General features: G+C 59.5%; 40 protein-coding genes. 15 read left to right on the forward strand and 25 right to left on the reverse strand.

Going from position 1 to position 46,477, the window contains the following annotated elements; all coding sequences use genetic code 11:
- Positions 1-158 precede the first annotated feature (158 nt).
- The 3 genes from JJD74_RS26485 to JJD74_RS26495 form a co-directional block, all read right to left on the reverse strand.
- On the reverse strand, positions 159-584 hold the full coding sequence (locus JJD74_RS26485; protein WP_200617167.1) for a hypothetical protein: 426 nt from the start codon (positions 582-584) through the stop codon (positions 159-161).
- A 302-nt stretch (positions 585-886) separates the two neighbouring features.
- Positions 887-1,249 carry a DUF6124 family protein gene (locus JJD74_RS26490; RefSeq protein ID WP_042561489.1) on the reverse strand — a complete coding sequence of 121 codons (363 nt, stop codon included), beginning with the start codon at positions 1,247-1,249 and terminating at the stop codon, positions 887-889.
- Between the two features lie 453 nt (positions 1,250-1,702).
- Entirely contained in the window at positions 1,703-2,371 is a 669-nt protein-coding gene (locus JJD74_RS26495; protein ID WP_047303876.1) for a polysaccharide lyase family 7 protein, read from the reverse strand.
- Between the two features lie 320 nt (positions 2,372-2,691).
- Here JJD74_RS26495 and JJD74_RS26500 point away from each other — a divergent pair, with 320 nt between their 5' ends.
- From JJD74_RS26500 to JJD74_RS26510, 3 genes are all read left to right on the forward strand, one after another.
- On the forward strand, positions 2,692-4,815 hold the full coding sequence (locus JJD74_RS26500; RefSeq protein WP_200617168.1) for a putative bifunctional diguanylate cyclase/phosphodiesterase: 2,124 nt from the start codon (positions 2,692-2,694) through the stop codon (positions 4,813-4,815).
- A 44-nt stretch (positions 4,816-4,859) separates the two neighbouring features.
- Entirely contained in the window at positions 4,860-5,351 is a 492-nt protein-coding gene (locus JJD74_RS26505) for a M48 metallopeptidase family protein (protein ID WP_042561486.1), read from the forward strand.
- A 116-nt stretch (positions 5,352-5,467) separates the two neighbouring features.
- Positions 5,468-5,764 carry a winged helix-turn-helix domain-containing protein gene (locus JJD74_RS26510; protein WP_027610630.1) on the forward strand — a complete coding sequence of 99 codons (297 nt, stop codon included), beginning with the start codon at positions 5,468-5,470 and terminating at the stop codon, positions 5,762-5,764.
- Positions 5,765-5,887: 123 nt separating this feature from the next.
- Here JJD74_RS26510 and JJD74_RS26515 read toward each other — a convergent pair whose 3' ends face one another.
- Positions 5,888-6,340 (reverse strand): GNAT family N-acetyltransferase, encoded by a 453-nt coding sequence (locus tag JJD74_RS26515; RefSeq protein WP_042561485.1) that lies wholly within the window; start codon positions 6,338-6,340, stop codon positions 5,888-5,890.
- Positions 6,341-6,594: 254 nt separating this feature from the next.
- On the opposite strand from JJD74_RS26515, the gene JJD74_RS26520 reads away from it, so the two are divergent.
- Positions 6,595-7,332 (forward strand): substrate-binding periplasmic protein, encoded by a 738-nt coding sequence (locus JJD74_RS26520; RefSeq protein ID WP_200617169.1) that lies wholly within the window; start codon positions 6,595-6,597, stop codon positions 7,330-7,332.
- A 120-nt stretch (positions 7,333-7,452) separates the two neighbouring features.
- On the opposite strand, the gene yccS is transcribed toward JJD74_RS26520, so the two are convergent.
- Positions 7,453-9,645: a YccS family putative transporter gene (yccS, locus tag JJD74_RS26525; protein ID WP_200617170.1), complete on the reverse strand. Its 2,193-nt coding sequence runs from the start codon at positions 9,643-9,645 to the stop codon at positions 7,453-7,455.
- Between the two features lie 46 nt (positions 9,646-9,691).
- On the opposite strand from yccS, the gene JJD74_RS26530 reads away from it, so the two are divergent.
- The gene (locus tag JJD74_RS26530; protein ID WP_200617171.1) at positions 9,692-9,898 is read left to right on the forward strand and encodes a hypothetical protein; all 207 of its coding nucleotides are present in this window, start codon (positions 9,692-9,694) and stop codon (positions 9,896-9,898) included.
- Between the two features lie 10 nt (positions 9,899-9,908).
- On the opposite strand, the gene JJD74_RS26535 is transcribed toward JJD74_RS26530, so the two are convergent.
- The 8 genes from JJD74_RS26535 to betI all read right to left on the reverse strand — a co-directional run bounded on the left by JJD74_RS26535 (position 9,909) and on the right by betI (position 21,330).
- Positions 9,909-11,087, reverse strand: a complete 1,179-nt coding sequence (locus tag JJD74_RS26535) for an NAD(P)/FAD-dependent oxidoreductase (protein WP_200617172.1) — start codon at positions 11,085-11,087, stop codon at positions 9,909-9,911.
- A gap of 141 nt (positions 11,088-11,228) precedes the next feature.
- Positions 11,229-12,566: an ATP-dependent RNA helicase DbpA gene (dbpA, locus tag JJD74_RS26540; protein WP_232392848.1), complete on the reverse strand. Its 1,338-nt coding sequence runs from the start codon at positions 12,564-12,566 to the stop codon at positions 11,229-11,231.
- Between the two features lie 128 nt (positions 12,567-12,694).
- Positions 12,695-14,122, reverse strand: coding sequence for a multidrug transporter subunit MdtD (mdtD, locus tag JJD74_RS26545; protein WP_042561480.1), 1,428 nt, complete (start codon positions 14,120-14,122; stop codon positions 12,695-12,697).
- A 150-nt stretch (positions 14,123-14,272) separates the two neighbouring features.
- The gene (locus tag JJD74_RS26550) at positions 14,273-15,610 is read right to left on the reverse strand and encodes a TldD/PmbA family protein (protein ID WP_200617173.1); all 1,338 of its coding nucleotides are present in this window, start codon (positions 15,608-15,610) and stop codon (positions 14,273-14,275) included.
- On the reverse strand, positions 15,610-17,052 hold the full coding sequence (locus tag JJD74_RS26555; RefSeq protein WP_042561478.1) for a TldD/PmbA family protein: 1,443 nt from the start codon (positions 17,050-17,052) through the stop codon (positions 15,610-15,612). Before JJD74_RS26555 ends, JJD74_RS26550 begins: the two co-directional genes overlap by 1 nt.
- A 262-nt stretch (positions 17,053-17,314) precedes the next feature.
- Positions 17,315-19,018 (reverse strand): choline dehydrogenase, encoded by a 1,704-nt coding sequence (gene betA, locus JJD74_RS26560; protein ID WP_200617174.1) that lies wholly within the window; start codon positions 19,016-19,018, stop codon positions 17,315-17,317.
- 137 nt (positions 19,019-19,155) lie between these two features.
- The gene (gene betB, locus JJD74_RS26565) at positions 19,156-20,628 is read right to left on the reverse strand and encodes a betaine-aldehyde dehydrogenase (RefSeq protein ID WP_042561477.1); all 1,473 of its coding nucleotides are present in this window, start codon (positions 20,626-20,628) and stop codon (positions 19,156-19,158) included.
- 108 nt (positions 20,629-20,736) lie between these two features.
- Complete coding sequence (betI, locus tag JJD74_RS26570; protein ID WP_042561476.1) at positions 20,737-21,330, reverse strand: transcriptional regulator BetI; 594 nt, start codon at positions 21,328-21,330, stop codon at positions 20,737-20,739.
- Positions 21,331-21,759: 429 nt separating this feature from the next.
- On the opposite strand from betI, the gene betT reads away from it, so the two are divergent.
- Positions 21,760-23,757 carry a choline BCCT transporter BetT gene (gene betT / locus JJD74_RS26575; protein WP_042561474.1) on the forward strand — a complete coding sequence of 666 codons (1,998 nt, stop codon included), beginning with the start codon at positions 21,760-21,762 and terminating at the stop codon, positions 23,755-23,757.
- A 183-nt stretch (positions 23,758-23,940) separates the two neighbouring features.
- Here betT and choV read toward each other — a convergent pair whose 3' ends face one another.
- The 4 genes from choV to JJD74_RS26595 form a co-directional block, all read right to left on the reverse strand.
- Positions 23,941-25,119: a choline ABC transporter ATP-binding protein gene (gene choV / locus JJD74_RS26580; RefSeq protein ID WP_200617175.1), complete on the reverse strand. Its 1,179-nt coding sequence runs from the start codon at positions 25,117-25,119 to the stop codon at positions 23,941-23,943.
- Positions 25,116-25,961, reverse strand: coding sequence for a choline ABC transporter permease subunit (gene choW, locus JJD74_RS26585; RefSeq protein WP_042561472.1), 846 nt, complete (start codon positions 25,959-25,961; stop codon positions 25,116-25,118). Before choW ends, choV begins: the two co-directional genes overlap by 4 nt.
- A gap of 66 nt (positions 25,962-26,027) precedes the next feature.
- Entirely contained in the window at positions 26,028-26,975 is a 948-nt protein-coding gene (locus JJD74_RS26590; protein WP_042561471.1) for a choline ABC transporter substrate-binding protein, read from the reverse strand.
- A 205-nt stretch (positions 26,976-27,180) separates the two neighbouring features.
- Positions 27,181-27,447, reverse strand: coding sequence for a hypothetical protein (locus tag JJD74_RS26595; protein WP_147282618.1), 267 nt, complete (start codon positions 27,445-27,447; stop codon positions 27,181-27,183).
- Here JJD74_RS26595 and JJD74_RS26600 point away from each other — a divergent pair.
- Positions 27,410-28,786, forward strand: a complete 1,377-nt coding sequence (locus tag JJD74_RS26600) for an L-serine ammonia-lyase (protein ID WP_047303857.1) — start codon at positions 27,410-27,412, stop codon at positions 28,784-28,786. The two genes, JJD74_RS26595 and JJD74_RS26600, sit on opposite strands and share 38 nt — an antisense overlap.
- Positions 28,787-29,352: 566 nt before the next feature.
- Complete coding sequence (locus JJD74_RS26605; protein ID WP_007949927.1) at positions 29,353-30,456, forward strand: GlxA family transcriptional regulator; 1,104 nt, start codon at positions 29,353-29,355, stop codon at positions 30,454-30,456.
- Positions 30,457-30,561: 105 nt separating this feature from the next.
- Here JJD74_RS26605 and JJD74_RS26610 read toward each other — a convergent pair whose 3' ends face one another.
- The 5 genes from JJD74_RS26610 to JJD74_RS26630 all read right to left on the reverse strand — a co-directional run bounded on the left by JJD74_RS26610 (position 30,562) and on the right by JJD74_RS26630 (position 34,917).
- Positions 30,562-30,825: a hypothetical protein gene (locus tag JJD74_RS26610; protein WP_042561469.1), complete on the reverse strand. Its 264-nt coding sequence runs from the start codon at positions 30,823-30,825 to the stop codon at positions 30,562-30,564.
- Positions 30,826-31,208: 383 nt separating this feature from the next.
- Positions 31,209-31,685 carry a thioesterase family protein gene (locus JJD74_RS26615; protein WP_200617176.1) on the reverse strand — a complete coding sequence of 159 codons (477 nt, stop codon included), beginning with the start codon at positions 31,683-31,685 and terminating at the stop codon, positions 31,209-31,211.
- Positions 31,686-31,900: 215 nt separating this feature from the next.
- Positions 31,901-32,866 carry an L-carnitine dehydrogenase gene (locus JJD74_RS26620; RefSeq protein WP_042561467.1) on the reverse strand — a complete coding sequence of 322 codons (966 nt, stop codon included), beginning with the start codon at positions 32,864-32,866 and terminating at the stop codon, positions 31,901-31,903.
- Positions 32,867-33,009: 143 nt separating this feature from the next.
- Positions 33,010-33,897 carry a 3-keto-5-aminohexanoate cleavage protein gene (locus JJD74_RS26625; RefSeq protein ID WP_042561466.1) on the reverse strand — a complete coding sequence of 296 codons (888 nt, stop codon included), beginning with the start codon at positions 33,895-33,897 and terminating at the stop codon, positions 33,010-33,012.
- A gap of 75 nt (positions 33,898-33,972) precedes the next feature.
- Positions 33,973-34,917, reverse strand: coding sequence for a choline ABC transporter substrate-binding protein (locus JJD74_RS26630; RefSeq protein WP_200617177.1), 945 nt, complete (start codon positions 34,915-34,917; stop codon positions 33,973-33,975).
- A gap of 192 nt (positions 34,918-35,109) precedes the next feature.
- Between JJD74_RS26630 and JJD74_RS26635 the strand changes: the two genes are divergently transcribed.
- The gene (locus JJD74_RS26635) at positions 35,110-36,054 is read left to right on the forward strand and encodes a GlxA family transcriptional regulator (protein ID WP_042561464.1); all 945 of its coding nucleotides are present in this window, start codon (positions 35,110-35,112) and stop codon (positions 36,052-36,054) included.
- A gap of 135 nt (positions 36,055-36,189) precedes the next feature.
- Here JJD74_RS26635 and JJD74_RS26640 read toward each other — a convergent pair whose 3' ends face one another.
- Together JJD74_RS26640 and JJD74_RS26645 are read right to left on the reverse strand one after the other, a co-directional pair.
- On the reverse strand, positions 36,190-36,606 hold the full coding sequence (locus JJD74_RS26640) for a DUF3010 family protein (protein WP_200617178.1): 417 nt from the start codon (positions 36,604-36,606) through the stop codon (positions 36,190-36,192).
- 47 nt (positions 36,607-36,653) lie between these two features.
- Positions 36,654-37,055, reverse strand: a complete 402-nt coding sequence (locus JJD74_RS26645; RefSeq protein ID WP_047303846.1) for a lysozyme inhibitor LprI family protein — start codon at positions 37,053-37,055, stop codon at positions 36,654-36,656.
- A gap of 234 nt (positions 37,056-37,289) precedes the next feature.
- On the opposite strand from JJD74_RS26645, the gene JJD74_RS26650 reads away from it, so the two are divergent.
- The 6 genes from JJD74_RS26650 to etfB all read left to right on the forward strand — a co-directional run bounded on the left by JJD74_RS26650 (position 37,290) and on the right by etfB (position 45,084).
- Positions 37,290-38,267, forward strand: coding sequence for a dipeptidase (locus JJD74_RS26650; protein WP_034153590.1), 978 nt, complete (start codon positions 37,290-37,292; stop codon positions 38,265-38,267).
- Between the two features lie 105 nt (positions 38,268-38,372).
- Positions 38,373-38,903, forward strand: a complete 531-nt coding sequence (locus JJD74_RS26655; protein ID WP_047303843.1) for a DUF5943 domain-containing protein — start codon at positions 38,373-38,375, stop codon at positions 38,901-38,903.
- A 15-nt stretch (positions 38,904-38,918) separates the two neighbouring features.
- A complete protein-coding gene (dgcA, locus tag JJD74_RS26660; protein WP_042561460.1) occupies positions 38,919-40,979 on the forward strand; it encodes a dimethylglycine demethylation protein DgcA in 2,061 nt (686 codons plus the stop codon).
- A 155-nt stretch (positions 40,980-41,134) separates the two neighbouring features.
- Complete coding sequence (gene dgcB, locus JJD74_RS26665; RefSeq protein ID WP_200617179.1) at positions 41,135-43,084, forward strand: dimethylglycine demethylation protein DgcB; 1,950 nt, start codon at positions 41,135-41,137, stop codon at positions 43,082-43,084.
- Positions 43,084-44,304 (forward strand): electron transfer flavoprotein subunit alpha, encoded by a 1,221-nt coding sequence (etfA, locus tag JJD74_RS26670; protein WP_200617180.1) that lies wholly within the window; start codon positions 43,084-43,086, stop codon positions 44,302-44,304. Before dgcB ends, etfA begins: the two co-directional genes overlap by 1 nt.
- A 9-nt stretch (positions 44,305-44,313) precedes the next feature.
- Positions 44,314-45,084 (forward strand): electron transfer flavoprotein subunit beta, encoded by a 771-nt coding sequence (gene etfB / locus JJD74_RS26675; protein ID WP_042561457.1) that lies wholly within the window; start codon positions 44,314-44,316, stop codon positions 45,082-45,084.
- Between the two features lie 207 nt (positions 45,085-45,291).
- On the opposite strand, the gene JJD74_RS26680 is transcribed toward etfB, so the two are convergent.
- Positions 45,292-46,362: a lytic polysaccharide monooxygenase gene (locus JJD74_RS26680; RefSeq protein WP_200617181.1), complete on the reverse strand. Its 1,071-nt coding sequence runs from the start codon at positions 46,360-46,362 to the stop codon at positions 45,292-45,294.
- Positions 46,363-46,477 lie beyond the last annotated feature (115 nt).

A 46,477-nucleotide genomic window follows, 5' to 3' on the forward strand; every position in this document is an offset into this window, starting at 1 on the left:
AGCGCTTCGACTTCAAATGCCCCATCGAGGTGATGGGAGAGGTCATGCAAAACTCCATGGCAATGCGGCATGATGCTCCGGCTTCAATTCAATAACCGTGTTGCACTCAGCTCCTGCAACCGCCAAGTAACTAGCGAATAAAATGGGATGATTGCATGTTATGGGTAAAAGTTCACATTAAATTGCGCTGTGCTAGAGATTCCACAAACAGGGTCGCTAACAATAATGCGAGTGTGTGCATTAACGCCGTCCTCCGCCTTAACCCTAATAGTAGCCTGATCAGTTGGGTCTAGAAATTCATATCCGCCTGTAACTTTCTCCCATTTGTAGATCTTGGTGCCGCTAGGCGTCTTTGAGTTACTCGCATCATAAACATACTCTACGTTGACTTTGCCGCTATCAGGTCTCTTGACGTCAAGATGAATGTCTTTTGAGGTTTTAACTAGGACCATTTCCCCTGCGTCCCTGTCATATTCTTGAGTGGTGTTATGGCAGGAGTCGGGCGTGTCAGCGTTGACGCCAGTACTAATGAGGACTAGCGCACTTGCAGCTGCGGCGAAAATAATTGATTTTAAAGGTTTCATAGTTAGATCCTTCTAAATTTAATTTAAGAGGCGTTGTTTTATGTTTCTGTTCATACAAAACGATAGTAGACCTCGGTTTTTTTATTTACACCTGTCAGATCTGACAGGGTTATAGATCTTTTCGCGATAGCAATGGCAGCAAACTATAGAAAATATTTGCTTGTTTGCTTGTTTGCTTGTTTGCTTGTTTGCTTGTTTGCTTGTTTGCTTGTTTGCTTGTTTGCTTGTTTGCTTGTTTGCTTGTTTGCTTGTTTGCTTGTTTGTTTGTTTGCTTGTTTGCTTGTTTGCTTTAAGGCTGGGGGTTACTTGTTAAGTTCAACATGATCCAGTGCCTGATTCACCGCCAGTTCACCGAGCATGACTACCTGCGCAATGCCCAGCGCGGTCTTGCGGTGCGAGGTATCGAGCATCGCCGCGAAGTTGTTGAGCATTTCGCTGGCTGAGCCCAACGTTTCGCTGGCATTGGCCAGCAAGGACTCGGTGTTGTACTTCGGGTTGGCAAGGTACATGGGTTCGGGGTTGTTGGTGCTCGCCATTATGTGGGCGGCGGGATTGAGGTAGTGGTCGAGGGCGCGTTCGGCGGCGTCGTTGAGTTTTTTTGAGTCGGGGGATTCGTACGGGGAGGCCGGGTCGGTGGTCGGCGGGTGTGGCGTTGATTTGGTCATAAGCTGAAAACTCCTGTTGGAGCCGCTTCTCTCTCTACTAAAAGAAGGGTGGCAGCTGTGCGCAGGTTAGTAGACCGGGGAGTATTCAGCATTGACCGGCGCGCCGAAGCGCCCTGCACACAGCCACCATCAAGTCAGACAGCAAGAGCTGACTGAAGCGCTATGCACATAACTGAAAAACACCACGGGCTACTAAACCCGATCACTGGAAATCAGTGACGCGAATCAAGTTACCGATGGCCCTCCAGGCGCACAAGCCGGCGGATTCTGGCGTAGTGGTAGGCAACGACGCAAGCTGTTGTAGGCTTCGGGAAGTAACCGCCGACCAATCTAAACAACCCTGTTTAAATGTAGGAGCTGCCGAAGGCTGCGATCTCTTGATCTTGCTTTTGATATTGAAAAGTCAAAGTCAAAAGATCGCAGCCTCCGGCAGCTCCTACAGGAGAACTCGAGCTATTTGTCGTGATCGATATCGAGTTTGCTGAAGGTCACCTGCCCACCCTCGCTGGTGTAGCCGGTGTTGTCCTGCACATACACCCCGGCCTTGAAATACAGCGGCTTGTTACGCCACGTCGCGCTGATCTGTGAATCCCACTGATAACCCGCCGCACTCACGCCCAACGCGCCGCCGGGGCTGAGGTGGATGAGGTAGTTGAATTCGCGGTCCATTTTGACGCCGGTGGCGAGGGTGATGACGCGGCTTTCGTCATCATCGGGGCGCATGCGGACTTTGATTACAAGGTTGCCGGTTTCGGTTTTAGTCTTGTATTGGTACTCGAGTTTGAGCATCGGCTTCTGGCTTTCATAAGCATGAATCTGGCCGATGACGATTTTGCCGGAACTTGGCACTTTGTTGACCGTGACGGTCGCGCGTAGCAGGTTGTCGGCGTCCGGGTAATACCAATTTCGCAGGGTGCCGTTGCTGTAGGTCTCGCGCAGTTCAGTACGCGGGTAGATGGCGTTTTCGGTTTTTGACCCGGTGACCGGTGACCAGAAGAACAGGGTGCCGGTGTCGGAATGGAAGTATTGATCCTTGAAGCCTTTCACCAGTTTGGAGGTTTCGACGGTATATGGCGGGCTGCCAACGGGAACGCTGAGGTTCCAGGTTGCGAGATCGATCATGTCGGTTCTTCCACTCAAGTTTCGCTGCACGCACGTGCCAGATGCTCTAGCCCGCGCGTTTTGGGGCGGCCTTTATAAGCGTAGAGGGAAAGTTTGTTAACGGCCGTCCGGCGGAAGGTTGACGTCAACATCCTGTCGAAATGCCACCTTTCCCGGTTTCAGGGGGCTTCAAGCGTGACCGTTAGTCGGCTAAACCAGTCATTCGTTAAATGATGGCTTGATGACAGCTACTGCTTTAGTGGATCCAAGACTAGAGTGAACGCTCAGTATGTGTGCGGTTTTTACCGGAACCGACCTGATGTCCCGACAAGAGAAGCAGCATGGAATGCGCGCAACCCCCGCCAAGTGAAGGCAGCTCTGTCCTCTTAATCGTAGATGACTACCCTGAAAACCTGATTAGCATGCGCGCATTGCTGCAGCGTCAGGATTGGCACGTCATGACCGCCGCCTCCGGTTTCGAGGCGCTCAATATTCTGCTCGAACACGACGTCGATCTGGTCCTGCTGGATGTGCAGATGCCGGGCATGGACGGCTTTGAAGTCGCGCGGCTGATGCGCGGCAGCCAGCGCACGCGCCTTACGCCAATCATTTTCCTCACCGCCAACGAGCAATCCCAGGACGCCGTGATCAAGGGCTATGCCAGTGGTGCGGTGGATTACCTGTTTAAACCCTTCGACCCGCAGATCCTCAAGCCCAAGGTGCAAGCGCTGCTGGAGCATCAGCGCAATCGCCGCGCCTTGCAGCAACTGACTCGCGATCTGGAGTTGGCTCGGGCATTTAATGCCTCGGTGCTGGATAACGCTGCCGAAGGCATTCTGGTGCTGGGCGAGGACGGTCTGATCCGCTTTGCCAATCCGGCGATTTCACGGCTGCTCAATGCGCCGGTGAAAGAGTTGGAGGGTAAGGAGTTTCTTGATTACCTGCAGAAACCACACATCCCGTTGTGGGCCGATTCCGAATTCAAAAGCAGTTACCAGCGCGGCGAAACCTTGCGGCTGCGCGACGCTTTGCTGCGTACCGCGCCCGGACAGCAAGTGCCGGTGGCGCTGTCCTGCGCGCCGTTACCCGCCGAGCAATATGGGATGGTGGTGACGGTGCTCGACATGTCGGTGGTGCGTCATTTGCACCAGCAGCTTGAATATCAGGCAGTCACTGATCCGCTGACCGGGTTGCTCAATCGTCGTGGCTTTTATCAAACCGTCGAAAACCTGCTACTGCGCGGCGAACGCAGCGACGGCAGTTGGGTGCTGCTTTATCTGGATCTCGACGGCTTTAAACGCGTCAACGATTCCCTCGGGCACGACGCGGGCGACCGCGTGTTGCGCTGGGTCTCTGAACAGTTGAAGGCGTGTTTGCGGCCGTTCGATATTCTTGCGCGCATGGGCGGTGATGAATTTACTGCACTGCTGGATCTGGAGTTTCCCGAGCAGGCGGCGAAGATTGCCGAGAAACTGATCGAACGGGTCTCGATCTGTCAGCAAATCGAAGGTATGGATATTGCCCTCGGCGCCAGTATCGGTATCGCCACTTATCCGGACTGCGGATCGAACCTCGACGGATTGCTACGTGCCTCGGACATCGCCATGTACGAAGCCAAACGCGCCGGGCGTCAGCAATATCGCTTCTATGATCATGAAATGAACGGCCGTGCGCGCTCGCGGTTGATGCTTGAAGAAAGTGTGCGCACGGCTATCGAAAACCGTGATTTCAATCTGGTCTATCAACCGCAGGTGGCGATTGATAGCGGGCAGATCCGTGGTTTCGAGGCACTGCTGCGTTGGCAGCACCCGAGCGTGGGTGATGTGCCGCCGGGGTTGTTCCTGCCGTTGCTGGAGGAAGCGCGGCTGATCAGTCGCCTCGGCAGCTGGATTTATCACCGTGGCGCTGGGCAGCGAAAGGCCTGGGAAACCTTGTTTGCCGAAGACCTGGTGCTCGGCGTCAGTTTGAGCAACACCCAGTTCGGCCTGCCCAATCTGGTCACCGAGTTGCGTCAGGTCATGGAGCGGCACGCCTTGCAGCCACGGCAACTGGAGGTCGAGGTCACCGAGGAGGCCTTGATGCAAAATCCCGACGAAACCCGAAAGCAGCTGCGCTTGCTGCGTAATCTCGGGGTGCGGGTGGCGTTGGACGATTTCGGCTCCGGGCCATGTTCGTTGACGCATTTGCGTGACCTGGAGCTGGACACACTCAAGCTCGATCGCCATCTGATCGCGCGATTGCCGGACTCCAAAAAGGATGCGTACCTGGTGAGCACAGTGATCAATCTGTGCAAGCAATACGGTTTGCTGGTGATTGCCGAGGGTGTCGAGACCATCGAGCAATATCAATGGCTGCAAGCCCACGGCTGCGAGTACGTACAGGGCTTTCTCGTGGCGCGTCCGATGGTTGCCGAAGACGCCGTAAGCTTTGCCGAGCCTTTCGACTGGAGCGCGTTGCCCGGCTGAATTCGCTACACTGGCGCACCTTTTTCGAACCGTGTCGCCCTTCCATGATTGTGTTGAAGTACCTCCAGGCCTATCCCGCGCAACTCCAGGATCAGGTGCGCCAATTGATCGCCGACGGGCGTCTGGGTGAATACCTGGACCAGCGTTATGCGGGGCGCCACGATGTGCAGAGCGACAAGGCGCTGTACACCTACGCGCTGGACTTGAAGCAGGAATACCTGCGGAACGCCCCGGCCATCGACAAAGTGCTGTTCGACAACCGCCTCGACCTGACCCATCGTGCTCTCGGGTTGCACACCACGGTTTCGCGCGTTCAGGGCGGCAAACTCAAGGCCAAGAAAGAGATTCGTATCGCCTCGCTGTTCAAGGACGCTGCGCCGGACTTTCTGAAAATGATCGTCGTGCATGAATTGGCGCATTTCAAAGAGTCGGATCACAACAAGGCGTTTTACAAATTGTGCGAACACATGCTGCCGGGGTATCACCAGGTCGAGTTTGATCTGCGGGTGTATCTGACCTGGCGAGATATGCAGTGAAGAACAAGACCAAAAGATCGCAGCCTTCGGCAGCTCCTACAACGGGGAACGCGTTCCAGAGTAGGAGCTGCCGAAGGCTGCGATCTTTTGATCTTCAATAAATGCGGAGTGCATGCATGGACGTCAGCAAGACCAAAAGCAGTTTCTATCGACGCTTGTACGTCGCGTACCTGATCGACAGCGGTCTGGCCCCAAGCGTGCCGGCGCTGACCGAAGTGACCGGCATGCCCCGGCGCACGGCGCAGGACACGATCGCCGCACTGGCGGATCTGGATATCATTTGCGAGTTCGAGCAGGAAGAGGGCGCCCGCAACCATGCCGGGCGTTATCGGATTCGTGAGTGGGGGGCGATTGATCGGGGGTGGATCGAGCGCAATCTGCGGCAGATCAAGGCTGTGCTTGAGTATCCCTGAATCCTGAGTGGACTGGGCTGACGCCATCGCTGGCAAGCCAGCTCCCACAGGTTTTTCTGGTGTTCACATAGGTTGTGAACGACGCAATACCTTGTGGGAGCTGGCTTGCCAGCGATGGGGCCTTCAGGAACGACGCATCCCGATATGCGGAATGTCGTCCTCCAGATATTCCTCTCCCGCCACCACGAAACCGTACTTGCCGTAATACCCCTGCAAATGCGCCTGCGCCGACAGATAGATCGGCACCTGCGGCCAGTGTTTCTCGGCCTGCTTCAGCGCCTGCTCCATCATTTCGTGCCCCACCCCTTGGCCGCGGGCTTGCGGCGCGGTGATCACGCGGCCAATCACCACGTCGCCACCCTGGGATTGCGGATCGAGCAGGCGCAGATAAGCCTTCAACTGATCATCCTCCCAACCCATCAGGTGATAGGTGTCGCCCTCCAGATCCTGCCCGTCGAGGTCGGGGTAGGCGCATTTCTGTTCAACCACGAATACTTCCGACCGCAGCTTCAACAGTGCGTACAGCTGCTCTTTGCCCAGATCGCTGTGATGTTTGCAGACCCACTCGATTGTCATTTTCCGATTCCTTGAATACGTCGTCCGATACTAAGCGCACCGGTCGCAGATGTCTGTATGGCGTAAGAGTCTGTGACAAAGGTCAAAATGCCATCATTCCTTTCGCGCAGCACGGGCGTCTTTGTGTAATCTGCGGGTGAGCGCTGTGCACGGGCTCCATTGAGCTAATGTTAGTGCCTGGGTTTTGCCGGTAAGGGGCCTTGGGGTTTTGACTGAAAACACGCAGGGCTCCGGCCCGCTAAGGATTTTCAAGCATGCCGCGTTTGCATCGAGCCTTTGCTTTGATCGGATTGCTCTTGCTGGCTCAGACCGCAGCGGCGCAGAAGTTGCGGCTGGTGTTTGATATCTGGCCACCCTTTACCGATGACACACTTGTCAACGGCGGTCTGGCCACCGACATCGTCACCACCGCGCTGGCCCGGGCGGGCTATGCCAGCGGTTACGAGCAGGTGCCGTGGGCGCGGGCGCTGCTGGGGGTTGGCGAGGGGCGTTACGACGTACTGGTCAACGCCTGGTACAACGAAGACCGGACGAAACTGGGGCAGTTTTCCGGTGAGTATCTGGTCAACCGCATCCGCTTTCTCAAGCGCAAAGACACGCCACTCGAATACAACAATCTGCAGCAACTGCACACGTATCCCATAGCGGTGGTGCGCGGCTACGCCTACTCGCCGCCATTTGATGCCGACACGGCGTTGCAGAAAGTCCCTGTGCATAACTTTGCCATGGGCGTGCGCATGCTGGCGGCGGATCGGGTCAAGCTGACGCTGGAGGATGAATATGTCGCGCGGTATTACCTGGCGCGGGAATCATCGAAGGTACGCAGTGCGGTGGAGTTTTTGCCCAAACCGTTGAGCGAGAACAGCCTGCACATATTGGTGAGTCTGAAGAATCCGCAGCATGCGCAGATTGTCGCGGGGTTTGACAAGGCGATTGCAGCGATGAAGGCGGATGGGAGTTATGACAAGTTGCTTCGACAGCATGGGATGTAGGGGCTGATCCTGAATTTGCTGTGTGTCTGATGGCCTCTTCGCGAGCAGGCTCGCTCCCACAGGGGTCTGTGTCGTGCACAAATCCAGTGTGGGAGCGAGCCTGCTCGCGAAGGCCTACTGTCAGCCAGCGCTTACTTCAGAGGTGTCCTTGATCAGATGCGCCGCCAACGTCCGCAGTGGCCCCAGCTGTCGGCAGATCAGCGCCAGTTGTGTCTGCACCAGTCGCTGCCCTTCATCGATTTCATCCGGCATCTGCTCCAGCTCATTGGCCAGTGCTTCTTCTTCGTCACTTTGAATCGCAATCGGTTGTTTGCTCGCCAGGCCTTGGGCGATTTCATCGATGCTCGCCGCCAGTTTCACCCCGGCGCCTTCTATCAACTGCTCACGCACATCCGCGGGCAACTGGGTTTCGCGGTGCGCTCCCAGCCCTGACAGATAACTCAGCAAGGTGTGCGACAGCACCAGAAAACGGAAACCGACATCCGCTTCCTTACGAAAATGCCCAGGCTCCATGAGCATGTTCGCCAGCGTCGTCGACAGCGCTGCATCAGCGTTGTGCGCGTTGCGTCGGGCCAGGCGATAGGCGAGGTCGTCACTCTTGCCCGCCGCGTATTGCTGCATGATCTGGCGTAGGTAGATGCTGTTGCAGGTCAGGGTGTTGGCCAGCACTTTGTTCAGGCGCCGGCCTTGCCAGTCCGGCAGGAACAGGAGCACCGTCAGACCGGCGATCAGGCTGCCGAGCAAGGTATCGAACAGTCGCGGCAGAAACAGCCCGTAACCGTCGCCGACCTGATTGAAGCAGAACAGCACCATGATGGTGATCGCGGCGGTCGCCAGGGTGTAGCGAGTGGTGCGGTTGGTAAAGAACACGACCCCGGCGGCGATGGCGAAGCACGATTGCACCAGTGGACTTGGGAACAGATCGAACAACGCCCACGCCACGGTCAGGCCGATGGCGGTACCGAGAATCCGCTGGCCGAGTTTACGCCGCGTCGCGCCGTAGTTCGGCTGGCAGACGAACAGCGTGGTGAGGATGATCCAGTAGCCTTGCGACGGGTGAATCAAATGCACCATGCCGTAGCCGATGCTCAAGGCCAGCGGCAGACGCAGCGCATGCCGGAACAGCAAAGAGGTCGGTGTCAGCTGTGTGCGCAAGCGAATCCACACGTCCTTGAAGTTGCGCGGCGAACGGTCGAGCAGGCTGCTGTCGGTGGCGTCGGCCAAGGCATCGGGGTTGCTCGCATCGCTTAGCAAACGGTCGAGGGTGCCGAGGTTGGCCGCCAGTGCGCGCAGTGAGCGCAGCAGGCCGCGCCATGCCGGGTTGCTCTGGATGCGCAGGTGTTCGAGGGAGGCGTCGAGGTCGCTCAGGGCTTCGGCGAAACTGGCGTCGTAAATGAACGGCTGACGCATCTGGATCGATTCGGCCAGCGCCCGGCAGGCTTTGCCTTGCTGGCGTAGCAGGCGCTGGCAGCGGAACAGTACGTCGCTGTGGAAAAATGCATCGGCCAGCGCGTTGTACGGATAGTGCGAAGAGCTGGCGCGTTCGTGGATGTCCTGGGCGAGGAAGTACAGCTTCAGGTAACGGCTGACTTTCGAGCCGGGGCGACCGTTGCCGACCCGGTGCAGGATGATTTCCTTGGCGCTGTTCAGTGCCGCGACCACGCGACCATTCTGCTGCGCCAGTTCCAGGCGTCGGGCCTCGACGTCCATCTGCCGGATCGGCTCGAACAGCGAAGATTTCAGCTTCAGGTAAAAACCCAATTCACGGAACAACCGCGCCAGACTCTGTTGCACCGGCTGGTTGGAAAACAGCGCCTGCCACAGCACAGAGAGCAAGCCGTACCACGCGGCGCCAGCCACCAGCAGCATCGGTTCATGCCAGAAATCGAGCACTGCGCCGCCGCGCTGGTCGACGCCGATCATCGTGTACACGGAAAGGATCAGGGTTGCCGAGGCAATCGCCCCATAACGTTCGCCCAGCGCCCCGAGCATGGTCAGGCCGAAACTGGCCAACGCCAGCGCTATCGCAAAGATGATGGGGTAGGGGAAGAGCAGTTCCACCGACAGTGCGGCGATGCTGAAACACACCAGCGTCACGGCGAGTGCGTTGAGGCGACCCTGCCAACTGTCGTCGGTCTCGGCCAGGGCGCTGGCGATAATCCCCAGGAACAACGGGATCAGCAGGCCCATTTCATCCTGATACCAGCACAGCGCCATGCTGCCGGTCAGGGCGATGAACACCCGCACGCTATAACTGAATTTATCCAGCGCCCACAGGCGCCGCAAAGACTGACGAAACGAAGTCGAGGACATGAAGTGCGAAGGCCTTCCGAGGCGATGCCGCTAAATTGAGCCAGTAATGACGCCGACGCAATGGCGCCGATCACATCTGACAGCAAAAAGTGTTCCTTACTGCTTTTATGCCGAACTCAATTTGGGGGTTGGCACAAAAACCTGTGGGAGCTGGCTTGCCAGCGATGGCGTCCTGGCGTTCAACATCGATGTTGGATCTGCCGGCCTCATCGCTGGCAAGCCAGCTCCCACAGGGATTGCATTTCACATTTGAAAGACGTGGATCAAACGTGCTGCGCGGCCGCGTAACCCGAAGCCCAGGCCCACTGAAAGTTGAAACCGCCCAAATGCCCGGTGACGTCGAGCACTTCGCCGACAAAATACAGGCCGGGGCTTTTCAGCGATTCCATGGTCTTGGACGACACTTCGCGCGTGTCCACACCACCCAGTGTCACTTCGGCCGTGCGATAACCTTCAGTGCCTGCCGGCACCACTTTCCAGTTGCCCAGCTTCTCGGCGATCTCAGCCAGCTCCGCATGGGTGTACTGCTTCATCGGCTTGGACACGAACCAGTTATCCGCCAGCAGATTGGCCATCTTCTTGGTGAAGATCTCACCGAGCAGCGTTTTCAGCTCGCTGTTCGGACGCTCGGCCACTTGCTGTTGCAGCCAGCTGGCGGCGTCGTGATCCGGCAGCAGGTTGATCTCCACCGTGTCGCCGGATTCCCAGAACGAGGAGATCTGCAAAATCGCCGGGCCGCTGAGGCCGCGGTGAGTGAACAGGATGTTCTCGCGAAAACTCTGATCGTTGCAGCTGACCAGGCAATCCACCGACGTACCGGACAACTCTGTGCACAGTTCCTTGAGCTGATCGGTGATGGTGAACGGCACCAGCCCGGCGCGGGTCGGCAGCAGTTCGTGACCGAACTGTTTGGCGACCTGGTAGCCGAAACCGGTGGCGCCCAACGTCGGGATCGACAGACCGCCAGTAGCGATCACCAGCGACTGGCACTGGATCTGGCCGAGGGTGGTGTCGAGCAGGTAACCGCTTTCGACTTTTTCTATCGTCTGGATCGAGGTGTCGAGGTGCAGCTCGACGCCGACCTGATCACATTCGGTGAGGAGCATTTCGAGGATGTCGCTGGATTTGTTATCGCAGAACAGCTGACCGAGCTTCTTCTCGTGATACGGCACCGCGTGCTTGCCGACCATGCCGATGAAATCCCACTGGGTGTAGCGCGCCAGTGCGGATTTGCAGAAGTGCGCGTTCTGCGAGAGGAAATTGCTCGGTTCGGTGTACATGTTGGTGAAATTGCAGCGGCCACCGCCCGACATCAGGATTTTCTTGCCGGCCTTGTTCGCATGGTCGAGCAGCAATACCTGACGGCCGCGCCCGGCGGCGGTCAGTGCACACATCAAACCCGCGGCGCCAGCGCCAATGATCACGACTTCGGTAGAGCGCAAAACGGTGTCCTCTGAAAATGTCACCACAAAACCAATTGTGGGAGCGAGCCTGCTCGCGAAAGCGGTATGCCATTCAACATTGATGTTGGCTGACAGATTGCCTTCGCGAGCAGGCTCGCTCCCACAGGGGAGTACGTTGTTTTACAGGATACGCACGCGCAGCGAACGGCCCTTGATCTTGCCGTCGTTCAGGCGCTGCAAGGCTTGCATGGCCACGGTACGTTCCACGGCCACATACGCCTGGAAGTCGAAGATCGCGATTTTGCCGACCTGTGCGCCCGGAATGCCGGCATCGCCAGTCAATGCGCCAAGAATGTCGCCCGGACGCACTTTGTCTTTACGGCCGGCACCGATGCACAGGGTGGTCATCGGCGGCTGCAGCGGAGCCAGGCCCTGGGACTTGAGGTTGTCTACCTGATCCCAGTTCAGCGGCGACTTTTGCAGTTGCTCGATGGCTTGTGCGCGGTGCGCTTCGCTCGGTGCAACCAGGCTGATGGCAATGCCTTTCTCGCCCGCACGACCGGTACGGCCAACGCGGTGAATGTGGATTTCCGAATCGCGCGCCAGTTCGACGTTGATCACCATGTCCAGGGCATCAATGTCCAGACCACGGGCGGCAACGTCGGTGGCAACCAGTACCGAAGTACTGCGGTTGGCGAACATCGCCAGCACCTGATCGCGGTCACGCTGTTCCAGATCACCGTGCAGGCCGACGGCGGAGATGCCTTTGGCTGTCAGGTGGTCAACGGTTTCCTGCACTTGCTGCTTGGTGAAGCAGAACGCCACGCAGGATGCCGGACGGAAGTGGTGCAGGACCTTGGTCACCGCGCTCATGCGCTCATCCGGGGAAATCTCGTAGAAGCGCTGCTCGATCTGGGTGTCATCGTGGAACGCTTCGGCTTTCACCGTTTGCGGATCGCGCATGAACTTCGACGCAAGCTGCTTGATGCCCACCGGGTAGGTTGCCGAGAACAGCAAGGTCTGACGACGCTCAGGGGTCTTGACGATGATGTCTTCGATGGCGTCGTAGAAACCCATGTCGAGCATGCGGTCGGCTTCGTCGAGGATCAGCGTGTTCAGGCCATCGAGTACCAGCGAACCTTTGCGCAAGTGCTGCTGGATGCGTCCCGGGGTGCCGACGATGATGTGCGCGCCGTGTTCCAGCGAAGCGATCTGCGGGCCGAACGACACGCCGCCGCACAGGGTCAGGACCTTGATGTTGTCTTCAGCACGGGCCAGGCGACGGATTTCCTTGGCCACCTGGTCGGCCAACTCGCGCGTCGGGCAGATCACCAGCGCCTGGCAACCGAAGTAGCGCGGGTTGATCGGGTTGAGCAGGCCGATGCCGAACGCAGCGGTCTTGCCGCTGCCGGTCTTGGCCTGGGCAATCAGGTCCATCCCCTTGAGGATCACCGGCAAGCTCTGCGCCTGGATTGGCGTCATCTGCGCATAACCGAGTGATTCGAGGTTAGCCAGCATGGCAGCGGACAGCGGCAGAGTGTTAAAAGCGGTGGCGATGGTGGTCACGGGACGGGCCTGCAAAACAAAATGTCGCGCAGTGTAGCAGCCCCGTGCCACTTTTCTCGAAAGTTCTGGACGAACAGCGCTTAATGTTCGATGTGTTCTTCCGGCCTTTTTGCGCGCCTTCCGTCTTCTTTCGACAGTTGCGAGAAAATCGTCGCGGCGAGCATCGCCATGATCCCAACGGTCACGAAGGTCAACTGGAATGCGCCCAGCACCGTCTCGACACCGTCGTTGCCGACCTCGGCGGTAAACCCGCCCAACAAGGCACCGGCGCAGGCAACCCCCAGACTCAGCGACAACTGCGCGACCACCGACAGCAAACTGTTGCCGCTGCTGGCACTGGCGTCGTCGAGGTCGATCAGAGTCACGGTGTTCATCGCGGTGAATTGCAGCGAGTTGATCGCGCCGAGAACCGCCAGCAGGCACAGCAGCAGCCAGTACGGCGTCTGTTCGCTGACCAGGCCCATGCTGGCCAGCATGATCCCCAGCAGCAGCGTGTTGCCGGTGAGGACGATGCGATAGCCGAGGCGTTCGATCAGCGGTCGCGCGACCCACTTGGCGATCATCGCCGCAGCGGCCAGTGGCAACATGCTCATCCCCGCTTGCGACGGTGAGTAACCCAGCGCCACTTGCAGCAGCAACGGCACCAGAAACGGCAGGGCGCCGCTGCCCAGACGGGCGAACAGGTTGCCGAGAATGCCGACGGCAAACGTGCGGGTCTTGAAGAGCGACGGTGAGAACAGCGGGTTTTCGATATGCCCGGCGCGCAGCCAGTACGCGGCCAGACAGGCGAAGCCACCGAACAGCAGCAACATCACGCGCAAGTGCGGCAGATGCAATTCGCCGAGGCCTTCCATGGCGATGGTGATCAGAATCATCGCTGCGCCAAACAACAGGAAACCGAGGCTGTCGAAACGCGTGCGTTCGGTGCCGCGCAGGTCGGGGATGAATTTCCACACCGCGTAGCAGCCGATGACGCCCACCGGAAGGTTGATCAGGAAGATCCAGTGCCACGTCAGGTATTCGACCATCCAGCCGCCCATGGTCGGGCCGAGCAGCGGGCCGAGTAATCCGGGAATGGTGATGAACCCCATGATCCGCACCAGCTCGGAACGCGGATAAGCGCGCAAGACCACCAGTCGCCCGACCGGCAACATCAATGCACCGCCCAGGCCCTGAATCACCCGGGCGCCGATCAGCATGCTCAGGGTGCTCGACAGTGCACAGAGCAGCGAGCCGATGCTGAACAGCAGGATCGCGCCGAAGAAGATTTTCTTGGTGCCGAAACGGTCGGCGATCCAGCCGGAAGCGGGGATCAGCAGGGCCACGGTAAGCATGTAGGCGATGACCACGCCCTGCATGCGCAAGGGGTCTTCGGCCAGATCCCGGGCCATGGCCGGCAGGGCGGTGTTGAGGATGGTCCCGTCGAGGGACTGCATGAAGAACGCAATGGCGACGACCCAGGGCAACCAGCGGGCGGTGATGGCGTCGAGAGGCGGGCGGTCGGGCATGGGACCTCTTGTCGTTAGGGCTAATGCATACTCAGAGTCGAGTGCAGTCAAGTGGGAGCGAGCCTGCTCGCGAAAGCGGTAGATCAGTCAACATCAATGTTGAATGAAATGGCCTCTTCGCGAGCAGGCTCGCTCCCACAGGTTTTGTGTTTACAGGGTGAGCGTAAGTCGGCTCACCAACGCCCCCGGCAGCAATGCTGACGACGTATTGCGCTGGCTATACGTGCTCGCCGACAGCAGCAACTCCCGCTCGGCCGTCAACGCTTCCAGCTGCGAACCCAGCAGGCTGTAAGCGCTGTCGTCGAATCGCATGGTGCTGACCGGCGCCTGAATCTCGCCGTTTTCGACCCAGAATGTCGCAAAGCGCGTCATGCCGGTCATGCGTGCCGCCGGTTGATCCGAGAAGTTCAGGTACCACAGGTTGCTGATGTACAGCCCGGTGCCCAACTGCTTGAGGATTTGCGCTTGTGGCAAATCCCCGGCGGCCATGTTCAGCGCACTGGGTGATTCACCACCGCTGGCACCGTTGGCCGTCAGACCATACTCGGCCGCGCTGCGCGAACCGACCAACTGATCTCCAGCCTTGCCCTCGATGATCAGGCGCAAATCACTGCGCGGATAACCCTCGCCGGAAAACGCCGGACTCAGCGAGTCGCTGACTTTTTCATCCAGTGATACCAGCGGACTGAAAGCCTGGTCGCCGACATACAGTTTTTGCAACGGGCTGCTTTTGCTGGCAATCGACTGCGCGGAGAAGCCGCCCCAGCTCAGCATGCCCATGATTTCTTCCAGCGCGGCTGGCGCCAGATAAGCGCGGTACTGTCCTGGCGGCAACGTGCGCAGTGGGCGACCGAGAAACTCCAGTTGTTCGCGAGCCTGCCGGAAGCGCTTGGCGAAGTCGTCGCTGCTCCAGTCGTGCCCGGCGTAGCTGGCTTTCACCGCTTCACCATTTTCATGGAACAGGCTGAAGTCGAAATTGAAGCTGTTGGCCTGATGCCAGCCAAACGCGCCTGAGGAACTGGCGAAACCACGGCTGATCGGGCCTGCGGCATAGAAGCCAACCAGATCCAGACCTTCAGCGGCGGCGCAGATTTCGTCGACCACTTGCTCGGTATCCGGCAGCGGATGGTCCTGCACTTTACTGCTCTGCCAGCCATTGTGGTTGAGCAGCAGATACGGATCCTGCGGCAGCAGCGGCAGGGTTTCGCGCAGTTGTTGCAGGCCTTCGGCCAGCCGCTGCAGATCGCCTTCCTGATCGCCGGAGAGGGTGACTTGGAGGTCGGCGTGGCGGCCATCGTTGATCAGTTTCAGGATGATGTTGGCTTGTTGCACCTGCCCGGCCTGGCGCACCTTGGCGTGATTGAAACGCACGAACGCCGAAGATTCAGCGGCGTAGCTGAGGGTGAACTGTTCCGGTTCGCGGACGCTGTCGCGCAGCCAATTGACCATGTCCTTGAAGGCGTCGGACTGACTCTTCGAAATGCTCATCAGGCGTCTCCCCCAAATACATCAACGTTGCTGAATACGCAGGCCGGCGAAGCGTGGCCGACGCGGATCACCTGGTTCGGTTCGCCCTTGCCGCAGTTCGGCGTGCCGAGCACCTTGACGGTGTTGGCATCGCCGACGGCGCGCAGGCTTTTCCAGAAGTGCGCGGAAATCGCCCGATAGTTGGGGTTTTTGACCACGCCTTTGAGTTCGCCGTTTTCGATCAACTGCCCCCATTCACAGCCGAACTGGAATTTGTTGCGCGCATCGTCAATCGACCATGAGCGGTTGGTGCTCATCAGGATGCCGTTTTCGATGCTTTCGATGAGTTTGTTCAGCGGCTGATCGCCCGGCTCGATGTTGAGGTTGGCCATGCGATCAATCGGTGGACGGTTCCAGCCGCAGGCGCGGCTGTTGGCGACTCCGTCCATCCCGGCACGGAACTGCGACAGCGCACCGCCGAGTGGGCGCAGCAGCAGGCCATCACGAATCAGGAATTGTTTGCTGGCTTTGGTGCCGTCGTCGTCATGGCCGTAGCTGGCCAGTTCTTCGGGGATGCCCGGATCGAACGTCACGTTGAGCAGTTTCGAGCCGTATTGCAGGCTGCCGAAGTCAGATGCTTTGACGAAGCTGGTACCGGCGTAATTTCGTTCGTCGCCGAGGATGCGGTCGAGCTCCAGCGGGTGACCGATGGATTCGTGGATTTGCAGCATCATCTGGTCAGGCATCAACAGCAGATCGCGCGGGCCTTGTGGAGTGTTTGGCGCGAGCAACAGTTGCAGCGCCTGATCGGCGACCAGCGGACCGGCACCGATCAGCCCGCAACGGCTGATCACGTCTGCGCCACCCTGTTGGCCGAAGTTTTCGCGGCCGAGGCTGCGAGTCTGGCTGTCGTTGCCGTCGTAGGCGGTGACGTCGAGGCTTGGGTAGACGAAGCGCTGGGCCTGGCGCAATTCGGCGCCGGCGCTGCTCAGGTAGATCTGTTCGACATGGGTGATGCCAATGCTGACTTCCCAATTCACCAGGCGCTCATCCTTTGGCACCGAGGCGGATTCCGCGCCGAGCAGCTCGAAGCATTCGCTCAGGGACGGGAAGGGTTGTTCGAGATTGGGCGAAAAGTAATCCGCGCGGTCGCTGGAAACCGCCTGATCGCGCAGGTCGAGCAAGGCGTGGGGCTTGAGCCGCCGGGCCTGCTGTTCGGCGCGCTCAAGGGCGGCTTGCAGGCCCCGTTGCGAGAGGTCATTGGTCGCAGCGTAGGCTTCGACGCCGTTGACCCGCACCGTGAGCATCGCACCTTCGTCGCGGCTCAGACTCGGCGGCTCGGCAACGTTCTTGCGCACGGACAGGTATTGGCCGGACTCGCGTACATACCGCAGGGAAAAGAACTCGGCGCCCGTGCGCAAGGCAGCGAAGCGCTGCTTGAGCTGGGGGTGGAAATCGAACATTCGGGAACCTCCTTGTTAGGGGGAAGCGGTAAAGCGACGGCGGGGAGGGGTGAAACGATTGCGCGAGGTCTAGAGTAGGCCTGCGTGGGGGTAGGATCAAGTGAAGAGGGGGTGTAGGAGGTTTTACTGTGCAGCGAGGGAATTTGTGCTGAATGTAAGGGCCCCTTCGCGAGCAGGCTCGCTCCCACACTGGATCTGCGTCGTTCACAAATCAAATGTGGGAGCGAGCCTGCTCGCGAAGGCCGCGCCTCGGTATTACGTCTTACTGAGCAACAGGCGTGATATCACGCATCGCCTTGCCCTTCACCGGCGCATCGCCCGCTACGTAGTAGTCGGCGGTGCTGCGCGGCAGTGGCTTGCGGCCACGGATCTTGTCGGCGATTTTCTCGGCGATCATGATCGTCGGCGCGTTCAGGTTGCCGGTGGTGATGATCGGCATGATCGACGCATCGACCACCCGCAGGCCCTGCATGCCATGCACGCGGCCTTCGCCATCGACCACAGCCATCTCGTCGGTGCCCATCTTGCACGAGCAGGACGGGTGGAACGCGGTTTCGGCGTGTTCGCGGATGAACTTGTCCAGCTGCTCATCGGTTTGCACGTCGATACCCGGGCTGATTTCACGGCCACGGTATTGATCCAGCGCCGGCTGTTGCATGATTTCACGGGTCAGGCGGATGCCGTCACGGAACTCCTGCCAGTCTTGCTCGGTGGCCATGTAGTTGAACAGGATGCTCGGGTGCTGACGCGGATCCTTGGACTTCACCTGGATGCGGCCACGGCTCGGCGAACGCATGGAGCCCATGTGCGCCTGGAAACCATGCTCTTTCACACCGTTGCTGCCGTTGTAGTTAATCGCTACCGGCAGGAAGTGGTACTGGATGTTCGGCCATTCGAATTCCGGACGCGAACGGATGAAGCCGCCGGCCTCGAACTGGTTGCTGGCGCCGATGCCGGTGCCGTTGAACAGCCACTCGGCACCGATGGCCGGCTGGTTGTACCAGAGCAGCGACGGGTACAGCGAAACCGGTTGGGTGCACGCATATTGCAGGTACAGCTCAAGGTGATCCTGCAGGTTTTCACCGACGCCCGGCAGATCGTGTACGACCGGGATGTCGAGGCTTTCCAGCAGTTTTGCCGGGCCTACGCCGGAACGCTGCAGAACCTGCGGCGAGGCGATGGCGCCGGAGCACAGCAGGACTTCCTTGCGGGCTTTGGCTTCAACGCGCTCTTCAGCGTCGCCAACCAGATAACGCACGCCGATGGCACGCTTGCCTTCGAACAGGATCTTGTCGGTCAGGGCGTGGGTGACGATGGTCAGGGTCGAACGCTTTTTAGCGATATCGAGGTAACCACGGGCGGTGGAAGCACGGCGGCCGTTCGGCGTTACAGTGCGGTCCATCGGGCCGAAGCCTTCCTGCTGATAACCGTTCAAGTCTTCGGTACGCGGGTAACCGGCCTGCACGCCTGCTTCAACCATCGCGTGGAACAGCGGGTTGTTGCCAGCCTTTGGCGTGGTCACGCTGACCGGGCCATCGCCACCGTGGTAATCGTTCGGGCCGATGTCACGGGTTTCCGCTTTGCGGAAATACGGCAGGCAGTTCAGGTAATCCCAATCTTCAAGGCCCGGCAGCTTGGCCCAGTTGTCGTAGTCCATCGCGTTGCCGCGGATGTAGCACATGCCGTTGATCAGCGAAGAGCCGCCAAGGCCTTTGCCGCGACCGCATTCCATCCGGCGACCGTCCATGTGTGGCTCTGGATCGGTTTCGTAAGCCCAGTTGTAGCGACGACCTTGCAGCGGGAACGCCAGTGCGGCCGGCATTTGCGTACGGAAGTCGAGACGATAATCCGGCCCGCCTGCTTCGAGCAGCAGAACGGTGACGCCTTCGTCTTCAGTCAGACGGGTCGCAAGTGTGTTACCTGCAGAGCCGGCCCCTATGATGATGTAGTCGTATTCTGTAGTCATAAATTCTCCTGGGGGAGCTACAAGTCACAAGCTTCAAGCTGCAAGAAAAAGCAGCGAGCTGTGTCTTCGAAATCGGGGGAGGGCGGCAAGCCCAAACTGCTTTTACTTGCAGCTTAAAGCTTGCCGCTTGTGGCTCCTCAGAACACTGAGGCGTAATCGCCCAGTTCGACTTGCACGGACTTGATGCGCGTGAAGTTGTTGAGAGAGCTGATCCCGTTTTCACGGCCAACACCCGACTGCTTGTAACCGCCAACCGGCATTTTTGCGTCGGACTCGCCCCAGGCGTTGATCCAGCAGATACCGGCTTCGAGCTGATGAATCACGCGGTGCGCGCGGTTCAGGTCTTTGGTAACGACACCGGCGGCCAGGCCGAAGTCAGTGTCGTTGGCACGGCGGATCACTTCTTCTTCGGTCTCGTAAGACAGGATCGCCATGACCGGGCCAAAGATTTCTTCACGAACGATGGTCATGTCGTCGGTGCAGTCGGTGAACACGGTCGGGGCCACGAACGCGCCTTTGGCGAATTCGCCGTCGGTCAGACGCTCGCCGCCGCACAGGACGCGGGCACCCTGTTCTTTACCCTTGGCGATGTAGCCCAGCACGCTTTCCATATGCGCGAAGCTCACCAGCGGGCCGAAGTTGGTGTTTTCGTCTTCCGGGTTGCCGATGCGGATGCGCGCAACGCGCTCAACGATCTTGGCTTCGAAAGCAGCTTTCAGGTGGCTCGGCACGAACACGCGAGTACCGTTGGTGCACACCTGACCCGAGCTGTAGAAGTTGGCCATCATCGCGGTGTCGGCGGCGCGATCGAGGTCGGCGTCGTCGAAGATGATCAGCGGCGACTTGCCGCCCAGTTCCATGGTCACGTCTTTCAGCGACGATGCCGAAGCGCTGGCCATGACTTTCTTGCCAGTGTCGGTGCCGCCGGTGAAGGAGATTTTCTCGATGCGCGGGTGTTCGGTCAGCCAGGTGCCGACTTCACGGCCGCTGCCGGTCAGGACGTTGAACACGCCATCCGGAACGCCGGCTGCGGTGTAGATTTCAGCCAGTTTCAAGGTGGTCAGCGAGGTGACTTCGCTTGGCTTGAAGATCATCGCGTTACCGGCGGCCAGCGCTGGAGCGGATTTCCACAGAGCGATCTGGATCGGGTAGTTCCACGCGCCGATACCGGCGACAACGCCCAGTGGCTCGCGACGGGTGTAAACGAATGCGGTGTCACGCAGCGGGATCTGCTCGCCTTCGATGGCAGGAACCAGGCCTGCGTAGTATTCCAGCACGTCAGCGCCGGTAACGATGTCGACGTACTTGGTTTCGGAGAAGGCTTTACCGGTGTCCAGGGTTTCCAGAGCAGCCAGTTCATCGTTGCGCTCGCGCAGGATGTCGACGGCACGACGCAGGATGCGCGAACGCTCCATGGCGGTCATCGCGGCCCAGATTTTCTGGCCCTTTTCGGCGCTGACCACAGCGCGCTCGACGTCTTCTTTGGTCGCACGTTGTACTTGTGCGAGGACTTCACCGGTTGCCGGGTTGATGGCTTCGAAGGTGGCGTCGCTGGAGGCGTCGGAGTAAGCGCCATCGATGTAGAGTTTTTGCAGTTCGAAACGGGCCATAGTGTCCTCGCAAGTGCATAAGTGGTTGGCGTTGGTCACCGGGTGAGCCATGTAGCTGTGGCATCGCTGATCGGTGACAGTTCAGGGGCCGAGCTTTTTTCGAGTGCTCTAGCTCACCTGCTTGGCCAATTGGAAATCCATGTATTCGTAAGCGATCTGTTGCGCCTGCGCTGTGTCGAAAGCGTCTCCCGACAGCGCACCGCGCAACCACAACCCGTCAATGAGGGCTGCCAGACCGCGGGCGGCGCTGCGCGCATCTTCGAGCGGCAACACACGGCGGAACTGGCAGCACAGGTTGGAATACAAGCGGTGATCGTTGATCCGCTGCAACCTGTGCAAAGACGGCTGGTGCATGCTGGTGGCCCAAAAGGCCAACCAGGTTTTCATTGCCGGGCCATTGACCTGGCTGGCGTCGAAGTTGCCTTCGATGATCACCTGCAGATGCGCCCGTGGGCTGTCATCTGCCAACGCCTGACGACGTGCGGTGACACTCTCGCTGAGGGCGGTCATCAGATACCGCATCGTGGCGGCAATCAGGCCATTCTTGTCCTGAAAATAGTGACTGATGATGCCATTCGAGACACCGGCCAAACGGGCGATCAGCGCAATGCTGGCGTCCCCCATTCCGACCTGATCGACCGCCTGCAAAGTGGCTTCGATCAGTTGTTGGCGGCGGATGGGTTGCATACCGACCTTGGGCATCTTGCACATCTCCTTAGGCCTTCCGACGGGCGAATAACGCTTATCGGATTGAGGGCCAGTCTATTTTGTTTTGATTGAACGTTCAATCAACAAAGAATAAGATCTGCGACAAATCGTCGCTGCCTACAGCTTTTTCCTACGTGTAAGTGGCGATAAAACCGACATCCGAAAATGCTCGAAACCTGTATGGGGCATGGCGCGGTTCGCTATTCGAAGGACGTGTTGAAAGGGCAAGACGCTCAGGGCCAGGTTTCGGATGAACGTCCGTACATCTTCGGCCACGGTAGCGATTCGCAGCGCCATTTCGGCAGGTTCAGGCTTTTTTCGGGGTGTCTTTATATCACCCGCCGGTCGGCTGCCAACTAACCGATTGGTCGGGTTCCGTGTTGCCTTGTGTTCTTCTCTCGCACTGCCTGGAGCATTTGTGCCATGAGTTCTGCCTCGCTAATAAAGACCCCGCCCGAGAAGGTGACGGTCAACGGTTGGGTGTTTTACACCTCTACCGCGCTGATTCTGTTGTTGACCGCCATTCTGATTATCGCCCCGCAAGAGGCCGGCAGGATGTTGGGTGTGGCTCAGGCCTGGTTGTCGCGCAGCTTCGGCTGGTACTACATGGTGGTGATCGCCGCTTACCTGGTGTTTGTGGTGGGCCTGGCGTTTTCTTCCTACGGCAAACTCAAACTGGGCAGCAAGGACGACACCCCTGATTTCAGTTACGGCGCCTGGGCGGGGATGCTGTTCTCGTCGGGTATCGGTATTTCGCTGTTGTACTTCGGCGCCTCCGAACCGCTGGATCACTACTTCAATCCGCCTGAAGGCACTGCCGGCTCCAACATGGCGGCGCGTCAGGCTGTACAGCTGACTTTCCTGCACTGGGGCCTGCACGGCTGGGCGATCTATGCACTGGTCGGTCTGGCTGTGGCGTACTTTGCTTACCGTCATAACCAGCCGCTGGCACTGCGTTCGGCGCTGTATCCGCTGGTAGGCGAGCGTTGGGTCAAAGGCGCGGCCGGTCATGCGGTGGACGGCTTTGGCATGTTCGTGACCCTTTTGGGTCTGGTGACCAACCTTGGCATCGGTTCGCTGCAAGTGTCGTCGGGCCTTGAAAACCTTTTCGGCATGGAACACAGCAACACCAACCTGCTGATCGTGATCATTGTGATGAGCACCGTGGCAACCATCGCGGCGGTGTCGGGTGTGGAAAACGGCATCCGTCGTCTGTCCAACCTGAACATCGTGCTGTTCAGCGGTCTGCTGATTTTCGTGCTGCTGTTCGGCCCGACCTTGCACTTGCTCAATGGCTTCGTGCAGAACATCGGCGACTACCTCAACGGCATCGTGCTGAAAACCTTCGACCTCTACGTGTATGAAGGCAGCGCCGAGAAAACCGAACGCTGGATGGGCCTGTGGACGCTGTTCTACTGGGCGTGGTGGATTTCCTGGGCCCCATTCGTCGGCATGTTCATCGCGCGGATTTCCCGTGGTCGGACCGTGCGTGAACTGGTCGCCGGTGTGCTGCTGATTCCGCTGGGCTTCACGCTGGCCTGGTTGTCGATTTTCGGCAACTCGGCACTGGATCTGGTGATGAACCATGGGGCGGTTGAGCTCGGCAAGACGGCGCTGGAACAGCCGTCGATGGCGATCTATCAGCTGCTTGAGCATTACCCGGCGTCGAAGATTGTCATTGGTGTGTCGATCTTCGTGGGCTTCGTACTGTTCCTGACCCCGGCCGATTCCGGTGCGGTGATGATGGCCAACCTTTCGTGCAAGGGCGGCAACGTCGACGAAGATGCGCCGCACTGGCTGCGGATTTTCTGGTCGGCAGTTATCACGCTGGTAACCATCGGTCTGCTGTTTGCCGGTAACTTCGAAGCCATGCAAACCATGGTGGTGCTGGCCGGTCTGCCGTTCTCGGTGGTGCTGGTGTTCTTCATGTTCGGCCTGCACAAGGCGATGCGTCAGGACGTGCAGATCGAACAGGAGCAAGCGCAACTGGCCGAGCGTGGTCGTCGTGGTTTCAGTGAGCGTCTGACGCAACTGGATCTGCAGCCGAGCCAATCGGTGGTTCAGCGTTTCATGGACAAGCAAGTCAGCCCGGCGCTGGAAGATGCGGCCGCGCAAATGCGTGCGCAGGGTCTGGAAGTACAGACGCTGCTGGGTAAATCCAAGCGTTGCATGGGCGTGCGCATCGAAATGGAAGAGGGGAACCCTTTCGTTTATGAAGTGAGCCTGGAAGGTTACCTCGCGACGCCGACTGAATCTGTGGACTCTGAAGAGGCGCGCCAGCGCTACTACCGCGCCGAGGTGTACCTGCACAACGGCAGCCAGGATTACGACCTGATGGGCTTCACGCAGGATCAGATCACGCGGGATGTGCTCGATCAGTTTGAAAGCCATCGGCAGCTCCTTGGCCGGGTGTACAGCTAGGTAATGAAGGAGGCGGTGTTTCTGTCTGAAGCACCGCGTTGCCTCCTTTAAAAGATCGCAGCCTTCGGCAGCTCCTACATTGATCGCATCCCCCTTTAGGAGCTGCCGAAGGCTGCGATCTCTTGATCTTCACTCAAACAAAAACGCCGCGATCCTCTCGCGGCGTTTTTGTGTCTGCGGGGCTTACCCCAGGTTCTTGCCCAGCAACGCGTGATACAGCTCGCTGTCGCCCAGGATCCCCACCACATGATTGTTATCGTGCAGCACCAGTTTGTTGCCGGTCTGGTAACGAATCTGCAACGCATCGCGCATGCCGATATTCGAGTCGACCAGCGTCGGCCGGCGCTCCAGTCCTTCCACCGCTTGCCCCGGTACCCAATTCTGCAAGTCGAGGGCCGCGCCGTTCTGCCGCGCGCCTCTGATGGTGTTGCCTTCAGCCAGGTCCAGCCACGAATCGCCGCCCGGATCGAGACACACCGAGCCGTTGATGCGTTTGCACTTGTCCAGCGTGCGCATCAGGCTGCGACCGCACAGCACGTTGAGCGGGTTGGTGTGCGCGACGAAGGTGCGCACATAGTCGTCCGCCGGGTTCAGCACAATCTCTTCCGGCACGCTGTATTGAATGATCCGGCCGTCCTTCATGATCGCGATGCGGCTACCCAGTTTGAGCGCCTCATCGAGGTCGTGGCTCACAAACACGATCGTCTTGTTGAGCTTGCGTTGCAGCTCCAGCAGTTCATCCTGCAAACCCTGACGGATCAACGGGTCTAGTGCCGAAAACGGTTCGTCCATCAGCAGAATATCGGCATCCATGGCCAGCGCCCGGGCAAGGCCCACACGTTGCTGCATGCCGCCGGAGAGTTCGTCAGGCTTTTTGTTGCGCCATTGGGTCAGGCCCACCAGTTCGAGTTTTTCATCGACCAGTTTCTTGCGTTCCTTTTCCGGGCGTCCCTGCATTTCCAGACCGAAACTGATGTTCTCGCGCACCGTCAGCCAAGGCATCAAGGCGAATTTCTGGAACACCATGGCGATGCGTTTGGTGCGCATCATTTTCAGTTCGGCGGGCGTGCAGGAGGCGATGTCGATCTGGCGGTTTTCATGCTCGACGAACAGCTTGCCGCGGCTCACGGTGTTGAGGCCGTTGATGCAGCGCAGCAGGCTCGACTTGCCGGAGCCCGAGAGGCCCATCAGCACGCAGATTTCGCCTTTGTTGATGTCCAGCGTGGCTTTTTCCACACCAACGATTTGCCCGGTCTTTTTCAGGATCTCGTTGCGGGTCATGCCCTGATCCAGCAGCTTGAGTGCCTCGCGCGGATCTTTGGAGAAGATTACGTCGACGTCTTCGAAGCGAATTATGCTCATGCGTCACCCCCTACTTTGGCGTCGGGTTGTTTGCAGATACGGTCGAGCATGATCGCCAGCAGTACGATCGCCAGGCCTGCTTCGAAGCCCAGGGCGATATCAGCAGTGTTCAGTGCGTTGACCACCGGTTTGCCGAGTCCGTCGGCGCCCACCAGTGCCGCGATCACCACCATCGACAACGACAGCATGATGCATTGAGTGATGCCGGCAGCGATGCTCGGCATGGCGTGAGGCAATTCGATCCGTGAGAGCAATTGGCGACGCGAGCAGCCGAAGGCCTTGCCGGCGTCCATCAGTTCTTGCGGGACATCGCGGATGCCCAGGTAGGTCAGGCGGATGGGCGCCGCGATGGCGAACACCACCGTGGAGATCAGGCCCGGCACCACACCCAGCCCGAAGAGGGTCAGGGTAGGAATGAGGTAAACGAAGGTCGGTACGGTCTGCATCAGATCGAGTACCGGGCGCATCACCGTGTAGAACATCGGCTTGTGCGCGGCGATGATGCCCAGCGGCACACCGATCAGCACGCAGACAAAGGTGGCGAATAACACCTGGGCGAGGGTTTCCATGGTTTCCTGCCAGTACCCCAGATTGAGGATCAGCAGAAACGAAGCGACTACAAAAGCGGTGAGCCCCCATTTGCGCTGGATCAGATGCGCAATCAGGGCGATGAGGCCGATCAAGACCAGCGGGTTGAACCAGGTCAGCGCAAACGTCACGCCGTGGATCATCGTTTCCAGCGTCACGGCAATTGCGTCGAACGTGTTGGCGCCGTGTTGCGTCAACCATTCAACGAATGCCGCGATGTACTGGCCTAAAGGTATTTTCTGATCAATCAGCATGGTAGTGAACGTCCGCATGCAAGGAAATAAACAGCCCGGGCAGGCGAACCTGCCCGGCATAAGCGATTACTGGGCTAACTTGGCTTTCACGGCCTCCAGGCCAGGCTTACCGTCAATGGTGGTCACGCCAGCGAGCCAGGTATCGAGCACCTGTGGATTCTTTTTCAGCCAGGCCTTGGCGGCCGCGTCAGGCTTCATCTTGTCGTCGAGGATGTTGCCCATCAGTTCGCTTTCCATGTCGACGGTGAACTCCAGATTCTTCAGCAATTGACCGACGTTGCTGCATTCCGTGGCGTAACCCTTGCGGGTGTTGGTCGCTACGGTGGCCGCACCGAAATCGGGGCCGAAGAACTCGTCGCCGCCGGTCAGGTATTGAATCTTGAACCGCTTGTTCATCGGGTGCGGCGCCCAGCCGAGGAACACCACCTCGGTGCCACGGCGCGACGCGCGGTCAACCTGCGAGAGCATGCCCGCTTCAGACGATTCGACGACTTTGAACCCGGCGGTTTTCAGGCCGAAGGCGTCCTTGTCGATCATGCTCTGGATCAGACGGTTGCCGTCGTTGCCAGGCTCGATGCCATAAATCTTGCCGTCGAGTTCTTTCTTGAATTTGGCGATGTCGGCGAAGTCATGCAGACCTTTGTCATACAGGGCTTGCGGCACGGCGAGGGTGTACTTGGCGCCGGTGAGGTTGGTGCGCACGGTTTCCACGGTGCCGGCGTCGCGGTAGGCCTTGATGTCGTTTTCCATGGTCGGCATCCAGTTGCCGAGGAACACGTCCATGTTCTTGCCGTCGGCCAGCGACTTGTAGGTCACGGGTACGGAGATCATGGTGGTCTTGGTCTTGTAGCCGAGGGCATTGAGGACGACGGAGGTGGTAGCGGTGGTGGCGGTGATGTCGGTCCAGCCAACATCGGAGAAATTTACGGTACTGCACTGTGCCGGTTCTGCAGCTTGCGCCAGTAACGGTAGACTCAGCATGGCGGCCAACAACAACGACGGGGAACCTTTCATGGATGGACTCCTTGGTGTTTTTTTTGGCAGTGTTCCGACTGGACCACCGCACTTATGGGTTGCGGTTGGATGGCGTTCTGGAGACAGCTCTACCACGTCGCCTTGCAATCGAGTCATAACGATCATGTACCAGTGAAAATCTGACGCCTACAGGGGGGGTCGTATCCAGTACAGGGATGGTCGCATCCAGTGTCAGTGACGTCGTTTACAGCTTTTTTCTGCCCTGTCTGGCCATCTGAACTGCATAAAAACGGCGCAAACACGCGTGAAAACCGGTACGGCGTTCGTGGACATGAGTGCGTCGGTGCCAGACGCCGTGCGAGCCATCAAAAGCCTGATGATGCGGGCATTCCGGCGGATCGCAGCTTGAGCGTAGCAGCTCCGCCAGCGGGCGCTTAACGCCCCGGATCAGCATCTTCAGGAGCTCTGCAGCAATGGCTATCAGCGTTTTCGACCTGTTCAAAATCGGCATCGGCCCTTCCAGTTCCCACACCGTCGGGCCAATGCGCGCGGCGGCCTTGTTCGTTGAGTCGCTGCGTGACAGGCATCAGTTGGAACAGGTGCGGCGCATTGAGGTTCAGCTTTTCGGTTCGCTGTCGGCCACGGGTATCGGTCACGGCAGCGACAACGCGGTGATCATGGGGTTGATGGGCGAGTGGCCGGACGCGATCGATCCGTCGCAGATCGGCCCGCGCATCCAGGCCCTGCGTGAAACCCACACACTTCTCTTGGATGGTCGCTTGTCGGTGCCGTTTGTCTGGGCCCGCGACATGCGCCTGATCGAGGAAAACCTGCCGTTTCATCCCAACGCCATGACCCTGGTTGCCGAAGGCGATCACGGCGAGTTGCATCGCGACACCTACTATTCAGTCGGCGGCGGTTTTGTCGTAGATGAGGCGCAGGCGTCCAGCGGCGTGGTCGATCTGGATCGCACCGAGTTGCCTTATGACTTTTCCAGCGCCGTCGAACTGCTGGAGCTGTGCAAAAAGAACAACCTGCGCGTTGCCGAATTGATGATGGCCAACGAGAAGGTCTGGCGCAGTGAAGAAGAGATTCGCGCCGGGCTGATGAAGCTGTGGCGGGCGATGCAGGATTGCGTCGAACAGGGCTTGAAGCACGAGGGCATCCTGCCCGGCGGTTTGAATGTGCGTCGCCGCGCGGCGAAGTTGCACCGTAGCCTGCAGGAGCTGGGCAAGCCGAATGTGATTGGTTCGACACTGAGCGCAATGGAGTGGGTCAACCTGTTCGCACTCGCCGTGAATGAAGAGAACGCCGCGGGTGGGCGCATGGTCACGGCACCGACCAACGGCGCGGCGGGGATCATTCCGGCGGTGTTGCACTACTTTATGAAGTTCAGCGAGGCGGTGACTGACGCCAATGTCGTCGATTACCTCCTCGGTGCGGCGGCGGTCGGGATTCTGTGCAAGAAGAATGCGTCGATCTCCGGTGCTGAAGTCGGCTGTCAGGGCGAAGTCGGCTCGGCGTGCGCGATGGCGGCGGCGGGGCTGGCGGAGATTCTTGGCGCCACACCCGAGCAACTGTGCAATGCGGCGGAGATAGGCCTGGAGCACAACCTTGGGCTGACGTGCGATCCGGTAGGTGGCCTGGTGCAAGTGCCGTGCATCGAGCGCAATGCGATTGCGGCGGTGAAAGCAATCAATGCAGCGCAGATGGCGTTGCGTGGCGACGGGCAGCACTTTATCTCGCTGGACCGGGTGATTCGCACCATGCGCGATACCGGCGCCGATATGCATGACAAATATAAAGAAACGTCGCGCGGTGGCTTGGCGGTGAGCGCGGTTGAGTGCTGAGTCAGCTCCACCGAGGTGAATTCTTCGTCGGAACGCCGCCCGGAGACAAGCTCGCTTCCACATTGGAACCTGGCGTTCATACATTTTTGTGTTCACTGGAGATCTGTTGTGGGAGCGAGCCTGCTCGCGAAGGGCCCAGACCAGTCAAAACTGCGCGCTAAGTGAACACGGCTAATCAATCACGCCACCTTTTAGCGCGTCGCAATCAGATAAGAGTCTTTCCCAGCTGTTACAGGCAATCGGCACCCCCTACCGTCCGTCACCCGTGCCTTAGGTGACATTCCCCGGCAACCGTGCGCAAGCCAGTTCCCACAAGTGCTACCGATATGCTCACACCCATCGGGGCAGGGCTTTCACTGGCGTCGATGGCACTTCGAAATACCCTTCGTCGGACGTCTCGAATAGACACGTCGCGACGTCGTTTTCAGGAGTTGTTGAACGGCCATTCAATTTTAGGCATGGCAATTGCTCTGTCATAACAAAGCCCGTCTCCCCTGCGAGAACGCCGGCAATAACAAGAGCCTCCGCCTGAGGCCATCACCCGCTTTGTGTGAGGAGATACCGCGATGACGTCGTTCAACTCCGGGGCCCAACCCCAGAACCGTGCGCCTCAATCCATCGGCTTTCTGCTGCTGGACAATTTCACGCTGATTTCTCTGGCCTCCGCAGTTGAACCTCTGCGCATGGCCAACCAATTGTCCGGTCGCGAGCTGTATCGCTGGAGCACCCTCACCGTTGATGGCGGCCAGGTGTGGGCCAGTGACGGTCTGCAAATCACCCCTGACGCCTCCATGCACAAAGCACCACCCCTGGACACTGTGATCGTCTGCGGTGGCATCGGCATCCAGCGCACCGTTACCCGTGAACACGTCTCATGGCTGCAAAGCCAGGCGCGTCAGTCCAAGCGTCTCGGTGCCGTGTGCACCGGCAGTTGGGCCCTGGCGTGCGCCGGCCTGCTCGACGGTTTCGATTGCAGCGTGCATTGGGAATGTCTGGCGGCGATGCAGGAAGCTTTCCCGCGCGTGGCGATGAGCACCCGCTTGTTTACCCTCGACCGCAACCGTTTCACCAGCTCCGGCGGCACCGCGCCGCTGGACATGATGCTGCACCTGATCAGCCGCGATCACGGCCGTGAGCTGTCCGCCGCGATCTCGGAAATGTTTGTCTACGAGCGTATCCGCAACGAGCAGGATCACCAGCGAGTGCCGCTCAAGCACATGCTCGGCACCAACCAGCCGAAATTGCAGGAAATCGTCGCGCTGATGGAAGCCAATCTGGAAGAGCCAATCGACCTTGATGAACTGGCGGTGTACGTCGCCGTGTCGCGTCGGCAGCTCGAGCGCCTGTTCCAGAAATACCTGCACTGTTCGCCGTCGCGCTACTACCTCAAGTTGCGCCTGATTCGCGCCCGGCAATTGCTCAAGCAGACGCCGATGTCGATCATCGAAGTGGCTTCGGTGTGCGGTTTTGTGTCGACGCCGCACTTCTCCAAGTGCTACCGCGAATACTTCGGCATTCCGCCGCGTGACGAGCGCGTAGGGTCCAACACCACCCAGCAAGTGGCGATGCTGCCGCTGCCGCAAGCGATTGTGATGTCGCCGCTGTCGGGGCCGATGTCGGCGTTGAGCCAGGCGCGCAATGAGTCGACGTTTGCCAGTGTAAGGCTGTAGAGCGAGTCATCGTTCTTCGCGAGCAGGCTCGCTCCCACCTTTAACCGAGTTCTTCCATGAGAATTCTGTCGAATGTGGGAGCGAGCCTGCTCGCGAATGGATTTATCAGGCGCTATGGCTTTGCTGATAGTCCGCCAACGCTGGCAGCAACTGTTTGTCGATGGCCTGACGCACTGCGGGCTGGATGCTGGCGCCACTGGTGTACATGTCCTTGACCATCTTGCGCAGCTCGGATGCCCTTACATTATCCAGCCCACGCACCGCACACTCACAGGCCTGCTCGGCCGTGGAGCCACTTGGCACCTGAAACCCCAATGCCTTGAGCTGTCCCAACAGGTCTTCCTGATCAATCAAGTCGGCGTACATCATGAGGCGAATCCTTCTTCGGCAACGGAGGTCGTTGTTCGATTCTGGTAGGCGGGTGAAGTGACGGCAAGAGCGATTTGTCGCAGTGGCCGCGACGGCTATGAACAGGTCGTTTTCGGCTAACTCGCTGTGCCGGGGAGTCGGCACACTGAACTCAGCTTGCAACACGAAGGTTTGGTCACCCTCGCATCGCAGCTCCTCAACAGTACCTCTGCCCCGATCCAGTCACGGCTGGTATCGGGTTTTTTTTGGCTGTAAATCAGCAAGACCGAGGTGGATTCATCGCTGGCAAGCCTGCTCCCACAGGTTTTGGATCTGGACACCTTTTTGTGACCAGCGCCTAACCCTGTGGGAGCAGGCTTGCCCGCGATGAACGATGACGCGGTCTACCGGGCAGGTGGCAGGGCGATGATGCGGCCAATGTAAGCGGGGGCAGGCAGGTCGGTTTGCGCGGCGACGATGGCTTGCAGATGATTCAGCGTGTCGGGGGTGAATGGTGCCGAGCGTGGGCCGGCGAGATCGACATGGAGCAACATTTGCTCGTTGCCGGCCAGTTCCTGGGGATCGCCGACTTTGTGCAGGCTGTGATAGAGGTGCAGGCGCTTACTGTCGTGGCCGATGATTTGCGTGTGCACTTCGACCTCGGCGTCAAGCTTCACTTCGTGCAGGTAGTTGAGGTGCAGTTCAAGCGTAAACAGCGAGTGGCCGCTGGCTTCGCGGTTGTTGCTGTCCATGCCGAGGCGATCCATCAGGGCATCGGTGGCGTAGCTGAAAATCAGCAGGTAAAAGGCATCGCGCAGGTGGCCGTTGTAGTCGACCCAGTCGGGGATGATGCGGGTTTGGTAGGTGGTAAGGGTGGGCATGATTGGGTTCCGGGCAGTTGGATGGTCTTCAGGATCAAAAGCTACCCCCTCACCCCAGCCCTCTCCCCCAGGGGGGCGAGGGGGAAAGGGAGCCGATCTTTATGCGATTCAAAACTCGTTTTCGGCTCGGTAATTCAGGTCGGCGTAACTCGCACGAGCACCTCGGACCTCTGGGAGAGGGCTAGGGTGAGGGCAGCAATGTCATGCCAAACGCATCACTCGCTGAAACTCATCCCATGCTTTTCCTTGGTAGTCCTGACCGCCTCCAATACCGCCAGCAGGCAATCATCACGATAGCGCTCCAATGCCGAAATACTACGTTCGCCAAGCTGCTCGCTGGTGCCATCGACCACGTCATCAATCAACTTGTCAGTCAGTTCCGGGGCCGGCAGATAGGTCCACGGCAACTGCAAGGCCGGGCCGAATTGCGACATGAAGTGGCGCATCCCGGCATCACCACCGGCCAGCGTGTAAGTCAAAAACGTGCCCATGAACGACCAGCGCAGACCCGCGCCAAAGCGGATCGCATCGTCGATCTCGCCCGTTGTGGCGACGCCATCGTTAACCAGGTGCAGCGCCTCACGCCACAGCGCTTCAAGCAAACGGTCGGCAATAAATCCCGGCACTTCCTTGCGCACGTGCAGCGGGCGCATGCCGAGGGATTCATAGACTTTCATAGCCGCTTGCACGGCTTCAGGCGCGGTGTTCTTGCCGCCGACCACTTCCACCAACGGCAGCAGGTAGACCGGATTGAACGGATGGCCGACCACACAGCGTTCCGGGTGGGTCGAGCTCTCGTAAAACTCGCTCGGCAACAGGCCAGAAGTGCTGGAACCGATTAACGCGTTCGGCTTGGCGGATGCGCTGATTTTGCTGTGCAATTCCAGTTTCAGTTCCAGACGTTCCGGAGCGCTTTCCTGAATGAAATCGGCATCACGCACGCATTCTTCGATGGTCGCGACAAAGCGCAGACGATCCTGCGAAGCGCCCGGCGCCAGGCCGTTTTTCTCTAGCGCATCCCAGGCATTGGCGACGCGTTTGCGCAATGCCGCTTCAGCGCCGGGTGCCGGGTCCCAGGCCACCACGTCGAGGCCGTGGGCGAGTGCACGAGCCACCCAGCCGCTGCCGATGACACCGCTGCCGAGAGCGGCGAAGGTTTTGATTTCGGTGATAAAGCTCATGGCGACATTCCTGAATAGTTCGGCGATCAACTGTGGGAGCGAGCCTGCTCGCGAAAGCGGTGGCTCTGCTGATGAAGATGCTTCGGATGTACGGGCCTCTTCGCGAGCAGGCTCGCTCCCACAGGGTTTTGAGATAAGTTCGTTCAGCCGCGCTGGGTCAGGCCCATTTTCTTGCGACCTTCAGCCGGAGTCAGCACGCGGGCGCCGAGGCGGCTGAGGATTTCGGTGGCGCGTTCGACCAGTTGGCCGTTGGTCGCGAGCACGCCCTTGTCCAGCCACAGATTGTCTTCCAGGCCGACCCGCACGTTGCCGCCGAGCAGCACGGCTTGCGCCGCCATCGGCATCTGCATGCGGCCAATGCCGAACCCGGCCCACACGGCATCCGCCGGCAGGTTGTCGACCATGGCTTTCATGGTGGTGGTGTCGGCCGGCGCGCCCCACGGGATGCCCAGGCACAGTTGGAACAACGGGTTGTCGAGCAGGCCTTCCTTGATCATCTGCTTGGCGAACCACAGGTGACCGGTGTCGAAAATTTCCAGCTCGGCCTTCACTCCCAGCTCGGTGATGCGTTTGGCTCCTGCGCGCAGTTGCGCCGGGGTGGAGACGTAAATGGTGTCGCCGTCGCCGAAGTTCAGCGTGCCGCAATCGAGGGTGCAGATTTCCGGCAGCAGTTCTTCGACATGAGCGAGGCGGGTCAGCGGACCGACCAGATCGGTGTTCGGGCCGAACTCCATCGGGTTCTCGCCCGCGCCGATTTCCAGGTCGCCACCCATGCCGGCCGTGAGGTTGACGATGATGTCGACGTCCGATTCGCGGATCCGCTCCATCACTTCGCGGTACAGCGCCACGTCACGGCTGAACTTGCCGGTCTGTGGATCACGGACGTGGCAATGCACCACAGTGGCGCCAGCCTTGGCGGCTTCCACGGCGGCTGCAGCGATCTGTTTCGGGGTGACCGGCACGTGCGGGCTGCGGGCGGTCGTGTCGCCAGCACCGGTGAGTGCGCAGGTGATGATGACGTCGTGGTTCATGGTGCGGTTTCCTTCAGGCGTGATGGGTCTGTCCGCAGCCCTTGTCGGGCTGCGAAGCGGTGATTCAGGGGTGATTTACTTGCTGGTCAGTTGCAGGTTTTCAGCGGCCGGTTTGCCATCGAACGTGGTCACACCTTCGAGCCAGCGCTGCTTGTCTTCAGGGTGATCCTTGAGCCATTGCTTGGCGGAGTCGAAGGCGTCCTTGTGATCGAGCAGCGGTTGCATCATCCGGCTCTCGTCTTCGGCGGTGTACGTCAGGTTGGTCAGCAGGCGACCGATGTTCGGGCACTGTTCGGCGTACTTGGGCGACGTGACCGTCCATACGGTGGCCATGCCTTCGTTCGGGCCGAGGGCGTCTTCGCTGCCCGTGAGATAAGTCATCTGCACGTTGACGTTCATCGGGTGCGGCGCCCAGCCGAAGAACACCACGGCCTCTTTGCGGCGCACGGCGCGATCAACCGCCGCGAGCATGCCGGCTTCGCTTGATTCGACCAGTTGGAATTTGCCGAGACCGAACTGGTTCTTGGCGATCATTGCCTTGATCTGCGTGTTGGCGCCCGAACCCGGCTCGATGCCGTAAATCTTGCCGCCCAGTTCTTTCTCGAATTTGGCGATGTCGGCGAAGGTTTTCAGGCCCTTGTCAGCCAGGTAAGTCGGCACAGCCAGGGTGGCGCGGGCATCTTTGAGGCTAGGCGCTTCGAGGACCTTGACCTGATTGGCGTCGACGAACGGCGTGATGGTCTGGGTCATCAGCGGGTTCCAGTAGCCGAGGAACAGGTCCAGACGCTGATCGCGTATCCCGGCGAAGATGATTTGCTGGGACGCGCTGGTTTGTTTGGTGTTGTAGCCGAGGCCGTCGAGCAGGACCTGGGTCATGGCGCTGGTAGCGATCACGTCGGTCCAGTTGACCACGCCCATGCGTACGTTCTGGCAAGACGCGGGTTCGGCCGCCATGACGCTGGCGCTCAAGAAAGCGGTACCGCTGAGTGCAAGAACACAGCTGCTGATCAGTCGTTTCATGTCGGGTTCCTCGGCAGGTCGTTTATTGTGGTTCCCGGCGTCTGATGCGCCGGTGATGCAAAGTTACGCAGCAATGCGCCCGTGAAAGCGCACTACGGCGACCGGCACTTGCACTGTAGCGACCTGTGCGCTTGAACGCTGACGACAATCGGCGTATCAACGACCCACGCTACCCGCCAACCGAGTGCGCCCATGTCCCAGGATTTTTACTTTTTGCTGATGCCGGGGTTTTCCGCGATCGGCTTTATCTCCGCGATCGAACCGCTGCGGGTGGCCAACCGTTTTCGCGGCGAACTGTACCGCTGGCATGTTCTGAGCGCCGATGGCGGGGCAGTGCTGGCGAGTAATGGCATGTCGGTCAATGCCGACGCAGCGCTTGAACCATTGAAGAAAGGCGCGACGCTGTTGGTGGTCGCCGGATTCGAACCGCTGAAATTCGCCACGCCGACGCTTGAGCACTGGCTGCGCCGCCTGGATAACGAAGGCGTCACCCTTGGCGCCATCGACACCGGCAGCTTCGTCCTGGCCGAGGCGGGCCTGCTTGAGGGCCATCGCCTGACCCTGCATTGGGAAGCCATCGATGCGTTCAAGGAATCTTATCCACAGCTCAGCGTGACGCAGGAGCTGTTCGAGATTGACCGGCGGCGCATCACTTCGGCCGGTGGCACCGCTTCCATCGATTTAATGCTCGACCTGATCGCCCAGGCCCACGGCCCGCAGCTGGCGATCCAGGTCAGCGAGCAATTTGTGTTAGGCCGCATCCGCCCGCGCAAAGACCACCAGCGCATGGAGGTCGCCACGCGTTATGGCATCAGCAACAAGAAACTGGTGCAGGTGATTGGCGAGATGGAGCAACACAGCGAACCGCCGCTGAGCACGCTGCAACTGGCGGAATCGATCAAAGTGACGCGGCGGCAACTGGAAAGGTTGTTTCGGCTGCATCTGAACGACACGCCGAGCAATTTCTATCTGCGCTTAAGGCTGGAGAAGGCTCGGCAGTTGTTGCGCCAGACGGATATGAGCGTGCTCGAAGTCAGCATTGCCTGCGGGTTTGAATCACCGTCGTATTTCACTCGCAGCTACCGGGCGAAGTTCGCACGCTGTCCGCGAGAAGACCGCCGTACTGCCCAAGCCTGATGGGGGCACAAAAACCAATGTGGGAGCGAGCCTGCTCGCGAATGCGGTGTGCCATTCAATACCACTGTCGACAGACAGATTGCATTCGCGAGCAGGCTCGCTCCCACAGTTGATTTGTATCGTCTGAAAGAATGCTTACTTCTTCACCAACGCCGAACACGCCGCTTTATAAGCCTCATGCTGATACTTGTTCAGCGTCCCCGGCAGCTCGAAATTGTGCTTCTTGGCCTGTGCATTGATCGTCTGCGGCGACAGCAGCGTCACCTCACACCCATCGAGCAACTGAAACACACCCTCGATCTTGAACGTCGTCGGCCCACCGGCAAATTCACCTTTCTTGCTGCGCTTCTTGATCGCAATCCGGTCAATCGAATTCTCGCGCACAAACGACGCGACCTGCGCGGCGAAGCGTTTGACGTTGGCTGCCTCGTCATCGTCTTCGAGGGCGATTTTCTTGGTGGCGAGAGGGATGTGGCTCAGGGTCGAACCGTCGAGAGCGGCCACGGCGATGATCGCTTCGCTGCCTTTGATTTCGATGCCGCAGATGTTCATGGGTGTCCTTTGATTAGCTATAGATGTGCAGCTTACAGATCAGACACTCACTCCTGCCCAATCGACTCCAAAAACTCCGACCGCTCGTCACTCATCCGCGCCACGCAATCATTCTGCGCAATCGTAAAGGCCTTGCTTCCCGCCGTTGCCGGGAAGGCTTCTACCGCGCAATCGGCGTCCCGCGTCTTCAGCCATTGCTGCTGGGCAGTTTTGAGTTTGGCGGTGATGTCAGCCAGTTGCGTCGGGTTTTTGCCGTATGCGGTTTGCATGCGTTCGGTGAGGCTGGCGTAGTTGTCCTTGAGCAGGTCTTCGGCCGCGGTGCGGCTGTAGGCTGAGCACTCCAGGGTCTGCACGTCGTTTTCGACTGCGTCGCACGGGTTGTTGTCGGACTCTTCGGCGGCGTGTACGCCGGTCGCAATCAGTGCCAGGGCCAGGAAGATCGATTTCATTGAGGTCGCCGCTCTCATCCAGTGGTGTATCCAAGATGCGGGGGATTCTGGCTCAAGCTTGCGGGCTTGAACAGGTGGCTGGTCGGGCCGCCTGATGACCCTTTGTCGCGGATTGACGCTTTCGGCAATTCCCCTGTCGTTTTTGCACCCGGTCGCCCGTGCACCGAGGCATATGCTGGCCCCAAAGCGCCGGCAGACGATTCGGCGCATGAATCGCCAATAAGGGGACGCCTGATGAGCCCAGCCGAATTACACGCCGACAGCATCGTTATCGACGGTCTGATCATTGCCAAATGGAACCGCGAGCTGTTCGAAGACATGCGCAAGGGCGGTCTGACGGCGGCCAACTGCACTGTGTCGGTGTGGGAAGGCTTTCAGGCGACCGTCAACAACATCGCTGCCAGCCAGAAGCTGATCCGCGAGAACAGCGACCTGGTGATGCCGGTGCGCACCACCGCCGACATCCGTCGCGCCAAGGAGCAGGGCAAGACCGGCATCCTCTTCGGCTTCCAGAATGCCCATGCGTTTGAAGACCAGATCGGCTATGTCGAGGTGTTCAAGCAGCTCGGCGTCGGCATCGTGCAGATGTGCTACAACACCCAGAACCTGGTCGGCACCGGTTGCTACGAGCGTGATGGCGGGCTGTCGGGTTTCGGTCGCGAGATCGTCGCCGAGATGAACCGCGTTGGCGTCATGTGCGACCTGTCCCACGTCGGTTCCAAGACTTCCGAAGAAGTCATCCTCGAATCGAAAAAACCGGTCTGCTACTCCCACTGCCTGCCGTCGGGGCTCAAGGAGCACCCGCGCAACAAGTCCGATGAAGAACTCAAATTCATTGCCGACCACGGCGGTTTCGTCGGCGTGACCATGTTCGCGCCGTTCCTCGCCAAGGGCATCGATTCGACCATCGACGACTACGCCGAAGCTATTGAATACGTGATGAACATCGTCGGCGAAGACGCCATCGGCATCGGCACCGATTTCACTCAGGGCCACGGCCAGGACTTTTTCGAATACCTGACCCACGACAAGGGCTACGCCCGCCGTCTGACCAGCTTCGGCAAGATCATCAACCCGCTGGGCATCCGCACCGTCGGCGAGTTCCCGAACCTGACTGAAACCCTGCTCAAGCGCGGCCATCCCGAACGTGTGGTGCGCAAGATCATGGGCGAAAACTGGGTCAACGTCTTGAAAGACGTCTGGGGCGAGTAACGCTTTCCAAGACCGCCGCCGAACTGCCCCCTCTCCTGTGGGAGAGGGCTGGGGTGAGGGCTGCGGCCAACACTGAATCTAAAACTTTTCTGGAGTTAAGTTTCCATGGCCAAGATCGCCCCGCAATTGCCTATCGAAGTCGACAGCGAAACCGGTGTCTGGACTTCCGACGCCCTGCCAATGCTGTACGTGCCGCGTCACTTTTTCGTTAATAACCACATGGGCATCGAGGAAGTGCTGGGCGCCGAAGCCTACGCCGAGATCCTCTACAAGGCCGGCTACAAATCTGCCTGGCACTGGTGTGAAAAAGAAGCTGAATGCCACGGCCTGGAAGGCGTTGCGGTGTTCGAACATTACATGAAGCGTCTGTCGCAGCGCGGCTGGGGCCTGTTCAAGATTCAGGACATCGACCTCGATAAAGGCACCGCCAGCGTCAAGCTCGAGCACTCGGCGTTTGTCTACGTCTACGGCAAGGTCGGGCGCAAGGTCGACTACATGTTCACCGGGTGGTTTGCCGGCGCGATGGATCAGATTCTTGAGGCTCGCGGCAGCAAGATTCGCACGGTTGCCGAGCAAGTGTACGGTGGCTCCGAAGAAGGCCACGAAGACGGCTTGTTCACCGTCAAGCCGTTGTAAGTCGAGGAACCCGTCATGGCTTTCGAAGCAATGTTCCAGCCGATCCAGATCGGCAAACTGACCATCCGCAACCGTGTGCTCAGCACCGCGCACGCCGAGGTCTACGCGACTGACGGCGGCATGACCACCGACCGCTACGTCAAGTATTACGAAGAGAAAGCCAAGGGCGGCATCGGCCTGGCGATTTGCGGCGGTTCGTCCAGTGTGGCCATCGACAGCCCGCAAGGCTGGTGGAAATCGGTGAACCTGGCAGATGACCGGATCATCCCGCACTTCCAGAACCTCGCCGACGCCATGCACAAGCATGGCGCCAAGATCATGATCCAGATTACCCACATGGGCCGTCGCTCGCGTTGGGACGGCGAGCATTGGCCAACCCTGCTGTCGCCGTCGGGTATCCGTGAACCGGTGCACCGCGCGACCTGCAAAACCATCGAGCCGGAAGAAATCTGGCGGGTGATCGGCAACTACGCCACCGCTGCTGGCCGCGCCAAGGCCGGTGGTCTGGACGGCGTTGAGTTGTCTGCCGTGCACCAGCACATGATCGACCAGTTCTGGAGTCCGCGCGTCAACAAGCGCACCGATGAATGGGGCGGCAGTTTCGAGAACCGCATGCGTTTCGGTCTGGAAGTGCTCAAGGCTGTGCGCAAGGAAGTCGGCGACGATTTCTGCGTCGGCATCCGCTTGTGCGGCGACGAATTCCACCCTGACGGCTTGTCCCACGAGGACATGAAACAGATCGCCAAGTACTACGACGACACCGGCATGCTCGACTTCATCGGCGTGGTCGGTTCGGGTTGCGATACCCACAACACCCTGGCCAACGTTATCCCCAACATGAGTTATCCACCGGAGCCGTTTCTGCACTTGGCGGCCGGGATCAAAGAGGTGGTGAAAGCGCCGGTTCTGCATGCGCAGAACATCAAGGACCCGAACCAGGCCACGCGGATTCTTGAGGGCGGTTATGTCGATATGGTCGGCATGACCCGCGCGCACATCGCCGACCCGCACCTGATCGCCAAGATCAAGATGGGTCAGATCGACCAGATCAAACAGTGTGTGGGCGCCAACTATTGCATCGACCGTCAATACCAAGGTCTGGACGTGCTGTGCATCCAGAACGCCGCGACGTCCCGTGAATACATGGGCGTGCCGCACATCATCGAAAAATCCACCGGCATCAAGCGCAAAGTCGTGGTCGTCGGTGCCGGCCCGGCCGGGATGGAAGCTGCGCGTGTCTCAGCTGAACGCGGCCACGACGTGACGCTGTTCGAGAAGAAAGAATTCATCGGCGGGCAGATCACTACTGCATCGAAAGCACCGCAGCGCGACCAGATCGCCGGCATTACGCGCTGGTTCCAGTTGGAACTGGCGCGCCTGAAAGTCGACCTGCGTCTGGGCACTGCGGCTGATGCCGCGACGATCATGGATTTGCGTCCGGACGTCGTGGTGCTGGCGGTTGGCGGACACCCGTTTCTTGAGCAGAACGAACACTGGGGCGCGGCCGAAGGGTTGGTAGTCAGCAGTTGGGACGTGCTCGACGGCAAGGTTGCGCCGGGCAAGAACGTGCTGGTCTACGACACCATTTGCGAGTTCACCGGGATGTCGGTTGCCGACTTCCTCGCCGACAAGGGTAGCCAGGTCGAGATCGTCACCGACGACATCAAACCGGGTGTAGCCGTTGGCGGTACGTCGTTCCCGACTTACTACCGCAGCATGTATCCGAAAGAAGTGATCATGACCGGCGACATGATGCTCGAGAAGGTCTATCGCGAGGGCGACAAACTGATCGCGGTGCTGGAGAACGAGTACACCGGTGCCAAAGAGGAGCGGGTGGTCGATCAGGTGGTCGTGGAAAACGGCGTGCGTCCTGACGAAGAGCTGTATTACGGGCTCAAGGAAGGATCGCGCAACAAGGGCCAGATCGATATCGATGCGTTGTTTGCGATCAAACCGCAGCCATCGCTGAGCACCACGGGTGACGGCTACTTGCTGTTCCGCATCGGCGACTGCGTGGCGCAGCGCAACACACACGCCGCGATCTACGACGCACTGCGGTTGTGCAAGGATTTCTGACGGCTTGCACCAAACCCTGTGGGAGCGAGCCTGCTCGCGAATGCAATCTGTCAGTTGACGATGATGTCGATTGACTCACCGCTTTCGCGAGCAGGCTCGCTCCCACAGTAAAGCGGATCGTGTTTCTCCAGGTTGCACTGGTGGGAGCTTCACCTATGTTGAACACCCTTCTTCCAATCCTGTTGTTCGCAGCCCTGGGCCTCGCTGTCCTTGGCGCGTTGCGGCGGGTGGCGATGTGGCGTCGGGGCCGGGCCTCGAAGGTCGATCTGATCGGCGGCCTGCTGGCCATGCCCAAGCGGTACATGGTCGATCTTCACCATGTGGTGGCGCGGGACAAATACATCGCCAACACCCACGTGGCCACGGCCGGCGGCGCGGTGGCGTCGATTGTGCTGGCGATTCTGGTGCATGGCTTTGGCCTGCATAACCGCATCCTCGGTTACGCCTTGCTGCTGATGTCGGCGGTGATGTTCGTCGGCGCGATCTTCGTTTACCTGCGCCGGCGCAACCCGCCGGCACGGTTGTCGAAAGGCCCGTGGATGCGCCTGCCGAAAAGCCTGCTGGCCTTCTCGGCGTCATTCTTTCTGGTGACGTTGCCGGTGGCCGGGATACTCCCGGAGAACTTCGGTGGCTGGCTGCTGGCAGTGATTCTCGGGATTGGCGTGCTGTGGGGCGTTTCGGAATTGCTCTTCGGCATGACCTGGGGCGGGCCGATGAAGCACGCCTTCGCTGGCGCGCTGCATCTGGCCTGGCACCGTCGTGCCGAACGTTTCGGCGGCGGTCGTTCCACCGGTTTGAAACCGCTGGACCTCAACGACCCGAGCGCACCGCTGGGCGTGGAAAAACCCAAGGATTTCACCTGGAACCAGTTGCTCGGTTTTGACGCCTGCGTGCAGTGCGGCAAGTGTGAAGCCGCGTGCCCGGCGTTCGCTGCCGGCCAGCCGCTGAACCCGAAAAAACTGATTCAGGACATGGTCGTCGGCCTCGCTGGCGGCACCGATGCCAAGTTCGCTGGCAGCCCGTATCCAGGCAAACCAGTCGGCGAGCATGCAGGCAATCCGCATCAACCGATCGTCAACGGTCTGGTCGATGCCGAGACCCTGTGGTCGTGCACGACCTGCCGCGCCTGCGTGGAGGAGTGCCCGATGATGATCGAGCACGTCGACGCCATCGTCGACATGCGCCGCCACCTCACCCTGGAAAAAGGCGCAACACCGAACAAGGGCGCCGAGGTGCTGGAAAACCTCATCGCCACCGACAACCCCGGCGGTTTCGCACCGGGCGGGCGGATGAACTGGGCGGCGGATTTGAACCTGAACCTGCTCAGCGAAAAGAAATCCACTGACGTGCTGTTCTGGGTCGGCGACGGCGCCTTCGACATGCGCAACCAGCGCACCTTGCGCGCCTTCGTCAAAGTGCTGAAGGCAGCGAAAGTCGACTTCGCCGTACTCGGTCTTGAGGAACGTGACAGCGGCGATGTGGCCCGCCGTCTTGGCGACGAAGCGACGTTCCAGCAGCTCGCCAAACGCAATATCCAGACCTTGGCCAAATACAGTTTCAACCGCATCGTCACCTGTGATCCGCACAGTTTTCATGTGCTGAAAAACGAGTACGGTGCGTTCGACGGCAATTACCTGGTGCAGCACCACAGCACCTACATGGCGGAAATCATTCAGGCGGGCGCGCTCAACCTCGGGCAGCACAAAGGCAACAGCGTGACCTATCACGATCCATGCTATCTCGGCCGCTACAACGGTGAGTACGAAGCGCCGCGTGAAGTGCTGCGTGCGCTCGGTATCGAAGTCAAAGAGATGCAACGTTCGGGCTTCCGTTCGCGCTGCTGCGGCGGCGGTGGCGGCGCGCCGATCACCGACATTCCGGGAAAACAGCGTATCCCCGACATGCGCATGGACGACATCCGCGAAACCGGTGCTGAACTGGTGGCCGTGGGTTGTCCACAGTGCACGGCGATGCTCGAAGGCGTGGTCGAACCGCGTCCACTGATCAAGGACATTGCCGAACTGGTCGCCGATGCGCTGCTCGAAGACGCCGCGCCAAGCAAGCCGACCACGCCGGCCAAACGTGAACCCGCGGAGGCCCACTGATGAGCGACATTATCCGCCGCGATCCGCGCGCCGAATGGATCGCCCGCAACCGACTGCATCCGCTGCACGCGGCGATGCAACCGGCACAACACAGCTGGATGGGGCCGAACGGCGTCATCCGTAAAAACCTGCACGGCATCGGTTTTATTGGCCCCAACGGCATCAAGCGTATCGACCGCAGCGGCGCGCAACAGGGCGGGGCGACTAGGCGTTCCGCCGCTGTAGAGGTGCAATTGCCGCTGCATCAGGTGCCGGCCCCGGCGTTCTACATCAGCGTGGTGCCGGACATGGTCGGTGGCCGCTTGAGCAGCCACGACCGCGACTTGCTGGGTCTTGCCCATGAGTTGGCCGGCAAGGATGGGGCGGTGCTGGCGGTGGTGTTCGGCGAGCACAAGGAAAGCGCATTTGCCACGGCGGGCGTTGATCGCTTGCTGGTGCTCGATGGCGAAGAATTCAACGGTTATGCACCGGAACAACGGGTGCAGGGCCTGCGGGCTGTGGATAACCAGTTCAGTCCGCGTCACTGGTTGCTGCCGGACAGTCGCAGCGGTGGCGGTGAACTCGGCCGTCGCTTTGCTGCAGCGTTGGGAGAACGCCCGGCCACACGGGTCTGGCAGGTCAAGGATGAGCAATGCATCGGCCGCGCTGGTGCGGGGCTGCAAGACCTGGCGCGTCCGGTCGCACGATTGATTCTGGCCTCGGCCGAATGCGCAGAACCGGTCAGCGAAACTCGCCACGAAGCGCTGCCCGTGGAGTTATCCACAAACGTCGCGCGCAGCTTGTCGCGAATCGAGGATCTGGGCGCGGTGTCGGTGGACCCTGCGGCCATTCCGATGGCCGAGGCCGAGTTCATCTTCTCTGGCGGTAACGGGGTCAAGGACTGGGCGCTGTTCCACCAGACTGCTGCCGCACTGGGTGCCACCGAAGGCGCTTCGCGGGTGGCGGTGGACGACGGCTACATGGCGCGCGATCGTCAGGTTGGCGCGTCCGGTACCTGGGTCACTGCGCGGGTATATGTGGCGGTGGGGATTTCCGGCGCGATCCAGCATCTGCAAGGCATTGGCGCCTGCGACAAAGTGGTGGCGATCAACCTCGATCCGGGTTGCGACATGATCAAACGTGCCGACCTGTCAGTGATCGGCGAGAGCGCAGAGATTCTTCAAGCCTTGATCGCGGCGGTAGCGGCCTACCGCAACGACGCCAAGCGCGATGCGGCTTAAGGAAACGCTATGAACACGAAAATCATCAGTCTGGTTTCAATCGGCGCCCACCCGACCTCCGGCCGCCCACGCCGGGCGGAGCAGGATGCACGGGCAGTGGAACTGGGTTTGCAACTGGCTGGGGACAACCTGCAAGTGCTGCACGCCGGCGATGTCGCCGAACCCGCATTGCGCGCCTATCTGGGCATGGGCCTGGAGCAGATGCACGTGCTGGAACAACCCGCCGGTGCCGATGCATTGCCGGCGCTGACGGCTTATCTGCGTGATGCCGGTGCGCAGGTGGTGCTGACCGGTAGCCAGGCGGAAACCGGTGAAGGTTCGGGGATGTTGCCGTTTCTGCTGGCCGAAGGTCTGGGCTGGCCACTGGTGGTTGGATTGGCCCAGGTCGAGTCGATCAATGATGGTTCGGCATTGGTGTTGCAAGCGCTACCGCGTGGGCAACGTCGCCGGTTGAAGGTGAAGCTGCCGTTTCTGGCGACTGTGGATAACGCTGCGCCGAAGCCTCGGCAGAGTGCTTATGGGCCGGCGCGGCGTGGGCAGTTGGAGGCTGATGACGTCGAAGTTATCGACGATGAGCTTTTGTCTGTCGCCACGCTGCAACCGGCCAAGCCGCGGCCGAAGCGCTTGAAAGTGATCAAGGCCAAAAGTGGTGCTGACAGGATGAAGGCTGCTACGGCCAAGGCCAGTGGTGGCGGGGGGCAGGTGCTCAAGGGCGTGAGCGCCGAAGACGGCGCTCAGGCGATTCTCAAGCTGCTGATCGAAGAGGGTGTGGTCCGTTAACTCAAGGACATGCCAACCCACGCAGGAGTTGGCTTGCCGACGATAGCGGCACAACAGTCAAAATATAACTGACTGATACACCGCCATCGCCGGCAAGCTGATCTTCATGTCGATAACGCTCCCTACCCGTTGCAGTTCAAGTCCATCGTCCACAGTGGTGTTGCTCGAAATAAGGCGCCATGCGACGTGTACTTGCGCACTGATGATTCATTCAACTTCATCCCAGGCATCTTTCCACGAAGAGCCTGCCCCTGGGGCATAAGCCCACGCGGCGCCGGCACACCAGGCAGTGACAGGTTCGGGTTTGCACTGATAGTTTTTGCCCGCGTTAGTCACGATATCGCCGGCCCTATACGGGGTGCCTTCTTTGTAGGCCGGGTACTCTCCGCCGTCGCTGGCTGGCGTCACGGTAAATTCGAACTCCGCTTGGTCCGTTTTACCATTTTTCGGATCGCGAACATTCAAGCGGGCCGTGAACTTGCTTGGCTGTGTGACGGGTAATGCGATGCCGCTGACGGTCGGGCCGTCCTGTGCGCCTGTCATCCCTGGAACTGCCCACTGAAAGAGCAGGGCGCCATTACTTGCCGATGATGACGTGCCGTTGAACGTAAAGGGTTGCCCCGTCTTCAATGTCGCAGGCCCGGTGATGCGCGCGACCGGTGGCGCCGGATTAACAGGGCCTGGATCCTCGCCTGCAATGATCGACATGGCCTGGCTGTAACCTTTTTGAGTGGCATAAGTCGAGTTGCTTGAAGGGTTCTGCACGTTGTAAGTAACGGTCGGACCCTGCAACTCGCCAATTCTGGCGATAGTGGGGTCGACCTGGTCAGCTATTTCCTTGCCCCATCGAGCAGGCGGCAAATTAGCTGCGCTGATTTTATGGATGATATCGACCAGCTCTTTTTTTGCCCCATCGTTACCGAAGATCCGAAAGTGCACAGAATCACCGGGCTTGAGGGCACCCATGTCGCCGTTGATAAAGCTGCCGATATTGTGAGGTTCTTCGGGTACACCTCCACCTTTGAAACTCACGTCCGAACACGAAATGAAAAACTCGCCATTCGGGTCGTTTCGTATCCAGATGCCGACAACTAGCCCATTCCCTGAAAGCCCGTCAGGGATAGTTCTGACTATTTCGAAATATCCTGATGCGCCGGGTAGTCTGGGTGGCGTCAGCCAGTTTGTTTTTGCGACGGTGAAGACTTCTTCCTGGCCCAACTGCACCAGATCGCTCCACTTTAGTTTGTCAGTCGCCGAATCGAAGCCTCCTGAATTCATAGAATAAGCGCAACGCTTGAAACGAGAGGCAGAGAGCCAGCCACCGGTAGAATCCAGGCTCTCACACCGAAGGATTCAAGCGCAGATGACTACGCATTACCGGCAGCTGACTCAG

This window comes from Pseudomonas sp. MF6776 (assembly GCF_016613125.1).
GTDB lineage: Bacteria > Pseudomonadota > Gammaproteobacteria > Pseudomonadales > Pseudomonadaceae > Aquipseudomonas > Aquipseudomonas iridis.

Coding starts and splice junctions, on each gene's coding strand:
- mdtD (WP_042561480.1), bottom strand. CDS start 14,122: ATGCCCGACCGCCCGCCTCTCGACGCCATCACCGCCCGCTGGTTGCCC.
- yccS (WP_200617170.1), bottom strand. CDS start 9,645: ATGTCCTCGACTTCGTTTCGTCAGTCTTTGCGGCGCCTGTGGGCGCTG.
- JJD74_RS26645 (WP_047303846.1), bottom strand. CDS start 37,055: ATGAAATCGATCTTCCTGGCCCTGGCACTGATTGCGACCGGCGTACAC.
- JJD74_RS26615 (WP_200617176.1), bottom strand. CDS start 31,685: ATGCCCACCCTTACCACCTACCAAACCCGCATCATCCCCGACTGGGTC.
- etfB (WP_042561457.1), top strand. CDS start 44,314: ATGAACACGAAAATCATCAGTCTGGTTTCAATCGGCGCCCACCCGACC.
- JJD74_RS26610 (WP_042561469.1), bottom strand. CDS start 30,825: ATGATGTACGCCGACTTGATTGATCAGGAAGACCTGTTGGGACAGCTC.
- etfA (WP_200617180.1), top strand. CDS start 43,084: ATGAGCGACATTATCCGCCGCGATCCGCGCGCCGAATGGATCGCCCGC.
- JJD74_RS26555 (WP_042561478.1), bottom strand. CDS start 17,052: ATGTTCGATTTCCACCCCCAGCTCAAGCAGCGCTTCGCTGCCTTGCGC.
- JJD74_RS26650 (WP_034153590.1), top strand. CDS start 37,290: ATGAGCCCAGCCGAATTACACGCCGACAGCATCGTTATCGACGGTCTG.
- JJD74_RS26590 (WP_042561471.1), bottom strand. CDS start 26,975: ATGAAAGGTTCCCCGTCGTTGTTGTTGGCCGCCATGCTGAGTCTACCG.
- JJD74_RS26510 (WP_027610630.1), top strand. CDS start 5,468: ATGGACGTCAGCAAGACCAAAAGCAGTTTCTATCGACGCTTGTACGTC.
- betA (WP_200617174.1), bottom strand. CDS start 19,018: ATGACTACAGAATACGACTACATCATCATAGGGGCCGGCTCTGCAGGT.
- JJD74_RS26620 (WP_042561467.1), bottom strand. CDS start 32,866: ATGAGCTTTATCACCGAAATCAAAACCTTCGCCGCTCTCGGCAGCGGT.
- JJD74_RS26635 (WP_042561464.1), top strand. CDS start 35,110: ATGTCCCAGGATTTTTACTTTTTGCTGATGCCGGGGTTTTCCGCGATC.
- choW (WP_042561472.1), bottom strand. CDS start 25,961: ATGCTGATTGATCAGAAAATACCTTTAGGCCAGTACATCGCGGCATTC.
- dgcA (WP_042561460.1), top strand. CDS start 38,919: ATGGCTTTCGAAGCAATGTTCCAGCCGATCCAGATCGGCAAACTGACC.
- JJD74_RS26640 (WP_200617178.1), bottom strand. CDS start 36,606: ATGAACATCTGCGGCATCGAAATCAAAGGCAGCGAAGCGATCATCGCC.
- JJD74_RS26485 (WP_200617167.1), bottom strand. CDS start 584: ATGAAACCTTTAAAATCAATTATTTTCGCCGCAGCTGCAAGTGCGCTA.
- JJD74_RS26500 (WP_200617168.1), top strand. CDS start 2,692: ATGGAATGCGCGCAACCCCCGCCAAGTGAAGGCAGCTCTGTCCTCTTA.
- JJD74_RS26600 (WP_047303857.1), top strand. CDS start 27,410: ATGGCTATCAGCGTTTTCGACCTGTTCAAAATCGGCATCGGCCCTTCC.
- JJD74_RS26655 (WP_047303843.1), top strand. CDS start 38,373: ATGGCCAAGATCGCCCCGCAATTGCCTATCGAAGTCGACAGCGAAACC.
- betT (WP_042561474.1), top strand. CDS start 21,760: ATGAGTTCTGCCTCGCTAATAAAGACCCCGCCCGAGAAGGTGACGGTC.
- JJD74_RS26605 (WP_007949927.1), top strand. CDS start 29,353: ATGACGTCGTTCAACTCCGGGGCCCAACCCCAGAACCGTGCGCCTCAA.
- JJD74_RS26680 (WP_200617181.1), bottom strand. CDS start 46,362: ATGAATTCAGGAGGCTTCGATTCGGCGACTGACAAACTAAAGTGGAGC.
- betI (WP_042561476.1), bottom strand. CDS start 21,330: ATGCCCAAGGTCGGTATGCAACCCATCCGCCGCCAACAACTGATCGAA.
- JJD74_RS26595 (WP_147282618.1), bottom strand. CDS start 27,447: ATGCCGATTTTGAACAGGTCGAAAACGCTGATAGCCATTGCTGCAGAG.
- JJD74_RS26515 (WP_042561485.1), bottom strand. CDS start 6,340: ATGACAATCGAGTGGGTCTGCAAACATCACAGCGATCTGGGCAAAGAG.
- JJD74_RS26530 (WP_200617171.1), top strand. CDS start 9,692: ATGACGCCGACGCAATGGCGCCGATCACATCTGACAGCAAAAAGTGTT.
- choV (WP_200617175.1), bottom strand. CDS start 25,119: ATGAGCATAATTCGCTTCGAAGACGTCGACGTAATCTTCTCCAAAGAT.
- JJD74_RS26630 (WP_200617177.1), bottom strand. CDS start 34,917: ATGAAACGACTGATCAGCAGCTGTGTTCTTGCACTCAGCGGTACCGCT.
- JJD74_RS26625 (WP_042561466.1), bottom strand. CDS start 33,897: ATGAACCACGACGTCATCATCACCTGCGCACTCACCGGTGCTGGCGAC.
- dgcB (WP_200617179.1), top strand. CDS start 41,135: ATGTTGAACACCCTTCTTCCAATCCTGTTGTTCGCAGCCCTGGGCCTC.
- JJD74_RS26505 (WP_042561486.1), top strand. CDS start 4,860: ATGATTGTGTTGAAGTACCTCCAGGCCTATCCCGCGCAACTCCAGGAT.
- JJD74_RS26520 (WP_200617169.1), top strand. CDS start 6,595: ATGCCGCGTTTGCATCGAGCCTTTGCTTTGATCGGATTGCTCTTGCTG.
- JJD74_RS26490 (WP_042561489.1), bottom strand. CDS start 1,249: ATGACCAAATCAACGCCACACCCGCCGACCACCGACCCGGCCTCCCCG.
- JJD74_RS26495 (WP_047303876.1), bottom strand. CDS start 2,371: ATGATCGATCTCGCAACCTGGAACCTCAGCGTTCCCGTTGGCAGCCCG.
- JJD74_RS26550 (WP_200617173.1), bottom strand. CDS start 15,610: ATGAGCATTTCGAAGAGTCAGTCCGACGCCTTCAAGGACATGGTCAAT.
- dbpA (WP_232392848.1), bottom strand. CDS start 12,566: ATGCTGGCTAACCTCGAATCACTCGGTTATGCGCAGATGACGCCAATC.
- betB (WP_042561477.1), bottom strand. CDS start 20,628: ATGGCCCGTTTCGAACTGCAAAAACTCTACATCGATGGCGCTTACTCC.